Origin of the sequence: Helicobacter kayseriensis (assembly GCF_021300655.1) — a bacterium.
GTDB lineage: Bacteria > Campylobacterota > Campylobacteria > Campylobacterales > Helicobacteraceae > Helicobacter_G > Helicobacter_G kayseriensis.
In genome coordinates this window covers 1-57,671 of sequence record NZ_JAJTNB010000007.1, presented here as the reverse complement: position 1 = coordinate 57,671, position 57,671 = coordinate 1, and the positions used below count along the sequence as shown (strand labels likewise).

General features: G+C 37.3%; 43 protein-coding genes and 3 tRNA genes (1 of these 46 running past the window's edge). 24 read left to right on the top strand and 22 right to left on the bottom strand.

What is annotated here, in order from left to right; all coding sequences use genetic code 11:
• Window positions 1-1,864, bottom strand: partial view of a flagellar hook protein FlgE gene (gene flgE, locus LW137_RS05645; protein WP_233034070.1) — the 5' portion only. Its footprint begins 281 nt before the window's first position; the window shows 1,864 of its 2,145 coding nt (coding positions 1-1,864); it begins with the start codon at window positions 1,862-1,864; the stop codon falls past the left edge of the window.
• A gap of 91 nt (window positions 1,865-1,955) precedes the next feature.
• On the opposite strand from flgE, the gene recG reads away from it, so the two are divergent.
• The 5 genes from recG to LW137_RS05620 all read left to right on the top strand — a co-directional run bounded on the left by recG (window position 1,956) and on the right by LW137_RS05620 (window position 20,350).
• Window positions 1,956-3,755, top strand: a complete 1,800-nt coding sequence (gene recG, locus LW137_RS05640) for an ATP-dependent DNA helicase RecG (protein ID WP_233034068.1) — start codon at window positions 1,956-1,958, stop codon at window positions 3,753-3,755.
• A gap of 54 nt (window positions 3,756-3,809) precedes the next feature.
• On the top strand, window positions 3,810-6,110 hold the full coding sequence (gene bamA / locus LW137_RS05635; RefSeq protein WP_233034066.1) for an outer membrane protein assembly factor BamA: 2,301 nt from the start codon (window positions 3,810-3,812) through the stop codon (window positions 6,108-6,110).
• The gene (locus LW137_RS05630) at window positions 6,110-7,159 is read left to right on the top strand and encodes a dehypoxanthine futalosine cyclase (RefSeq protein ID WP_233034064.1); all 1,050 of its coding nucleotides are present in this window, start codon (window positions 6,110-6,112) and stop codon (window positions 7,157-7,159) included. The genes bamA and LW137_RS05630 overlap by 1 nt, the downstream gene beginning before the upstream one ends.
• On the top strand, window positions 7,156-8,439 hold the full coding sequence (locus LW137_RS05625; protein ID WP_233034063.1) for a M16 family metallopeptidase: 1,284 nt from the start codon (window positions 7,156-7,158) through the stop codon (window positions 8,437-8,439). The genes LW137_RS05630 and LW137_RS05625 overlap by 4 nt, the downstream gene beginning before the upstream one ends.
• A gap of 412 nt (window positions 8,440-8,851) precedes the next feature.
• On the top strand, window positions 8,852-20,350 hold the full coding sequence (locus tag LW137_RS05620) for a hypothetical protein (protein WP_233034061.1): 11,499 nt from the start codon (window positions 8,852-8,854) through the stop codon (window positions 20,348-20,350).
• A 315-nt stretch (window positions 20,351-20,665) separates the two neighbouring features.
• Here the strand turns inward: LW137_RS05620 and LW137_RS05615 are convergent, their stop codons facing one another.
• From LW137_RS05615 to ffh, 4 genes are read right to left on the bottom strand one after another with little or no spacing between them, the layout of a single operon-like run.
• Window positions 20,666-21,496, bottom strand: a complete 831-nt coding sequence (locus LW137_RS05615; RefSeq protein ID WP_233034059.1) for a helix-turn-helix transcriptional regulator — start codon at window positions 21,494-21,496, stop codon at window positions 20,666-20,668.
• Window positions 21,493-22,539 (bottom strand): undecaprenyldiphospho-muramoylpentapeptide beta-N-acetylglucosaminyltransferase, encoded by a 1,047-nt coding sequence (gene murG, locus LW137_RS05610; protein WP_233034043.1) that lies wholly within the window; start codon window positions 22,537-22,539, stop codon window positions 21,493-21,495. The genes LW137_RS05615 and murG overlap by 4 nt, the downstream gene beginning before the upstream one ends.
• Before the next feature lie 3 nt (window positions 22,540-22,542).
• Window positions 22,543-23,748: a sodium/glutamate symporter gene (gene gltS / locus LW137_RS05605; RefSeq protein ID WP_233034041.1), complete on the bottom strand. Its 1,206-nt coding sequence runs from the start codon at window positions 23,746-23,748 to the stop codon at window positions 22,543-22,545.
• 54 nt (window positions 23,749-23,802) lie between these two features.
• On the bottom strand, window positions 23,803-25,140 hold the full coding sequence (gene ffh / locus LW137_RS05600) for a signal recognition particle protein (RefSeq protein ID WP_233034039.1): 1,338 nt from the start codon (window positions 25,138-25,140) through the stop codon (window positions 23,803-23,805).
• A 152-nt stretch (window positions 25,141-25,292) separates the two neighbouring features.
• Here ffh and LW137_RS05595 point away from each other — a divergent pair, with 152 nt between their 5' ends.
• Genes LW137_RS05595 through LW137_RS05585 form a run of 3 tightly spaced genes read left to right on the top strand, consistent with a single transcriptional unit; the run spans window position 25,293 to window position 27,101 of the window.
• On the top strand, window positions 25,293-25,703 hold the full coding sequence (locus tag LW137_RS05595) for a Fur family transcriptional regulator (RefSeq protein WP_233034038.1): 411 nt from the start codon (window positions 25,293-25,295) through the stop codon (window positions 25,701-25,703).
• Complete coding sequence (locus LW137_RS05590) at window positions 25,700-26,545, top strand: fumarate hydratase (RefSeq protein ID WP_233034037.1); 846 nt, start codon at window positions 25,700-25,702, stop codon at window positions 26,543-26,545. The genes LW137_RS05595 and LW137_RS05590 overlap by 4 nt, the downstream gene beginning before the upstream one ends.
• Window positions 26,546-26,552: 7 nt before the next feature.
• Complete coding sequence (locus LW137_RS05585; RefSeq protein WP_233034036.1) at window positions 26,553-27,101, top strand: Fe-S-containing hydro-lyase; 549 nt, start codon at window positions 26,553-26,555, stop codon at window positions 27,099-27,101.
• Here the strand turns inward: LW137_RS05585 and LW137_RS05580 are convergent.
• On the bottom strand, window positions 27,091-27,570 hold the full coding sequence (locus LW137_RS05580; protein WP_233034035.1) for a flagellar FLiS export co-chaperone: 480 nt from the start codon (window positions 27,568-27,570) through the stop codon (window positions 27,091-27,093). The two genes, LW137_RS05585 and LW137_RS05580, sit on opposite strands and share 11 nt — an antisense overlap.
• Before the next feature lie 46 nt (window positions 27,571-27,616).
• Between LW137_RS05580 and LW137_RS05575 the strand changes: the two genes are divergently transcribed.
• Window positions 27,617-28,921, top strand: coding sequence for a M99 family carboxypeptidase catalytic domain-containing protein (locus tag LW137_RS05575; RefSeq protein WP_233034034.1), 1,305 nt, complete (start codon window positions 27,617-27,619; stop codon window positions 28,919-28,921).
• Here LW137_RS05575 and hsrA read toward each other — a convergent pair.
• From hsrA to selA, 8 genes are all read right to left on the bottom strand, one after another.
• Entirely contained in the window at window positions 28,918-29,583 is a 666-nt protein-coding gene (gene hsrA / locus LW137_RS05570; RefSeq protein WP_233034033.1) for a homeostatic response regulator transcription factor HsrA, read from the bottom strand. The two genes, LW137_RS05575 and hsrA, sit on opposite strands and share 4 nt — an antisense overlap.
• 49 nt (window positions 29,584-29,632) lie before the next feature.
• Window positions 29,633-32,158, bottom strand: coding sequence for a flagellar hook-associated protein FlgL (gene flgL / locus LW137_RS05565; RefSeq protein ID WP_233034032.1), 2,526 nt, complete (start codon window positions 32,156-32,158; stop codon window positions 29,633-29,635).
• 59 nt (window positions 32,159-32,217) lie between these two features.
• Window positions 32,218-34,542: a tetratricopeptide repeat protein gene (locus LW137_RS05560; protein WP_233034031.1), complete on the bottom strand. Its 2,325-nt coding sequence runs from the start codon at window positions 34,540-34,542 to the stop codon at window positions 32,218-32,220.
• Between the two features lie 117 nt (window positions 34,543-34,659).
• Complete coding sequence (gene traF, locus LW137_RS05555; RefSeq protein WP_233034029.1) at window positions 34,660-35,778, bottom strand: conjugal transfer protein TraF; 1,119 nt, start codon at window positions 35,776-35,778, stop codon at window positions 34,660-34,662.
• A gap of 41 nt (window positions 35,779-35,819) precedes the next feature.
• Window positions 35,820-37,049, bottom strand: a complete 1,230-nt coding sequence (locus tag LW137_RS05550) for a molybdopterin molybdotransferase MoeA (protein WP_233034027.1) — start codon at window positions 37,047-37,049, stop codon at window positions 35,820-35,822.
• A gap of 1 nt (window position 37,050) precedes the next feature.
• Window positions 37,051-38,073: a nitrogen fixation protein NifS gene (locus tag LW137_RS05545; protein ID WP_233034026.1), complete on the bottom strand. Its 1,023-nt coding sequence runs from the start codon at window positions 38,071-38,073 to the stop codon at window positions 37,051-37,053.
• A 2-nt stretch (window positions 38,074-38,075) separates the two neighbouring features.
• Window positions 38,076-39,914: a selenocysteine-specific translation elongation factor gene (gene selB / locus LW137_RS05540; RefSeq protein WP_233034024.1), complete on the bottom strand. Its 1,839-nt coding sequence runs from the start codon at window positions 39,912-39,914 to the stop codon at window positions 38,076-38,078.
• Window positions 39,901-41,286, bottom strand: a complete 1,386-nt coding sequence (gene selA, locus LW137_RS05535) for an L-seryl-tRNA(Sec) selenium transferase (protein WP_233034021.1) — start codon at window positions 41,284-41,286, stop codon at window positions 39,901-39,903. Before selA ends, selB begins: the two co-directional genes overlap by 14 nt.
• Before the next feature lie 61 nt (window positions 41,287-41,347).
• On the opposite strand from selA, the gene LW137_RS05530 reads away from it, so the two are divergent.
• From LW137_RS05530 to LW137_RS05520, 3 genes are all read left to right on the top strand, one after another.
• Window positions 41,348-41,445, top strand: a tRNA-Sec gene (locus LW137_RS05530).
• Between the two features lie 86 nt (window positions 41,446-41,531).
• Window positions 41,532-41,606: transfer RNA gene (locus tag LW137_RS05525), tRNA-Gln, on the top strand.
• A gap of 35 nt (window positions 41,607-41,641) precedes the next feature.
• Window positions 41,642-41,718, top strand: a tRNA-Met gene (locus LW137_RS05520).
• 51 nt (window positions 41,719-41,769) lie between these two features.
• Here LW137_RS05520 and der read toward each other — a convergent pair.
• Window positions 41,770-43,149 (bottom strand): ribosome biogenesis GTPase Der, encoded by a 1,380-nt coding sequence (gene der / locus LW137_RS05515; RefSeq protein WP_233034019.1) that lies wholly within the window; start codon window positions 43,147-43,149, stop codon window positions 41,770-41,772.
• A gap of 63 nt (window positions 43,150-43,212) precedes the next feature.
• Here der and LW137_RS05510 point away from each other — a divergent pair, with 63 nt between their 5' ends.
• From LW137_RS05510 to LW137_RS07270, 7 genes are all read left to right on the top strand, one after another.
• Window positions 43,213-43,746, top strand: a complete 534-nt coding sequence (locus tag LW137_RS05510) for a hypothetical protein (protein ID WP_233034016.1) — start codon at window positions 43,213-43,215, stop codon at window positions 43,744-43,746.
• A 60-nt stretch (window positions 43,747-43,806) separates the two neighbouring features.
• On the top strand, window positions 43,807-44,505 hold the full coding sequence (locus LW137_RS05505) for an LPP20 family lipoprotein (RefSeq protein ID WP_233034015.1): 699 nt from the start codon (window positions 43,807-43,809) through the stop codon (window positions 44,503-44,505).
• A 74-nt stretch (window positions 44,506-44,579) separates the two neighbouring features.
• Entirely contained in the window at window positions 44,580-45,143 is a 564-nt protein-coding gene (locus LW137_RS05500) for an HP0838 family lipoprotein (RefSeq protein WP_233034013.1), read from the top strand.
• A gap of 24 nt (window positions 45,144-45,167) precedes the next feature.
• Window positions 45,168-46,121 (top strand): ornithine carbamoyltransferase, encoded by a 954-nt coding sequence (gene argF / locus LW137_RS05495; protein WP_233034011.1) that lies wholly within the window; start codon window positions 45,168-45,170, stop codon window positions 46,119-46,121.
• Entirely contained in the window at window positions 46,109-46,507 is a 399-nt protein-coding gene (locus LW137_RS05490; protein ID WP_233034009.1) for a DUF2603 domain-containing protein, read from the top strand. The genes argF and LW137_RS05490 overlap by 13 nt, the downstream gene beginning before the upstream one ends.
• 3 nt (window positions 46,508-46,510) lie before the next feature.
• Window positions 46,511-47,878: an oxygen-independent coproporphyrinogen III oxidase gene (gene hemN, locus LW137_RS05485; RefSeq protein WP_233034007.1), complete on the top strand. Its 1,368-nt coding sequence runs from the start codon at window positions 46,511-46,513 to the stop codon at window positions 47,876-47,878.
• Window positions 47,878-48,129, top strand: a complete 252-nt coding sequence (locus LW137_RS07270; protein WP_428845620.1) for a 4Fe-4S dicluster domain-containing protein — start codon at window positions 47,878-47,880, stop codon at window positions 48,127-48,129. Before hemN ends, LW137_RS07270 begins: the two co-directional genes overlap by 1 nt.
• Here LW137_RS07270 and LW137_RS05480 read toward each other — a convergent pair.
• The 7 genes from LW137_RS05480 to LW137_RS05450 are packed head-to-tail and all read right to left on the bottom strand — an operon-like array spanning window position 48,116 to window position 53,810.
• Complete coding sequence (locus LW137_RS05480; RefSeq protein ID WP_233033998.1) at window positions 48,116-48,925, bottom strand: energy transducer TonB; 810 nt, start codon at window positions 48,923-48,925, stop codon at window positions 48,116-48,118. The two genes, LW137_RS07270 and LW137_RS05480, sit on opposite strands and share 14 nt — an antisense overlap.
• Window positions 48,926-48,935: 10 nt before the next feature.
• On the bottom strand, window positions 48,936-49,520 hold the full coding sequence (locus LW137_RS05475) for a hypothetical protein (RefSeq protein WP_233033996.1): 585 nt from the start codon (window positions 49,518-49,520) through the stop codon (window positions 48,936-48,938).
• Window positions 49,520-49,870 carry a flagellar motor switch protein FliN gene (gene fliN / locus LW137_RS05470; protein ID WP_233033995.1) on the bottom strand — a complete coding sequence of 117 codons (351 nt, stop codon included), beginning with the start codon at window positions 49,868-49,870 and terminating at the stop codon, window positions 49,520-49,522. The genes LW137_RS05475 and fliN overlap by 1 nt, the downstream gene beginning before the upstream one ends.
• 2 nt (window positions 49,871-49,872) lie before the next feature.
• Window positions 49,873-50,256: a chemotaxis protein CheX gene (locus LW137_RS05465; RefSeq protein ID WP_233033994.1), complete on the bottom strand. Its 384-nt coding sequence runs from the start codon at window positions 50,254-50,256 to the stop codon at window positions 49,873-49,875.
• Between the two features lie 11 nt (window positions 50,257-50,267).
• A complete protein-coding gene (gene nth, locus LW137_RS05460) occupies window positions 50,268-50,906 on the bottom strand; it encodes an endonuclease III (RefSeq protein WP_233033993.1) in 639 nt (212 codons plus the stop codon).
• The gene (locus tag LW137_RS05455; protein WP_233033992.1) at window positions 50,903-51,130 is read right to left on the bottom strand and encodes a FeoA family protein; all 228 of its coding nucleotides are present in this window, start codon (window positions 51,128-51,130) and stop codon (window positions 50,903-50,905) included. Before LW137_RS05455 ends, nth begins: the two co-directional genes overlap by 4 nt.
• A gap of 10 nt (window positions 51,131-51,140) precedes the next feature.
• The gene (locus LW137_RS05450) at window positions 51,141-53,810 is read right to left on the bottom strand and encodes a YhdP family protein (protein ID WP_233033991.1); all 2,670 of its coding nucleotides are present in this window, start codon (window positions 53,808-53,810) and stop codon (window positions 51,141-51,143) included.
• Between the two features lie 16 nt (window positions 53,811-53,826).
• Between LW137_RS05450 and mltG the strand changes: the two genes are divergently transcribed.
• The 5 genes from mltG to LW137_RS05425 are packed head-to-tail and all read left to right on the top strand — an operon-like array spanning window position 53,827 to window position 57,550.
• Window positions 53,827-54,681, top strand: a complete 855-nt coding sequence (gene mltG / locus LW137_RS05445) for an endolytic transglycosylase MltG (protein WP_233033989.1) — start codon at window positions 53,827-53,829, stop codon at window positions 54,679-54,681.
• A gap of 47 nt (window positions 54,682-54,728) precedes the next feature.
• Window positions 54,729-55,043, top strand: coding sequence for a 4Fe-4S binding protein (locus LW137_RS05440; RefSeq protein WP_233033987.1), 315 nt, complete (start codon window positions 54,729-54,731; stop codon window positions 55,041-55,043).
• Window positions 55,040-56,182 (top strand): 2-oxoglutarate synthase subunit alpha, encoded by a 1,143-nt coding sequence (locus tag LW137_RS05435; RefSeq protein ID WP_233033985.1) that lies wholly within the window; start codon window positions 55,040-55,042, stop codon window positions 56,180-56,182. Before LW137_RS05440 ends, LW137_RS05435 begins: the two co-directional genes overlap by 4 nt.
• Window positions 56,172-56,993: a 2-oxoglutarate ferredoxin oxidoreductase subunit beta gene (locus LW137_RS05430; protein ID WP_233033983.1), complete on the top strand. Its 822-nt coding sequence runs from the start codon at window positions 56,172-56,174 to the stop codon at window positions 56,991-56,993. The genes LW137_RS05435 and LW137_RS05430 overlap by 11 nt, the downstream gene beginning before the upstream one ends.
• Window positions 56,990-57,550 (top strand): 2-oxoacid:acceptor oxidoreductase family protein, encoded by a 561-nt coding sequence (locus LW137_RS05425; RefSeq protein WP_233033981.1) that lies wholly within the window; start codon window positions 56,990-56,992, stop codon window positions 57,548-57,550. The genes LW137_RS05430 and LW137_RS05425 overlap by 4 nt, the downstream gene beginning before the upstream one ends.
• Window positions 57,551-57,671: the final 121 nt, after the last annotated feature.

Below are 57,671 nucleotides of genomic sequence, written 5' to 3'. Positions count from 1 at the left end.
GCGCAAGGGTGCGCCCATTGCTAAAGGCTCCCAAAAGTGTCCCATTGTTATCAAATCGAATATCTGCAAGATCTCCTGCTTGATATCCATTTTGATCGATAGCATAAGTCTCAGAGATTTTATCCACGCTTGTAAGACCATCAAAAGATTTATTTGATCCAAAGGCTAGATCGATTCTTTGAGGAGTTTTGGCTCCATTTTGAGGTTCAAGCTCGATTGCAGGGGGATAGATACCCGCAAGGCTTCCATCTCCATTGAATGTGACTCTGCCGCCCTCCAAAATATTTGGATAAGCTTCGCTTGCCCCTACAAGTCTTGCTGGAGTGGGAACAATAGCACGGAATTTCCATTCTAAAGGACCGCTTTTGTAAAATTCGATTCTGACATTGTGCTTAGAGCCTAAAGAATCAAAGACATCAATGCTTGCATTGTGGATAGCTTTTGTAAAACGCTCGCTTGTTGTAGGTTTTCCACCCTCGACCAGAGCTGTTGTATTGAGTGCCGCCATCGCATCTTTAAAAAGCACATTGCTTGCGATATTGTCAGAAGAGTAGCTTGTAACCAAAACATTCAAAATATCATCTTGTCCATTTCCATCATCCTTATTGAGGATTTCAAACATTCCATATTGATTGACGGTGACTGAAACTGTTGAGGTGCTATCTTTGTATGGACCATCAGGATTTTTGACCATATTGGCATCATGTTGCATTAGTTCTCTGAGTTGTTCTGTGGTTTTAAATTGTCCTGTGGTGAAATCAGGCTCATTGTTTGTAGTGTATTTGTAGCGGAATGAAGTGATATCAGCATCTCCATTGGCAAAGTTTGCAAACACTCCTGTCCCTGAATCGGTGATAATGATGTTTTTGAGATTTTCATTTCCATCAAGTTCATTTTTGTTTTCAAGTCTAAGCACACCATTTTCGATAAATGCTGTTACGCCGGTTTGTTTGGTAGCGGCATTGATCGCATCTTTTGCTGCAGTTAGAGAGCTAATTCCGCTTGCATTAGAATCATTGCTAAAACTAATTAGCGCACCATTGAGCCCTAGAGTGCTTACTCCTGAAGTGTCTTTGATCTCTCGGAGCATTTGAGAGTTTTTGTAGCTCACCCAGATCCCTTGATCTTCTGTGAGAGCCATTGCATCTCCCTCAGAGTTGAAAAGAACGCCCATATCCTCTGCATTTTGTTGGAGTTTGAATTTGGAATCATAGATAGGATTTGTTCCATCTGCTTTTGTTCTGACTGCAGAATCAAGGACAGAAATGCTTTCCATTTGTTCGATTTTTCGCCCAGAGTTGAGATTGGCACGCAAAGAGATTGAAGAAGAAGAGCGTGCGGGCATAACCATTGATGGATCAATTTGGATTCCTTGGGCAGGACCTGAGTTATCGACTTTAAACATTGTTTGATCTGTAAGGTTTTCAAGATTGCTATCTCTCACCCATCCTTGCACAACTTGTCCGCCTGTTGTGACAAGATTCCCATTTGCATCAAAAAGAAATTCCCCATTTCTTGTAAATTTTTGAGTCACCCCTTTGTCTGAGCTGACGACAAAGAAACCATCTCCCTCAATAGCCAAATCAGATTTGACATCTGTGTTTTGCAAACTCCCTTGAGAAAAAACCTTTGTTGTTGCGCCTATGCCAACGCCTAGCCCTATAGATTTGTCGTTTTGTCCGCCCAAACCTGTATTCAGTGGGGAGGTCGCAGCATTGCTGACTTGTGAGAGCATATCTGTAAAGGATGCTCTAGAGTATTTAAATCCCACTGTATTGACATTGGCGATATTGTTACTCTCAACATCTAAAGCGACTTGATGAGCTTGCATTCCACCCACACCTGACCATAATGATCTCAACATTTTTTATCCTTCTTCAATAATTTTTGAAACTTACAAAGCAAAACTTATTCCAAAAAGATAGAATCTTCCAAAAACAAAAGATGTAAATATAATGAAAGAGAATCTGGAGAATAGCTTTTCAAAAATCTTAACTGAGATATTGCTTCATCCGCCCATAGATTATCAAAATCTAGTTTTGATTTCTGAGCTTAAAAATGCGACTTGGGGGGTTTTGAGGATACAGCCCATTGAGCATCAAAAGACGCATAAAGTATTGAAAATTAGAGCATTGATTTTAGATTTTGATCAAACCCTTGAGGTTACGATTTTTCACCCCAAGCCTTTTCATTTGATTCTTTTTTCTATCGGAAAGATAGTTTATGTTTATGGGATGCTTCAAAAAAGATTTGGTTATGAGATGATTCAGCCAAAGATTGTGAAAGAATTTGGTGAGATTATTCCTGTCTTTTCTAGAAATAAAGCCAAAAATTCACAGATGCGTAAGCTCATCAAAGAATATCTTACTCAAGAGAATCTAGAAAAGATGCTATTGCCCAAGGCAGTGATTGAGGAGGTGATGCAGGTGTTTTATCCATCTTTTGAGTTTTTTGTGCAATTTGAAAAATACAAAGGATTACCTCCAAAAACTTTGGAAATTTTTAAAATGCTTGAAATTTGTTTTCATCTTCATAAAATGCGTAAAAAAAAGAAGCTCTTTCCCTCAAAATTTCAATGCCATGGTGATTATGCACATTTTATCTCTTCTCTTCCTTTTGTATTGACTCAGGGACAGAATCAGGCAATTGCAGAAATTTCTAAAGATCTCAAGAGTCCTATTGCTTGCAAGAGGATTGTGATGGGAGATGTGGGGTGTGGCAAAACGATTGTGATTTTGGCAAGTGTGATGATGGTGTATCCCTATAAGTCGATTTTGATGGCACCTACGACAATCTTAGCACAACAACTTTATCAAGAAGCTCTAAAATTTCTTCCCCCATCGCTTTCAGTGGGACTATTTACAAGTGAAAGCAAGGAGCAGAATTTTTTGGGGTTTGATTTTGTGATTGGCACTCAAGCATTGCTTTATAAAAATGAAAATCTCAGTGATTTTGCTCTTGTGATGACAGATGAGCAACATCGATTTGGGACGATGCAACGCCATACATTAGAAAAATTTGCAAGCAAAGGAGGGAAGAAGCCCCATATCTTGCAATTCTCAGCCACTCCTATCCCTAGGACAATGGCGATGTTGCAATCAGAACTCATTGCTCATACATTTATTCTAGATACTCCTTTTAAAAAAGATATTTCAACACAAGTGTTTAGAAAAAAAGATTTTCCTGCTTTGTTAGATCATATCCGATCAGAGATCGCACAAGATCATCAAGTCGCGATCGTTTATCCTTTGGTAGAAGAGAGCGAGAATTTTTCTTATATGCCTCTAAAAAAAGCGCAAGAGTATTGGTGCAAGCATTTTGAGAGGGTATATAGCACAAGCGGAGGGGATAAGAATAAAGATGAGGTGATTGAGGAGTTTAGGGATAAGGGGGCGATTTTATTGAGCACAACGGTGATTGAGGTGGGAATCTCTCTTCCGCGTTTAAGCACGATTGTGATTGTGGGTGCTGAGAGAATGGGGTTTGCGACACTTCATCAATTGCGTGGGAGGGTGAGTCGCAATGGGCTGAAGGGATATTGTTTTTTATTTACTCATCAGGAGCACTCTAGGCGCTTGGATGAATTTGTAAGGACAAAAAATGGATTTGAAATTGCCGAGCTTGATTTGCGTTATAGGAAATCTGGAGATTTGCTTGAGGGCAAAAATCAAAGCGGAGATGAATTTGTGTTTTTTGACCCTGCTCAAGACCTCCAAATCCTGCAAAAAGCAAAGGAACTCCAAATCAAAATATAGATATAATTGCTCCTTTTTGTTTGAATCGTAAAATATAATTTTTAGGAAATGTGATTGAAAAAAATACTTCTTTTTTTCTTGATGGTAGGCATAATCTTTGCAGAGACTGCCCTTATCCCCCCAAAGATTTCAAAGTCTCAAAAGGGCGATATTGTCAAAGCAGTCAAATACCACAATATCGTCTATATCTCTGAAGTCATTGCAAATGAAATCTCAGGTATTTCTACCGGAGAAAAACTGGATTATAAAGCATTAGATCGAGCGATTCGGTCGTTTTATGATCAAGGGTATTTTGAAGATATTTGGGTGAGCTTTGATTCGGGTGTGCTGAATTTTTACTTCAAAGAAAAGCCAAGAATAGGAAGTATAGAAATCAAAGGCTATGGGAATGAGTCGGATCGAACCGCTTTGATTGAGCAATTGGGGCTCAAGCGTGGGGATATGTTTGATGCGATCAAGCTTGAAAAATCCAAGCAAACGATCAAAGCAGTCTTGGAACAAAAGGGATATTATGGGAGTGTGATTGAATTCCAATCTGAACCTATTGCACAGAGCAATGCCTATAACTTAACAGTCAATATCAACCAAGGGAATGAGATCATTATCCGAAAGGCAGTCTATGAGGGAAGAAAAGAGCTATCTGTCAAAGATATTGAGGCATTGAGTGCCAACAAAGAACGAGATTTTATGGGGTGGATGTGGGGATTGAATGATGGAAAACTTCACTTAAGTGAGTTGGAATACGATCCTTTGAGAATCCAAGATGCTTATATGCGAAAAGGATTTTTGGATGCTCAAATTTCCTCTCCATTTTTGAGTGTAAATTTTAATGATTACAATGCAAAACTTTTCTATAAGATCACAGAGGGGACGCGTTATAAAGTTTCTGATATTGAGATTGTCTTAGAAACTCCTGTGATTCCTGAAGATCAACTTTACTTTGGGCTCAAACTCAAAAAGGGAGAGTATTTTGATGTGCAAAATCTCAGAGCAGATATGGATTTGATTAAAACAAAAGTTGCTGATATTGGCTATCCCTTTGCCAATGTCAATCCTGATTTGGACAAAAGTGATGGCGAAGTAAAGGTGATTTACTATGTCAGTGTAGGGAAGAAGGTTTATATTAATGATGTGATTATTTCGGGGAATACTCGCACAAGTGATCGCATTATAAGGCGTGAGATCTTGCTTGCACCGGGGGATTTATATAATCTCACAAGTGTTAGAGAATCTGAAAATGCATTGAGAAGATTGGGATTTTTTGAATCTGTCAAAATCGACACAAGACGCATCAGTGAAGATTCAATGGATCTTTTGGTGAGCGTTGTAGAGACTAGGACGGGTGAATTGATGTTTGGCTTGGGGTATGGAAGCTATGACAAAATCACTGTGAATGCCTCTGTGAGAGAGAGAAATCTCTTTGGAACAGGAAATAGCGGTCAAGTCTATATGGATATTTCCAAAACTCGTCAAATGTATAATATCGGACTGACAAATCCTAGAATCTTTGATAGTCGCTTTAGCTTTTCATTTGAGGTTTTTAGAAGCTCTTATGTGGATTGGAATTACACAGAGACCAATACTGGATTTACAACCTCTGTTGGACGACTTTTGACCAATACTTTAAGATTTTCTTTGGCCTTTGGGGTAGGGCGCACCAACATCACAGACTTTGCAGGAGGGACAGAGAGCTTCTATCGCACGATTTTTACCAATCCTAATCCTTGGAAAATCTCTCTTACCCCAAGTTTGAGTTTTGATAATACAGATAATTATTACTTCCCACAAAATGGAATCATCGCCTCTACTTATGTTGAATATGCAGGGCTTGGAGGAGATGAAAATTACACAAAGCTCTATGGAAAGTTTGCGATTTATCATCATCTCAAAAAATGGATGCCTATTGATTTGATTGCGCGATACAAGGCTCAAGCGGGATATGTGTTTGAAGAGGGATATACTCCTATTAACAATCTCTTCTCTATGGGTGGGATTAGCACGGTTAGAGGGTATCAGAGTGGCTCTCTCTCTCCTGCTCCTGTGGGATTCGATGGTTTATATGTGGGTGGAAATTATATGTTTACAAACTCGATTGAATTGAGCTATGGGCTTTTGGAATCATTGCAGATGAGGGTTTCTGCTTTTTATGATTTTGGGATTATTGGAAATCACAAGAGAAATTTTCCTTATCCTTATGTGTTGAGCGATAAGCCTATTGTGCGTCAATCTGCTGGACTTGCAATTGAATGGGTTTCTCCTATTGGGCCTATCGTGCTTGTCTTTCCTTGGGCGATCAAGCCTCAACCTGGAGATAAAACCTCAAACTTTGAATTTACAATGGGGACAAGATTCTAATGAAACGCTATAGTGAAAAAGAAGCTTTAGAAGTATTGCAACATTTTCCTCTTAAGACATTGGGAAAAATGGCCAACGAAGTAAGAAAAAGCCTCCATCCTCAAGATATTACGACTTTTATCATTGATCGCAATATTAATTACACCAATATTTGTTGGGTGGATTGTAAATTTTGTGCCTTTAAAAGAAGAGTGAATGAAGAGGGAACTTATATTTTAAGTTTTGAGGAAATTGATGCAAAAATTGATGAATTGATTGAGATTGGCGGGACTCAGATTCTGTTTCAAGGGGGAGTGCATCCTAAGCTAAAGATAGAATGGTATGAAGACTTAGTATCCCATATTCACAAAAAATATCCCAAGATCACCATCCATGGATTTTCAGCTATTGAGATTAATTACATCGCCAAAATTTCCCAAATCCCTATTTCAGAAGTGCTTATGCGTCTTCAAAGTGCTGGACTTAGTTCCATCCCTGGGGCAGGTGCTGAGATATTGAGCGATCGCGTTAGAGATGTGATTGCTCCCAAAAAGCTTTCTGTCAATGAGTGGCTAGAAGTGCATCGTGAAGCTCATAAAATCGGAATGAAAACAACAGCAACGATGATGTTTGGCAGTGTCGAAAAAGATGAAGATATTATTGAGCATCTTACTCATATTCGTAATTTGCAAGATGAATATGGAGGATTTCGAGCATTTATTGCATGGAGTTTTCAACCAAAATATACTCCACTGCATCACGAATTTCCTCATTTGTTTTCGGCAAGTTCAAACCGCTATTTGAGAATCTTGGCAACCTCAAGACTCTTTTTGGATAATGTCAAAAATATCCAAAGCTCTTGGGTGACGCAGGGAAGACATATTGGACAACTCGCTTTGCTTTTTGGAGCCAATGATCTAGGAAGTGTTATGATGGAGGAAAATGTCGTTTCAAGTGCTGGGGTCAGTCATCGTATGAATACACAAGAGATGATTGCTCTTATCAAAGATCTTGGCTTTATCCCCGCTAAGCGCAATACAGCTTATGAGATTTTGGAGGAATATGTATGAGAAGCTTGATTTTATTTATGTTTGTGTTAGGAGGAATTATGCTCGGTGCAAATCTTAAAACGATTCAGATCAATGGAATCAAAATCCCAGTGATTTATGAGAAAAGTTCTATTATTCCTACTGGGGCAGTCCAACTTGTCTTTTCTGGATCAGGAAGCGCATATAATGAGGGTATTCAAGGACTTTCCTATCTTTCTTCTTTGCTTTTAAATGAGGGGACAAAGGAGTTTGGTGGAGTGAAATTTGCCTCTCTTTTGGAAGAAAAGGCGATTTCTTTGTATGCATCTAGCTCTCAAGAGTTTCTTGAAATTGACCTTTCTTTTTTGAAAGATCAGGAAGAAGAAGCCCTAAAATTGCTTGCAATGCTTTTGCAGTCTCCAAATCTTACAGAAAAGGCACTAAATAAGGTGAAGCAAACAGCTACAGCCTCATTGCTGGCAAAAGAAAACGATTATGACTATCTTGCAAGCATTGGATTATCACAAATGCTATTTAAAAATACCCCATTGCAATATCCCTCTCGCGGGAATCCAAGGTCAATCCAAGCTATCTCTTTAAAACAGATTAAAGATTATTTAGATCGTTCTTTGTCTGTCTCAAATCTCAACATTGTCGTAGGCGGAGATCTTGAGATTGATTTGACACTTGAGAGGCTTGTTAAGATTTTAGAAAAACTTCCTATCGGTCAAAAAAGCCAAGCAAGGCATTATGATGCCAATGCAGAAGCTCAAAGCAAAACGCAATATAAGCCTACAGAGCAAGCTTATATTTATTTTGGCTCACCTTTTGTTTTGAAAGATTATAAAAATGAAGCTTATAAAGCCAAGGTGATGAGTTTTATTCTTGGGGCAAGTGGGTTTGGATCAAGAATGATGGAAGAGATTAGGGTAAAAAATGGTCTTGCATATTCGGCTTATATGCGTGTCAATCTTTCTAAGCTTGCAACTTATGCAAGTGGATACCTTCAAACAAAAATCGCCAATCAAGATCAAAGTATCAAACTTGTCAAAAAAGTCGTTGAAGGCTTTGTCAAAAATGGTGCAACGCAAGAAGAACTTGATGGAGCCAAAAAGTTTCTCTTAGGGAGTGAGCCATTGCGCAATGAGACATTAAGTCAGCGCTTAGGCACAGCATTTTCAAATTATTTTTTGGGATTGAGTCTTGATTACCAAAAGCAAGAATTGCAAAAAATCCAAGATCTTAGCCTTGATGAACTCAATGATTTTATTGCATCACATAAGGAAATTTTAGATTTGAGTTTTAGTATCGTGACGAAGTAGGCTATTGTAGGCTTTAAAAAAGGGGTGGATTGATTTGTGTTTTATTAAATCGATTATTTTGAATATCAGTTGTTCTGTGAAATTTCCTAGGATTGTAGATTTGTTTTTTAAAATGAGAATTAATTAAATAGCTTTGTCTATTGGGTTTTTTGGAACATTAGATTAATCTTATGATCATTTTCTAATTGTCATAATACGTCCTCTAAAATGACTTTGTATTCTCTACCAAGCAAAACCTTTAAATCCCCAATTTAGCCCAAAATGACCTAGAGATTTTGTGTGTTTTTTGTTCTATCAAAAGTAATAATTGTAAACTTGCTATAAGATAATTCAATAGTTTTTAAATATAATTAACTTTCTATAATATGTACTAGAAAACAAATAAACAACAAAATAAATATGGAGAAGGCTCATGAAAAAGAAAATCATAAATTCTGCTAATGGGGAGAATGGGCCCTTTAAAGAAAAATCTTTTACATCTTTGATGGCATTAGGGTTGAGCTCATTGCTTCATAGTCTTGCTATTGCAGATGAAGCGGTGGATAATCTGAAAAAAGTCTTAGAACAACAAGAGAAGGATAATCAAACTCTAAAGAATCGAATTCTTGAGGGATATTCTCCTGTTGCGGATTTGAGAAGTAATGCAAAGAGTAAATTAGGACAAACATTTGAAAAGCTAAATTCTTTAAGCTATACAGAAAAGAGTATCGAAGAAAAGGATATAGATAAGGTTTGGCAGTCAAATGTAGATAGCAACATTGCTATTAAAGCTACTAGCTTTGGCGATAGTCCAACACTTCAGCAGCAAACTACCAATATTGCTAGCGGAGCTACAGTTCGTTATATTCTAACCCCAACAGAAGGGCAAGCCGATGATTTTGATACTTTGTTTTTGACGTTTGGTAGGAAAGATTATGTCATCGGCGGCGGCGGAAATCTGTTTGTTGATCTCGATCTTTCTAAGAGTCTTGGAAGCACAAAACGCGGTGTTTTTTACTTCTGGAGAGATTCGCATGCGACATTTGATGTCAATCTTTATATTGATCTACATTCTCAAAAAAATTACAACATTGGTTCTGGTGTTTTTTCCTTAGGGTGGATTAATGGGACTTTTCACAATGCATGGAATAATGTTTTAAAAATCAATAAAAATCTTGGTGTGAGACTTGATGACAAAATGACAGGTATCAATATGATCTTCTCTTCTGATTCTAACGCAAGAACAACAAAAGCCAATGCTCTAGCAGTATTCTCCTATGAGACAGAAGTATATATCAATGCAAGAGAAGATGGAAGTGTGTATGACACAAACAATGTGATACAAATTGAAAATGGATCACTCTATTTTAATTTTAATCCTATGTATCCAGAAAGCGACAAAGGTTCTAAAAGCTATATTAATTTTTCCAATCCTTCTAGCTATCTCATAGGTGATTTGGCGATTACTGGACAGAATGATTCAACAATTTCTTCTGTAAATTTAACTTTTGGCAATGGAGCATTCTGGAAGGGGAACGCTATTCTTGATTTTAATGATAGTAAAGATAGTTCTGTCGTATCTCTTGATCACGCCACATGGACAGGAAGCGTTTATGATATTAGAAGCCCAAAAAACTCAAAGATTATCCTCGTTAATTCTTCTCTAGAAGGGGATCTTAATATTACCAATGATGCTCATAGCTCATATCTTTTTAATCAATCTGATTTTAAAGGAAGTATTAAGGGCGGGAGCTGGAGCAATCAATCGTTTCAAACAAATGGTGGCGGAGGCACCAACAGCACCATTGTTTTCACAAACACTGCTGGGAGAACTTTTGGAGATGGAAACAATAATATTGTAGATCAAAGCTTCAGAGGAGATATAGTCGGTAGCTTTAATGTATCTGCAGACTCTACAACAACTATCAAGGGAGGAAGTGATGGTAGTAAAGGTTTCCTAGGAAGTGGAAAAAATCTCTTGACCTTTGATTTTAGAAATAATGCCAAAAGCGGTGCTGAAGGTAAGCAATTCACCATCAGTGGAGGAAATGCAGATTCTGTGTATGTGATGAGTGGATTTCAGCAAAAGGGTTCAAATGAGCTTGATTTAAGCAGTCTTGATAATAATGGCAATTCTCTTTATAAAAAACTTGAAAATGCAGGAATCAAAATCAAAGTAGAAGCACAAAATGGACAAAGCGGGCATCTCAATGGAACTCTCCTCTTTCAAAAAACAAATATCAAAGTCAGTGACAATGGAAATGCTCTTTTTGCCACAAAAGAAAATATCGTAGGTTCTAACAATGATCTCAATGGTTTGGCAATGGGAGCGATGTTTGGAAATGCTATTTGGAATGATGCAAACAATGATGGGTATATCACTAAAGATGAGATCGCTGCTAATTCTGGTGGGGTAAATTATAAACTTAGCAGTGGAAGTACTTCAACCATTGATGGAGTCAATGGAGTAGATGAGAGAACTTCCACAGGAAATATTGGAAAAGCTAGCGATGGTGTCAAAAAGAAGATTGGCTTTATCTTTGCAAATGGAACAGGGGAAAATCAAGGCTATGTCTTTGGTGGAGACAAACAGGGCTACGGCGGAATGATCCTAGGTGGAACAGAAGATAGCAAATACTACTTTGCCAATGCTGGATATATCAATAGGTCTCAAGTTGAGGATGCAAAAGGGGATTTAGTCCTATTTAACACTGCTTTCCGTGGGGATTTGGGAGTAAAAAATAAAGATGTTAGCATTATTCTTGATTTCTCTGAAAATCGCAATGGGCTAAGATCAGAAACAGAAGAGGGTAATGCTAATATCGTAGGCTCTGGAAGCAAAAATATCACGTTTAATTTTACGGGTAATACAAAAAAAGAAAAATATGCAGGTGCAGTGGTAGGAGATGCTACAAAAGCAAATGTTACTGAATTGAGGAATACAGTAATGACAGATTCGGCAGATAGTCAGAGTGATTCCGATAAGGCAACTTATACGATGCTCAATCTCAAGAAAGCCGATAGTGATGGGAGCATTTCAGCCAATGATGGGATGCTCACTGTAAGCTTAGAAAAAAAGACAGCAAGCAAAACCCTTATTGATGCAATACGGGGCGCAGGACTTACAAATTTCAATAGCCCTAGCGGAAACAATCTTGGAAATAGTTATGGCAAAGATTCTGCAGAGGGCGAAGCTCAAGCTAGAAAAGATTTGGTGACGGATATTTCAGAACTTTCAAAAACCTCTACTACTCTTTCCCTTAGAGGAACAAGTCTTGATGCTACAAACATTGGTTTTGATGATTATGTCTATGATTTTGCATTTGGAACAGGTTTGGGGGAGATTGAGGGAGTTACGATCGAGGATAGCAAACTCAAAGGAACGATTGATCTGAGTCTAAATAACAATAAGGGACATAAGATTGTGATGAGGGGGGATAGCATCGAGGGAGAGGAAGCTACAATCAAATTCAATAAAGAGAACTTTGGAGGTGATTCAGGAGGAATCTTCTCTTATAATGATTTGACTGCTCAAGATTCTGTCTCTCCAAAAACATTGAAGCTCACTGTGGAGATGGATAATGCAAACTATCTTAGAAGTGGAGATCTTGTTTTTACAAAAACAAATCTTGAAGCTGATAAGCTCTATGCAAATGAGAATGTCAAGGTAAATCTTGATTTTAGAGATGGAAGAACGCTTAAAATCGATGAAATGGGTCTCAAGCTTGCTGGAGATGATAATCTAGTTGTTCATGGAAGAATTCAAAAATCTTCAAAAGAAATGAGCGCTGATGCTGCAACACTCCCAACTATCAAAGTTTCTGTCGATAATGGATATTCGGGAAAAATTGAATTGATCAATACAGGCGCTCAACTTGTTTTTAAAAACACAAATCAAAATGCTTGGTCTTCAAAAACAGCCCATTCTTTTGATCTTAGAGGAACAAGTTTAGATGTTCAAGGTGATCTTCTTGGGGGACAACTTGAGAGTGAAAGTTTCAATATGGTTTTTGCCAAGGGAGATAATGTTGAAACGACAGTTGAGAGGAATGATAAAGAGGGTAGTGGTTATTATAAAATCACAGAAGAGGGCTCAAATAATGGGCATTCAGGAAAATATGAAAATGGCGTATATGATGGAAACTACATCGCAGAATCTCAAGGAAAGCTAAAACGATTCAATACGGCTAATTCAGGTTACAATCTCACTTTTGTTGGAAAAGATTCTCATGATTTTAGCGGTCTTGGTAATGACAATAACAACCCCTTTAGACGCGATTCCTCTATGGCTTTTGCAAATGCTGGAAGTATAGATTCACAAAAAATTCAATATCTAACAACAAATAAAGATAGCAAGTCCCAAAAGGTAAAAGTTATCTTAGAAGGAACGAATCTTACAAATGGCAATAGTCTTGTTGCTGGTAACGATGTCGTCAATGTCAATTTTAATATGACATTTATAAAAGAAAGCAATGCCCCCGCTACTTTTGGTGAGGAAAGTATTAAATATGTCAATGCAGACAAGTATAGGGATCTAGCGACGACCAACGCAAATGGTGCCCTAAAAGATTCTATTCTCAAAGTTGCAGAAAGCAAATTAGATGGTGGAGTGGATTTTAAAAATGCAAGCTTTAATGTCCTCTTTGTGGGAGATGGTTCTCAAAGTCTAAGTGATAGTGCTGTCTTTAAGGGCGGATCAGCTTCTTCAGTCGTTACTTTCCGAGATAGTAATTTAAATGCTGGAAATGACACTTCATCTATTCAAAACATCAAAGGAACGATCGCTTTTGACCTTTCTCATGGCAATGAGGATATGCAAATCAGTGGAACACTAAGCAATATGTTTGGAAATGGAAGTAATGAGAGCTATAACGGCACTGGAAAATACCAAACAAATTTTAGTGATGATGTGAGTTTTGATCAACTTGTATTTGTCAGCAAAGAAGAAATTGCAAATGCACATACTCTTGAGAGCTTGAGCTCCAATGGACAATATTTTGGTGATATAGATACCTTTGGAAATCTCGCAAACCAAGATTACTCAGCTCTTGGTTCTATCAAAGATTTGGATACCTCTTCAAGCTCAAGCTTCACTCTTGCAGGTGGATCAACTATCGCCCTTAAGGGTGCAAACCAAGAGATTGTTTTTGTTGGTGAGCGATCTCATGGATTTGATGATGATGGAATTCTTGCAAGAGAATCTACCAAACTTGGAGACTCTACAGGCTCGACATTGACTTTTATTGATGCAGGAGAGCTCAAAGTCGCAAATCTTGTAAATGCTAGTAGTTCTGGACAACAAGGTAGGGGGACGATCAATCTAGTCGGGAGCACAAGTATTGAATTGAAAGAAGTAAGTAGCAGCAGTGGATTAGATGCAAGAAATACAACTCAAAAAACTCTTACGCTTTATGATGCGGGTAGCTCAGATCAACAATCTACTAGAGCAGCCATCACAGGAGAAGGTATCACGATCAATGCCATCTTCACTGGAACAAGAACTCTAGGAGAAGGTGTAGAGATCAAAAATGGTAGCAATGGTGGCGCAAGTAGTGAGTTTAATGGAGCGAAAGCTTCGAATGTGAATATTGGACAAAAGGGCGAAAAAACGATTTATCACCTTTTGTTTGATTACACAGATGCGATGCAGGGCAAAGAGAATTTAGGCTTTGGTCAATACCAAGTGTATCAAGGTAAGATCACAGGACTCACTTCTGATTCGGTGATTAAGTTTAAAAACTCTGGATATCTAAATGGAGATCAAATTGCCAATACAGATGCAATTATTCTTCTAGATAATACACAGCTTAAGAGCGATTTCCGAGGGGATTATGCAGTCTTGGATTATCGTCAAGGCAAAGAAGGGATCGCTGGGAATATCCTCACTTCTGATGTGAGAGAGGCTACTGGTGGCAGTACTCCTGTTTTGAGCCAAAAGGTGCTTACTTTTGATTTCACAGGAACAACAGCTGCGAATGAAAACCTAAAAACTCATCATATCCAAGCAGGTTACAAAGTTGCTCCGGAATACAGTAGCGAGGCCAACTCAATCCTTACTTTCCAAAATGCTCCCAAGATTACATTGGCTAATCAAGAGGGCTCAAGAGATGTCAAAATCACCACAAGCACAATCCTTAAGGGAATCGCAAGCGCAACAGGGTTTGTTCAACTTGCAAGTGCGAAAATTGATGGAAGTGATTTTAATACTAGCAACAAGCAAGGAGATCAAAAAACCTATATCCTCTCAGGCACAGAGCTAGTCTTACAGGGCACAAGTATCGATGCAAGTGGAGCGGGCAATGCGATTGTAGAAAATGACTACAATCTCAATCTTTCTTTTGATCAAAGAGAAAGTGGAAGGGGAATGAGTGGTCTTGAAGAAGAACTCTATAAATCTTCTCTTATAGCACATTCAATCACTTTGGGATCTGCTAAGCAGGCAGGAAGTTTGGGCGATGAAAGCAAGCCTTTGGGATTGTCTTTAAGTTTTCATGATGCGGGTTCTCTTGTGGGTGAGACCAAAGAGGGTGTGAGCAATGTCCTCTCAACTAGTCTTGCAAACAATGCTAGATTTAATCTCTCAGCAGAGAGCTCTAATGGCTATATAGGAACAGTTGTTTTTAATAATCCCACTATTTTAAAAGCAAAAGCTTCTCTCCCTTCATTTGGAATTCCAACGCGTGAAGTTTCCAAAGATAGCTCACTTTCTATCTCTGCAGGTTCTCTTGGATTTGTGGGAGATTTTGTTCAGAGTGATGATCTTGCTTCTGCAGGTAGGGATGCAACAGCAGGAGCGATTAATGTAGCTTTCACTGAGGAAAACAAAACCTATGGAATCTTATCCGGTAGAGGGGAGATGAATATCTCAATCCAAGAAAATGCACTCCTAGATAAAGAGACTGCAAGAAAACTAGGCTATGATGGAAGACTTCAAGATATAAACTTGCTCATTGATGCAAGCAATGCGACAGGATCAAATATCGTTCTAGCTCATAGCGAGGGCACAGGTATAGGAGTGGTTGGAAAGACTATTTCTAGCAGTGGTGCACAAAGTGCATGGACAAATCTCAATCTTGATAACACCCAAGGCAGTGTAATCTTAGATGGTGCATTTGATATAAAAGCAGCAAATATCAACTTTGATGGAATCTCTAAGGCTTTTGCGCTCTCTGGTGATGTGTTCCTCAATGTCGCCAATGGTGCATCTATCACTCTTAAAGATGCAAAAACCACAGATGGGGAGAGTAAAACTCTTATCATCAACTCAAGCACAAAAACTTCAGGGACAAGAAGAGATTTTACTTTCATTAATCTTGATTCAAACATTACTGTTGAGCTAAAGAGTTTGGAGAGTGAAGGCACTCCAAATACAAATGACTGGGGAAGTGGTGGAGATTGGAACTTTAGAGGAACCAATCTTAAGATTACTTCTGCTTTTTGGTCTGAGGGTAGTGCGGGAGATAGATTCCAAAATTATACCTTTGCAAAAGGGGCAGGAACAGAGACAACAAAGGCTAGAGAAGAAAAGACAACTCTTAAGCTTTCAGAACTGACTACAGATGACAAAATCAATGAATCTTCTCTCACAGGAGAGCTTAAGACAACAAATTCAGGAAATAATGTCAAGAACCTAATCCTTAAAAATGCAAAGATGACGTTTATTGGCAAAGATTCATTCGGGATGAGTGGAGGGAATGCAAAAATTGATGGAACCAATGGAAAAATCACCTTTGGCTTTTACAATGGCTTGGTTAAAAGTGGCAATGTGATTTTTGATAATACAAACAATGGAGAGCATGCTAATCTTGGAAAAAATGCAAATATTCAAGATGTTATCACTCTGAGAGGAACAGATACTTTTAACCTTTCTGTGAGAAAGTCAGATGGGGCAGAAGTAGAAAAAGGTCAAAATAACTCTACAATTGATGCAGTGTTTATTAATGGAACTCAAACTCCTAAAACAAGCATTATAGGAGAGCGATATATTGATGCTAATAGTGGTGATGAAGCCCTCAAAGCAACTCTTGCTCAATATGCTACAACCAATGCAGGTGGAGCACTTAGCGAATCGATTCTTAAAACAATGGAATCAAAAGCTTATGGAAATATTGCTTTAGAAGACACAGTCGCAGCGACGATGAAGTTTATTGGAGAAGACTCTCATAGCTTTGATGGAAAAGTCATTGTCAAAGGAAGTGGAGCGAGTGCAGAGTTCTACCAATATACAAAGGCTGATGGCAATCTCTCTACGCCATCAACACAAGCTAGTGATTGGAATCAGATTAAAGTTGATGATAGAGGCAATGTTTCTTTAACTCCTGTTTCAAACCCGACTGCAGGATCTGGCTATAAATATGCTCAACTGATTGGGGGGAATGTAAATTCAAGATTTGATTTTGATCATACGACTGTCGCACTTGATCTTGTAAAGTTTGCAGGCGGAAAGACGATTGTTTATAACTCCAATATAAGCGGGCAAATTGCAGTTCAGGCAAGTGGGGGTGTAGGCAATGGAGGTGCAGATGGCAGAACAGGTGGTTTAAGTATCGCAGAGACATCTTCTACGACCTTATTTTTCAATGCAAAAATGGGCACAGGAAATACTCTAGATGAGCCATCAAGTATTCAAAATCTTACAGAGATTGCTAAGCAATACATTGATTATCACTATACAAGTGCAGAGACAGGACTAGGAATCAATCTTGATTTCACAAACACGCATCAAATGACAAAATCTAACCTTGCAAATAGCAGTGGTAGCAAACAAGGAGAGGGAAAATATGCTCTTGGAACAACACAGAAGCAGACGAATATCATTTTAATCGGTAAAGATTCTGTAAAAACTGAAAATCTAAATCTTGCAATCCAAGAAAATGGAGCCTCTGCCAATAATAAGGGTCAAAGCATTGATCTTTCTTTCTTGCCGGCAAATACAGCTCAAGGAAGTGGAAAATACTCCTATACAATTATTAGTGGTGGAGACCTTGATGGGAAATATATCAACTCAGTCTTAGGATCAGACAGCACGGAAAACACTGATGTATCTGGCGTGGGTCTTACAGTCTTTGGAAAGAGTAAGGTTACTCTTGTGGATACTTATGTGGTGGGTGAGAGAAATTTTGCGCAAGTAGGCTTTATTGATGCAGGTGATTTGAGAAATCAAAAATCTTCTTGGGGTGGAGGTGAGGGAATCGATCAATTCCTTATCTTTGATTTTCATAATGGAGCAAACAATCAAAGCCTTAACAATGGAAGTGCAGATGCTGTCAATAATTCAAGTCACAACTCTCGCTATATCTTTACAAATATTGGATCTAGCACAATTTCTTTAAGTGATGGAGTAAATCTAAGAAGTGCGATCAATGCAGCCCTTAAGTCAAATAGTGGCAGAAATGGCAATAATGATGTTATTGGCAGCAATGTTAGAGGTTATCTAGGACTTAGAGGGGTGAGCGTTGAGGGAAGTATCAATGAAGATTTAGCTTGGTATGACCTTTCAAATGCTTCACAAGCTATAAATACAAATAAAGCAGGAAATTCTGTAGATATCGTCTTTAACTCTACAGAAGATATTTCTTATGTAGATGGATTTGATGAGAGTGGTGAGCACACTTTCAAAATCAAACATAATGGCAAAAATGAAGTAGCCAATATCACAGGAGAGAATACGGGAATCTCTGGTTATGCAATCTTTAAAGCAAGCAATGGGGTAAGGAGATCTGGAACTTCTCTTGAAATCAAAGGAAGTGCTCATAAAGATATTGTGTTTATCGGTGAAAAATCCATTCAAGATGGACAAGGAAATCGTGCTTTTGAAAGCTTAAAGATCTCTGGAGGAAGCAAAGAATCTCGCTATACATTCTATGCTGTAGGGGAGTTGAGTGATGGATTCTTGCAAGGTGTAAAACTCCAAAAATCTCAAGAGAAAAATCTCACAACAGATAGGGCAAATTTTGGAACTTTTGTATTTGCAGGTGGAACGCAGATCACTGGAAATATTGATGTTGATGCTTCTGAACAAGGAGGGGCCAAACTCGTGTTTGATGATGTGGTTTATCGCGGGACACTTTCTGGAAATCTAGAGAAAGATCTCAAGTTTGCACAAGGAAGCAATCATGTCAAAATTATGGATGGAGGAAATGCCTCAATCTATGATTTCTCAGCTCTTTCTGGAGGTAGTATCAACCTTGATATTGATTTTGTTCAAGCGATCCCATATGCCAATTCGAGTGTGAAATACGGTGCTTCTGTGATTAGAGGTTTTGAAAATGGCAATCTCTCTCTTATTGGGTCACTCAAGCTTGCAAAAAGTAGAAATGAGGTAGATCAAGAAGATTACTCTAATTCCTTTGCATTTAACAATCAAGCTAAATGGATTGTGACAGATAACTCAAGGGTAATGAATCTTTCTTTGAGCAATGAAGGAAGTAGTTTTAATCTTGATCTTGCTTCTGCTAAAAGAATGCAAACTTCTTTGGCAGCACAAAGCGAACAAGAAGTTCAGGTCAATAAAGATTTGAGAGTTCTTGAGGTTGGAACCCTTAGCAGTGATGGCGGGCAAGTTCTGCTTGGAACAATGATTGACCAAGAAGATCAGTCCAAGTCAATGAGCGATAAGATCAAAGCTAGTGTTATTGGTTCTGGAACTTTGTATATTACAGCGCAAGATGCAAGTATTACTTCTGGAAATTTTGATACTACGGGGGATAATGCTATTGTTTTGGTTGCAGCTGATAGCTCTTATGGAGAGATTAAAGGAGCTGAGAGAAAAGAGGGTCTTAGCTACGTTATGACGACTTTGGAGCACCAAGTAAATGCAAATGGAGAATTGGGCTCTTGGGAAAAAGTAGAAGATGAGAGTGCTGTAAGCTCTTCAGATTCTCACCGTTGGGTTCTCTCAGGATTTGATACCCGAATCAATCAAGAGTTAGTTGATGAGAGTGGTTTCCTTGTCTCTAACCCCTATCGTATGTTAATGATTGAAACAAATAATCTCAATAAGCGTATGGGAGATCTTAGGGATAATGACTATAATCAGGGTGCTTGGATTAGGGTATTTAATGGGCGCGATAGTGGAGAGGGGAGCCAAAATCTCTATACCAACATTCAACTAGGATATGATTATGCTACGGCTGCCATTGGGTCCAAAAACTATACAGGTGCAGCATTCTCTACTTCAATTGTAGATATCAATGGAAAGCAATATAGTGGTAAGGCAAACACTTATAGTGTTGCGGTGTATAACTCTCATATTGCGGATGATGGATTGTATGTGGATACGATTGCAAAGTATCTTTATACTGATCAGAAGCTTACTCCTTCTGGAAGTTCAGAATCTAGCTTTGGAAATCACGCACTTTCTTTGGGGGTTGAAGTGGGATATAGAGTTTATATGGGTGAGTCTAACTTTTATTTTGAATCTCAGGCAGAGCTAATTGGAGGGCTTATTTTTGGAGTTAAAGATATTGATATGGGGATGATTGGCGGAAGACACATTACAGGTGAGCTCAAAACTACAACCGCATTAAATGCAAGAGTAGGGGTAGTCCAAGGTTATTCTTTAAAAACACAGAGTGGATTTGGAGCTGATTTTAGGTTTGGAACAAGTCTTGTCAATGAATTTGTAAGCGAAAAAAATTCTGTAAGACTTTATGATGGGATTACAGAGGCTAGAACAAGTATTGGCAATGATACTAAAGTGGTGCTTAATGTAGGGACAAGCCTTATCCTCACAGATCAGTGGAGAGTATATCTTGATGCTGAAAAAAGCTTTGGTGGAAGTAGAAATACAGATTATCAAGCCAATGTTGGAGCTAGATTTAGCTTTGGAGATAAGGTTAATTCATTGCCTAAGTCTCAAGAGATTACTCCTCTTAAATTGAAAGATAAAGAAGAGATAAAAAAAGTTCAAGAAACAGAGCAAGAGCAGTAAAACCACAATTTTGCTTCTAGACCTAAAAGTGGGTCTAGAATAGCAAGAGAACGATTCTGCAAACACTTCCTAATTTTCTTCACTTCACTTTTTCTAACCGAAATGATCAAATAAATTTATATTAAAGACTTCAAAAAGTTTAGATATTGATAATTTTTTGGGAATTAAGGGATGTAAATTTTGAGATTAATTTAGAGCGAGTTATTTTCTTAAGTCATTCAGAGATGATAGAGTGTGGATTAAAATTAATCTAGAATACTAAAAACTTCTTTTAAAGAGCAGTTGTAAAGATTGTTTTGATAAGAATTAATTTGATTATTGTTTTTTGATATAGGCAAGGATTTTGGCTTCGATTCTATCTTTGAGGGATTGGGGTTCTAAAACAATAATGTGCGGGATTTGGCTGAGAATCTCACTAATTAGAGCATTTTCATTCTCGCAGAAGAATTCAATGATGAGACTACCATCATTATCTTGCCAGCATTCCTGTTGCTCTCCCCATTGGATTGCTTGAGCATATTTTGAGGCTTGGGGATAGGCAAAGAGAGAGACTTTGCTTTGCTCTTGCTGTGTGCAATCATTCTGTGTGGAGATCAGGTATTTTTGCCTACTGAGTTTGCAATGTGTGATATGTTCCAAAGAAAAGAAAAAAATCTCATTTTTAATATAAGCACGAAGATAGATGCAATGTCTAGTTGCGCAAAGATCGATAGGTTGAGTATGTAGATATTTTTTGTTTTTGTAATTAAAAGAAAGCTTATTTTGCATTTTGAGGGCTTTTTGGATTTGTAAGATTTCTTGAATTTTGTGTGTAATGTTTTTTAGCGGAGTTTCAAATAAACTAGAAGAGGAAAGAGATTTATCCAAAATCTCATTTGCATCAGCTTCAAAGCTTCCTCCGATTTCTTGGATTAAGTTTTCCAATACGCTTATTGCAAAAGCACTTCTTTGATCTTTTTGAGTGCTTCTAAGTCGAAAGCGATTCCCTTCGCGTATAAGAAAATCACTTTTTAATCTTTCTTTTAGATCTCTTTGGATTGTTTTGGTGCTTGTGTGAAACTCCTTTGCCAATGAAGCAATCCTTAGTTCTTCACCACAATAAAGCTTGTCTACAATCTTAGAGAGCCTGTTGTATTTTTCACTCATTTTTGTATCTCTTTGAGAGTGTTTAAGATAGATTCTAGGATTTCTTGAGCTCCTCCTTGTTTAATTTCTTGGGTGAGTTGTTTAGAGATAAAAGACAGATTGAGATCTTGGATTTGATCAATGATTTTTTCAGAGAGTTTATCTTGAGGACATAAAATCCCAAGGGATTTTTGTGTAAAAAAGAGAGCGTTGAAGTATTGATGATCCCCTGCAGCATAAGGATAGGGAATATACACACAAGGCAGTGCATTGGCGCACATTTCCCATACGCTTGAAGCCCCAGAGCGAGTAAAGCATAAATCTGTTTGATGCATGTAGGAAACCAGATCTTTAGAAAAAGAAAAGAGCGTGATAGGAATTTGCAACTTTTCATAAGCTTGTTTTAATCGCTCATAGTCCCTTTCTCCGCTTTGATGGATGATTTTGATACCAGATTGGTGGAGAAGTGGAGCAATTTTGAGTGCAAAATCATTGATTGCCACAGCTCCCTGACTTCCGCCCAAAAACAAAACACATCGGATTTCTTTGCGTATTCTTGCAGATTCAAAGAAAATATCTCTTACAGGGTAAGAGGTTTGTATGAAATTTTTATGTTTATCTTTAAAGCTTCCAAAGAGGGTTTTTGCAAATGGAGAAAGAAGTTTATTGAGGGCTCCTTTGACTGCATTTTGTTCGTGAATAAAGAGAGGGATCTTGAGCCAAATGGCAGCAAAAGATGCTGGGGCGGAGCTATATCCTCCAACGCTAAACACACAAGAAACTTGATGAGATTTGAGAATCTTCTTTGCTTGCAAAAAAGCACGCAACTGAAAATAAAGCGTCTTAAAGATCCCTAATCCTTTTTGATTGACAACGCCTTTGGTGTGAAAAAAATATGTTGCTTGAAAGTTTTTTTCATTCTCAAACCAAAGTTGATCTTGCCCAGAGGTTGAACCGATATAAATGCAGGGGATATTGTTCTTTTGGCATTCAAGCATGAGTGCTTTAGCGATTGCTAGATGCCCCCCTGTCCCCCCTCCACTGATTGCAATGCAAGTTGGCATTTTCTATCCAAAAAAAGAAAGAGAAAGAAAAAATTTGATGACAAATGCATTGAAAATATCAATGAAAAATGCTCCTACCATTGGGACAACCAAAAATGCAACATGGCTTGGTCCATAGCGTTGGGTGATGGCTTGCATATTGACAATGGCTGTAGGGGTAGCACCTAGTCCAAATCCACAATGTCCAGCAGCCAAAACTGCAGCATCGTAATCTTTCCCCATCATACGGAAAGTTACAAAAACTGCATATAAGATCATCACAATTGCTTGTGCCACCAAAAGGACAAAAAGAGGCAATGCGAGATTGGCCAATTCCCAAAGTTTCAATGTCATCAATGCTGAGGCCAAAAACAAAGAAAGGCTCACATTTCCAATAACTGAGACTTCTCGCTCAAAAACCTGATGAACTTTAAAGAGTGATAAAAGGTTGCGTAGAATCACACCCACAAAAAGACACCATACAAATGTTGGGAGAGCAAGAGCAGTTCCCTTGAGGGCTTCTTCGATTTGGATTCCAGCAAATAAAGCAAATGCAATAAGCGCTAAAGATTCTATAAAGCTTGAGGCTGTGATGAGGCGCTGTTTGCGTGGAGATTCAAATGCTCCATCTTCTTCACTTTCATTTCTTTCAGGTGTTTTGAGGTGATATGTTTTGATGAGAAATCGAGCTACAGGCCCACCAATAAGTCCACCCATCACAAGACCAAAAGTGGCACAAGCCACAGCAATTTCTAGTCCGTGAGGAAAATTAAAGGGAGCTTCTTTAAAGGTTGCTGCCCATGCTGCACCAGTTCCATGTCCTCCGCTCATTGTGATAGAACCTCCAAGGAGTCCAATTAGAGGGTTTTCTCCCATAAGTGAGGTAAGTGAGATTCCAACAAGGTTTTGAATCACTAAGAATATGGCCACAATAACAAGAAATTTAATAAGAGTTCGCCCTCCTTTTTTTAGCGAAGCAAAATCTGCATTTAGACCGATTGAGGCAAAAAATGCAAGCATCAATGGCCCCTGAAGAGATTTGTCAAAATCAATACCAAGATTGAAAAATTTATATGCAATGGCAATCAAAATTGCCACAAAAAGCCCGCCAACGACAGATTCTGGGATGTTATAATCATTCAAGACCTTTAAACGAGCAATAATAAAGCGTCCAATCAGTAAGACTGCAACCATTGCAACGAGCGTAGCGTAAAAATCAAGTTTAATCATAGCTCCTCCATATTTTAAGAATTTCTATCAATTTTACAAAAAGATAAAAAGAATTTATCTTTTAATTTTCCCCTGCATTTGTTGCATCATCCCCATTAAATTTTGCATTCCTCCTTTATTGCTTAGTCTTTTTGCCATTTTGGAAGCATTATCAAATTGTTTGATGATGCGATTTACATCTGCGACTTCAAGTCCTGCACCTTGAGCGATTCTTTTGCGTCTTGATCCATTTAGTAGATCAGGATTGATACGCTCCTTAGGTGTCATAGAATTAACCATGGAGCGAATGTTTTTGATTTCTTGAGAATTGTCTAAATCAATATTTTTAAGTGCTCCAGCCATACCTCCAAGTCCTGGAATCATTCCGACAAGATTCCCTAAATTGCCTAGTTTCTTGACATTTTCAATTTGACTAAGGAAATCTTCAAAGGTGAATTGCCCTTTTTTAATTTTTTTTGTCAGTGCTTTTGTTTCCTTTTCGCTAAAGACACTTGAGGTTTTTTCTGCAAGAGTTGCGATATCCCCTGCACCCATCAATCTAGAAACAATCCGATCTGGAAGAAAGAGATCTAAATCATTGATTTTTTCTCCACTTCCAATAAAGCGCAAAGGAAGACCAAGCTGGTAGGCAATAGAGAGTGCGATACCCCCCTTACTATCACTGTCAAATTTACTCAATATCACGCCATCAATTTGAATCTTTTGATGAAAAATTTCTGCATTTCTTACACCCTCTTGTCCGCTTAAGCTATCTGCGACATAAAAGGTTTCAAAAGGATTGATGAGCTCTTTGAGCTCTTTGAGCTCTTGCATAAGTTCTTCATCGATTGCCAAACGCCCAGCTGTGTCAAAAAGCAAAACATCATAATGCTTGTTTTGTGCATACTCAATAGCTTGTTTTGCTACATCTTGGGGAATTGTGGCATCAGATTGAAAAAAATCAACTTCAATTTGTGTTGCAAGTTGTTTGAGTTGCTCAACAGCAGCCATTCTCTGCAGATCACAGGGGATAAGAAGAACTTTTTTATTTTTGCCCTTAAGATAGTTTGCGAGCTTAGCTGTTGTTGTTGTTTTTCCGCTTCCTTGGAGTCCAACCATCAAGATGGAAGTAGGAGGTTTGGGAGAGAAAACAAATCCTTGGTTTCCTTTGGTTTCAAGAAGGGAGTGAAGATTGTCCTGAAGGGCTTTAAGAAAGCTTTGTTTTCCGATACCCTGAGCCTTTGTTTGAAATTCGACTTTTTGCAAAAGATCTTTAACGGCTTTGTGATGAACATCATTTTTGAGTAAGACTTTTTTGAGTTCATCGATCGCTCTTATCAGAGACTTTTCATCATCGCTAAAACGAATTTTGTTGGCAATACTTCGAAATGATTCGCTGAAAATTTCAAACATTTACTTTCCTTAGATAATAATAAGGGCGCTAAAAACGCGCTTGATTGCATAGTTTGTTAAGAATTTGAGATTAGTATGCTAGCAAAAGTTATAAGAGAAACGCAAGAGTACAATAAATGAAACTTTATAAAATAAAAGGAAAGGAGAAGGCTTTGAGCTTTGAAGAAGATTTGAAGCAAAGTGGTTTAAAAATCACTCCTCAGAGGATGGCAATTTTAAAGGAAATACAAAAGTGTGGACATCCAACGATTGAAGAAATTTATGAAAATATTTTGCAAGAACATCCATCGATTTCTTTAGCAACCATCTATAAAAACATTATTTCATTATGTGAAGCAGGATTGTTGCAAGAGATTAGAATCAATATGCAAAAACAGCGTTATGAAATTGCTCATGGAGAGCATATGCACACTGTTTGTACGATTTGTGGGAAGATAGAAGATCTTGAGATGAATTTAAATCATCTTTATACAAACAAATCCGTCATTCAAAAAATTGCGCCCAGCTATATTGCCGCAGTGGTTTATGGAAAATGTTTGGAATGTCAAAAGAGTAAAAAGTGAAAATAGTTCAAGCATCAGAGATTACTCAAGAGGTTGTTAAATTAAGCATTTGTGCTTGTAGAAATATTCCTCATGATGTATTTCAAGCATTCCAAAAGGCTCACAACAATGAGACATCTCCTTTAGGAAAGGAGATCCTTTCTCAGCTGATTGAGAATTCTCAAATTGCTCACAAAAAACAGATCCCGATTTGTCAAGATACAGGGATGTGTGTTGTGTTTGTTGAGTTGGGGCAAGATGTGAGGGTAGAGGGAGGTTTTCTTGAGGAGGCGATTCAAAAAGGAGTAGCTCTTGGCTACACGGAAGGGTTTTTACGAAAATCAATCGTGAATGATCCTTTATTTGATCGTAAAAATACTCAAGATAATGCACCAGCAGTCATTCATTATGAGATCGTAGAGGGGGATAGACTTAAGATTATTGTTGCACCCAAAGGATTTGGGAGTGAAAATAAAAGTGCACTTTTGATGCTGACCCCAGCTCAAGGCTTGCAAGGTGTTAAAGATTTTTTTATTCAGACTTTAGAAAATGCTGGGCCAAATTCATGCCCCCCACTTCTTGTGGGGATAGGTATAGGTGGGACAATGGAAAAAGCAGCTTTGCTAGCCAAAAAGGCAGCGATTCGGGAAGTTGGAAGCTCAAATCCCGATGAAAGATATGCGAATCTAGAAAGAGAATTAATGGAGTTGGCAAATTCTTTGGGGATTGGTCCGCAGGGGCTTGGAGGGGATACGACTGTTTTTGGAGTCAACATAGAATGGTATCCAACGCATATTGCTGGGCTTCCTGTTGCGATCAATATCAATTGTAATGCCATTCGGCATACAAGCATTCAGTTTTGAGGGGAAAATGAAAATTTTACAAGCTCCTTTTAATCATGGTGAACTTAAGTCTTTAAGGGCTGGAGAACATATCCAAATCAAGGGCCATTTTTTAGTGGCAAGAGATGCTGCACATAAGAGATTGTATGAGAGTATTCAAAAGGGAGAAGAACTCCCGATTGATTTAGATGGGGAATGCATTTATTATATGGGGCCAAGTCCCGCCAGAGAAGGGGAAGTGATAGGATCTGCTGGTCCAACAACAAGTGGAAGAATGGATATTTATACACCCACTCTTTTAGAGCATGGTCTTTTGGCAATGATTGGTAAGGGATATCGATCTGATGAGGTTGTAAAATCAATGGTGAAGCATGGAGCTGTTTATTTTGTCTGCATTGGAGGAGCAGGCGCATTGATTTCGCAAAGTATTAAAAAGTATGAAGTTTTGGCTTATGAGGACTTGGGAGCTGAAGCGATTGCGCGTATTGAGGTTGATTATTTTCCTTGTATTGTTGCAATTGATTCTTTAGGGAATGATTTTTATAAGCAAGGAAGAGCTAAGTCAATTAGCTCTTGAGATAGATAGAGTAAGAGTGATTTTGGGTATAAGAGAGGGGTTGAGAATCGGGATTTTCTTCTTGCTCAAGAAGGAAAAATATTTGATCTAAAAGACTTGCAATTTCTTCTCTTTTCTCAGAAATATAGGCAAGAAGATGCTCTTGAGAATCTGGGTTGAAGAAAAGTGTTAGGTCTTGAATATAAAAAGTTTTATTGATTGGTGAGAGAAGAAAGTGTTTTTCAAAAAGCATTTCTCCCATAAAGTGGCATTGTGTCATTGATTCTTTTATAGAATCTAATGAGTGGAGATGCGTTGTGCACTTCTTGAGATGTTTGTCGATTGTCTGGAGTATCCCAATTGTGTGGTTGATGTCTGTAATATCTGTTGGGATTATGTTTGAATGGGCTGATTGCTGTCCAAGATATTTTTGAAAAACAGAAAGAGTATTCATAGAAATCCTTGCTTGAAAATATTTTATTTCAAGCATTTTTTATTCCTATTTTGCTCTTTTTGTAGATGGAGATAAAACCAAAATGTCTAAAATCATTTTTTTTGTTTGTTTTGCCTTATGTTTGATGGGTGAAGTTTTGGATTTTAATTTGATTAAGATGCCTACCCAAAATTCAGGTGAGCCTCGTGTTTTGATTCTAAGTGGTATACAAGGTGATGAGCCGGGGGGATTTAATGCGACAAATTTATTTTTGCAACATTATAAGATCCTCTCTGGTGAGGTTTGGGTGATTCCAAATTTAAATCAGCATAGTATTTTAAGAAATCATCGTGGAATTTATGGCGATATGAATCGTAAGTTTAAAACGCTTGATCAGAATGATGAAGAGTTTGATTTGATACAAAAGATTAAATTGATCGTCTTAGATCCCACGATTCAAGTGATTTATCATTTGCACGATGGAGGAGGGTTTTATCGTAAGGAATACATTAATAATGATCAAAATCCAAATCGATGGGGAAATTGCTCAATTATCGATCAAGAAGTGATTGTCGGAGCGTATTATGAAAATCTGCTTCAACTTTCTGAGAAGATTACTCAAAATATTAATCAAAAGATTCTTAAAGATCTTCATCGATATCGTGTTCGCAATACTCATACAAAGACGCAAGATAAAGAAATGGAAAAGAGTTTAACTTATTTTGCCATTACGCACGGAAAAACGGCTTTAGCCAATGAAGCAAGCAAGAATCTCCCTTTATATGAGCGTGTATATTATCATCTTTTGGGGGTTGAGGGGATGCTTCGTGCTGTTGGGGTGAAATTTCAAAGAGATTTTGAATTGACACCAAATAAAGTCTATGCCTTGCTTTATAAAAATAATTCCTATCTCAATATTGAAAATTTAATCAAAATACCACTTTTTGATTTGCGCTCTAGACTTTTGTTTTTCCCTCTTCCTAAAGATCGTCCAATTAAAGAGATTACTTTTACTTCAGATCAATATATTGTGGGATTTTTGAAAAAAGATCATGAGGTCGTTTTAAAATATGGAAATCGGGTGTTGAGCACATTATCGCCTTTTAATGTTGAGTTTTCTAAAGAATTATCAGGTGTTGAGTTTGAGATCGATGGGAGTAGACGATGGGTAAAAATAGGGGAAATCATATCTGTCAAAGATTCTTTTTTGGTTTTACTTAAAAATCAAAAACAGCGTGTCAATATCATAGGTTTTCAGGGGACAAAGCAAAATGAGGCATATGAACGCGTAGGGTTAAAAAATCTTTTAAAAAGGTATTCTCTTGATAAAAAGGGGAGAAAGTATCGCGTTGAGTTTTATGATGATTTGGGACGCTTTTTGGGAATGGTTGTAGTAGATTTTGTTTAAGAGGGATAGCAAAAGCGATATCCTTTATTTCTAATGGTTTCGATGCTTTTAATTTTGAATGTTTTGTCTAGTTTTTGTCGAATTTGATTGATGGCGACTTCAATGACATTGGGGGTAACAAGTTCAGGCTCTTCCCAAATGGAATCTAAAAGCTCTTCTTTGGAGATGATTTGATCTTTGTGAATTGCCAAGTGTGTTAGAACCCTAAAGGACTTTCCTTTGATGTCAATTTCTTGTGTTTGAAAAGTGATGCGTTCTTGAGATGGATAAATAGTGAGATCGCCATAAATAATAGTATTTGAGTGCCAAAGCCTTAAACGCGAGTCAATTCTTGCCAATAAAATATCAAAATCCAGTGGCTTGGCTAAAAAATCATCCGCCCCAGCTCGAAGAGATTGGATTTCATATTCTTTTTTATATTCTGAAGAGAGGACAATGATAGATGTGTTGAGTGAAGTTTTTTTGATAAAAGGGATTAGGTCTGTAGCTAATCCATCAGAAAACTTATAGCTTGTGATGATGAGATTATATTTGCGTATACCGATAAAGTATTTTCCATCTTTGAGATTTTCTGCTGTGTCAACTTGATAATATGATTCTTCTAGCAAATCGCTTAGAATTTTGCAAAATGTTTTTTCATTTTGAATAATCAAAACTCGCATTACTAAACTCTTTTATTGTGGTATAAAAAGTGCAAATTGTAACACTCTTTTAGAGATAGTCAAGAATGGACATTTTATTAATTTTCCCAGAAGAGCTTAAAACAGCATTATAGTTTGCGCTTAAGTTTTGAAGTTTATTATAAGCTTCTGCGATATCTGCTCCCATATTTTCTGCACGCAATGTTTGCACTTGCGTCTTTAGCACCTCATTTTTGCTGATAGATTGTTCAAAGCTTTTTCCATAAGAACCATTCAGTGCAGTTAATTTTCTAAGATGTTCATCAAGGTTTTGAATTGATTCAAGACTATTTTGGATACCGATGTTTCTCATATCTTGATTAAAAGCTTGAGAGAATTCATCGGGACGATAAATTCCATCTTGAACTGCTTGGATAGCTTGATTAAGCGAATCAAAGAGATTGAGTTGAGGTCTATTTACAGTAAGTGCATTGTTGGCATGGAGAATAAGGCCAGTTTGTGTATCTCTTAAAGCTTGATCAGAAAAATCATCGCTTGTTGCGCTAGAGAGAGAAAATTCCATTTGGCTTGTCGAGCGGACACGATCAATAATCTCAACTTGTCCATTTTGATTGAGAGAAACTTCAACCTTTCCTTGTGATTGCAGTAGGATTTTTTCATAAAGTTCTTTTTGTTTTGGCGTATAGTCATCAGGATTTTTAGAGAGTTCTTCATAAACTTTGTCTTCAAAATTTGAATAATTCATAACAAGTCCCAAAGCATCCATAAATTGACGATAAGTCATCTCGCTAGGTTTGGCTAGATTGAGTGCCCCTTTCTCATTGAGATTGACGACAGGAATTTTGATTATGGATGATTCTTGTTCTTTGGGAGTTTGCCTTGGGAGCTCCAAATATACCCCTCGAGGATTAAAGACCATTTTGGCACTGATGTTTTTCCCATTATGATCTTTAATTGAAAGATTGTAAATCTGTCCGCTGATATCTCCAGCGACATCAAAAAGCTTGGTTTGATCTGTTGCATATCTATCATTAGAGAGAGAGATCTGAGAAATATTGGAGACAAGTTTAGATCCCCTTTTTTCAAAAAAGACATCATCGTAGGTGTGATGATAATCAGAAGGGATTCCATCAAGAAGATTTCCCTCTTGATCATGTGTGCTGAGACTCATCTTGAGTGTCGTGGCTTGACCTGATTGTTTTGCATCAAGATCGATTAAGATAATCTTCCCATCAGCGATTTCGGTTTGAACATTGTGTCCATTTTGCTGATAGAAAGCTTCAATATCTTTAAGAACATCATAAATTTTTGTTTCTTTTGTAGAAAAGCTTAGAATCTGTGGGATTTTTTCTCCATCCTCTTCTTTTGAAAAGTCTCCGTCAAATCGAATGGAAACAACATCTGAATTGAAAATCTCACTTAGCATTGTATTTTTATTTGCTGGAATTTTTGTTGTTTGTGAAATAAGCGATGCTGGAAGAACAAGTTGATCTTGTTTGTATGGATCTTGAATTCCTTGAATTTGGGATATGGAATGACTGCTCAAATAAGGGCTTTTTTGGAAGCTTATGAGCGGAGCTCCACTTTTTTCAATGTCTTGAATATTGTCTGCATCCACCGTGCTTGCTAAGAGGTTGAAGTCTAAATTTGAGCTTCCTGCTACAAGGGATTTGATTTCGATTTCTCCCCATGCATTGAGTTGAACATCGACAACTTGAGTTGCTTGATTATTGCCAAATTCGCGACCAATTTTTTCTAATAAATCACTTACTTTTGTTGCACTACTAAGGTTGGTATAAGCCTGATCTAATTCAAATTTTGATTTAAATCTTGTCCCATCAGGCCTTACTCCTCTTAGATAAAAATACACTTTTTTATCATTGCTTGGATCATCATCATCATCCCCAATAAGATCCCTTAATGTGTCTGTTGCTTTAAGAAAAATTTCTTGAGGGGATGTGTCTTTATTGAATCGATCCATAATATTTGGATGCAATTTGCTGAGATTGTATCTTTTGATATTGCTTGTAACCATCGCTTGGGAATCTGCGTTATATCCAAAAAATAAATCACTCCCAGGAATATTAAATGGCACACGGATATTGGATCCTACGAGTGCTTCAAGTTTTTGATTATTTCCCATATATTTTCCATCAGGGGCAATGGGTTGAGTGCGAATCTTTGTTCCGCTAAAAAGATAGGCTCCTCCAATAGAGGTATTGGAAATATTGATCATGTGATCTCGCAATCCAGAGAGTTCATTGGCAATAGCCATTCGTGTAGATGGGCTTTGGGGTTGATTGGCAACTTGAATAAGTTTGGTTTTGAATTGCAAGAGCGCCTTGTTGAATTCACTGAGCGCTTTGTCTGTGCTGAGCGTCATATTATAAGCATTTTGTGCGACATCAATATTTTGAGAAAGCGTTGATTCTTGGTAGCCAAGTTGAAGATCTTTTTCATAGATATGGCTATTTTCATAAGGACTTTGAATCTTTTTTCCTGAAGCGATTTTGGCATTAAGCTCGTTCAATCTAGATTGAAGTGAGCCTTGCGAATTTTGAATTTGATTATATTTAGATCCAAAGGTTATTCTCATTATTGTTTTTGTTCCTTAATTTTTCATTACTTTTAACATCGTCAGCAAAAAAGATTCCTTTAATTTTGAAGAGATTCTCTGCATAGATTCTGCCAATTTGTTTTTTCTTGAATCTGTAGGCATTTTTCAAAGCTTTCTTTGGGATCTTTTCCCATAGCTTTTAAAAGTGCTCCTTGGATATAGAGAGCTTGTTGCATTTCTTGGGGTTGGATTTTTGCTTCCAGTAACTCTGCAAGATAAGAATCTGCTTTGGCATATTGTTTTGTTTTCATAAGTGAGTAGATAAGGATAAAGTTGACATTTGGAGTGTAATCAAAAAATCGAATTTCTTGTTGTAGTTTGAGGATTTTGGTTGCATAAATTTGCAGAGCATTTTCATCGCCAAGATTCTGCGCATTTTTAAGAAGTGCATACCATACCTCAAGAATTTTAGAATCTTGAGGAAAGTGTTCTTCTAGAAAAACAGAAATTTTTTGTCCTTGTGGTATGAGGTTTAGCTTGATCAAGTCATCAAAAATAACAAAGCCAATATCATAATACTGTGTTTGATTAGACGCTTGTGCTAGGTTTAAAGTATCTTCTCCAGATTTTCTTGACATTGCAAAATCTCCCAATTTATTGAGTACTTTGCTTGTGCGATATAGCCAAGGGAGCTTTTCATTGGCCTCTTTTTGATCTGTATCTTCAATGAGCTTTTTGGCATCACGATAATAAGAGAGAGAATAAAGGCAATCAAAGACACTTAAACGATCTTTTTCTTCAAAAGTTTGAAGATCGCTTCCTTTAAGATATTGTGGGACTTGCTTACATTGTTGATTTTGGACAAGGTTGATAATGAGATTGGTTTTGGATTTTGGGATGAGGGGAGATTGAGGGATAAATGATTCTAGTGCAATGACTTGTTTGTATCGTTTGAGATCAAATAGAAGTTGTGCTTTTTTAAGATAAGCATTTTGAGCAGTTTGTGTATTTGGATATTTTTCAATGATTTGATCAAAGATTGCAAGTTTTTCTTCATCCGTGAGGTTTTCTCCCATTTTAAATAAAAGTTGATCATCTCTTGAGGCGACGATTTTAGAGAGTTTGGATTTGGGGAATTGTGTGAGAAATTGTTCATTGTATCGATGGGCTTGGCGTGTGTCATCAGCCTTTTGTGCATAATCTCCCAGCTCAAAGAGAAGTTGTTCTAGATAAGGACTATTTTTAGGGGAATTTCCCAACAAAAGTTGGCCGATTTTGAAAGCAAGATCAAAGGCTTTTTTTGAGGATAATTCCTTGAGAATCCCCAATGTCCTTTGGGGATTATCTGAGAAATAGCTTGGAGTTTTAGTAAGAACGGTTTGGATTAGCGTAGATGCTTCCTTGGGATCTTTTTCGAGCATTGAAATCCCCCATGTCACCAAAATTTCATCTCGCGTTGATTGTGAATTTGCTTCAGCGTAGGCTTCAGAAAATAAGCTAGGCGAAATTTTAAAACGAGAATTGTTTGAAAAATTCTTTGCAAGTTGCATTTTTGCTAGAGCGCTCCATTCAGTCTGTGGATATTCATTGAGGATTCTCTTATAGTAGTAATAAGCTTCGTTTTCAAAGTTGTGGTTTATGTAGGCATTGGCAAGTAAGTATAAAACCTCTGGAGTATTTTTGTCTAAAGATGATTCATTGAGCCATTTTGTAGCACTAGAAGTAAATGAGTCAAAATTGTCTTTAGAAAGTAGATGTGAGAGGGATTTGATTTTGAAAAATAAGAAATCATGTTTAAAAATACTTTCTGGATAAGCCTTGAGTGCAAATGAGGCATCTTGTAGGGCTTGTTTGTAATCTTTTTGATCATAAATGGCTTTGATGTTGCGAAGTTGTTTAAAATCAACACCTTCTTCATAGTGTAGAGGATTGAGATTGATATCTAGTTGTCCAATATAGAGGTTATTGTTGCTTGGAATCTGAATGGGAAAGTTTAAACCTTGCGTTTGTTGTTGGGAGAGAAAGGGAATCTCAGATTTATAACCGATGATTTGCCATTGTTTAGATTTTTTGGGTCTTTCTTTTGGGATTCTGCGTTGAGTTTTAAGGTCGAGTAATGTTGAAAAAAGTTTTGCCTTATATTTGGGGGTAATGGTTAGAGTAAGGTTGTTGTGCGTAATGGAATTGGAGAGATTGAAAAAGGCAGTATTGGTTGGAACGAAGTTGTTGATTGGTGTTTGTGGAATAGTGCAGGTGATTGAAGTGATGTTGTTATAGACATCTTTATTTTCTTTGCATTCAAATGCAGTTTTGTGCTTAAGATTTAAAACCGAGAAGTCCTCACCTTTTTCTTTCCCAAAATTGACTTGTATTTCAAGGCCATAGACTGCATTGAATAAAAGAAACAATAAAAAAAAACGCACAAAAATCCTTTTAAATCGCAAAAACTAAAGAAAGAAAATTCTATACAAAATTTAAAGAATTTTTATGTTTTATGTAATGTGATTATCTCTCCCCCTATTTTTTGGTCATTGCAAGAATCAAAAGGAGAAGCCAGCTCCTACTTGTAATGCTAAATAATCTGGAATCAAGAGACCATTAAGAGGATTTGTTTTTTTGCCAACCTGAACTCCAATATCAAAGAAAGCTAAGCCAAGCCCAAGTGAGAAAATCAAATCTTCTTTATTTTGTAAGTCTGTAGCCACTCCTCCACGCAAAGAGAAAAATTTAAAGTCAAAAGAAGTTCCAAGACTAATGACTTGATTATCAAGGTTGGATCCTAAAAATTGATTTTTTGTCAAATCTGCATCCAAGGCCAGAGTCCAAAAGCCTATATTGAGCGCAGCTCCTGCTCTTGCTTGAGGATTGATTTTGATTTTTTGGAATCCTAGATCAAAAGAAGGGGCATTGAGATTTTTTCCAACAACACCTAGAGTAAGAAAGCTAAAGGGTTCGTATGTTACACCCACATCAACGCCTATATTAGAGACATTGTGGCCCAAATCGACCTTTAAAAGATCTTTAAGAGAATCTGAAGGACTCATATTGCTTGAAATCTTGAAATTTCCAGCAGTCCCAGAAAGATTCATATATTTTAGTGCAACACCAACGCTAAAGTCTCCCGCAAGTGTGTCAAATTCGTAAGCATAGCCTAGGGGAATTTCAATCAAGGCAAGAGCAGAGAAGTTGGTTTCCAAACCAAGATCTTCAATTGTTGTTTTATCTTTTGGTAGTTCAATTTTTGCTTGAGTTGTTCCATTTGCGGCAAGATTGAAAAATCCACCTATGGCTAAGGCGCCAATACCAAAATCAGGAAGTTGCAAGACTACACCATCTTGAGTTCCTAGACTAATCCTATTGTCTTCAAGCAATTGTTTAATTTCTTCGATGTCATTTTGGTTGAGTTTTTTAAAATCGCGATTAAAAATATTCCAAAAGTTTTTGCTTTTTGCGTGAAGCTCTGCAAATAATCCAAGTTTAAATCCACTATCTGCAGCAATTAGCGCAGGGTTATAATAAAGCCCCCAAGCAGATTTTTTGACTGCAACTCCAGTGCCAGCCATTCCAAAGGATTGGCTCCCCATTGTTCCAAACTCTAAAGCATTAAGAGATGAGAAGAAGAGTAGGGATACAAATGAGATTTTTGAGATTTTTTTCATTTAATTATCCTTATATTAAATATCCAAAAACATATAGAATTTTAGGCTTTCATTTTATCGGAATTGTTAAAGATTGTGTTCTTAAGATTTGTAAAAAGAGGGGGGATAGAAATGATATAAATGTCTTGATTGTCATAAATTGTAGAAACTGATTCATCAAAGATTGCCAATGCATTTGAGGCCTGAAGAGGCTTGAGCGAGCCAGAGCCATACTTGCCTTTTTGAAATGGAATAAAAAATTTTCCATCAAATGTGCCAAGCACGATATGGCTTCTTTGGCCTTTAAAATGCACTTCTCCTTTGTGTTTGGCGCATAAACCTTGCGTAAAATAAGACAAAGATCCGCTTAATTTAAACAATGTGGGCAATACAAGAGAAATAAGGTTGAGAATCCCGCTGAGAGGATTCCCAGGGAGCGAAAAGATGAGTGTATCGTGATATTTGGCACAAAGCATGGGTCGCCCAGGTTTGAGGTTGATCCCGTGAAATAGGATTTCTGCCCCCAATGTTTGAAGTGCTTCTTCAAAAAAATCAGCTTCCCCAACACTAGCTCCTCCACTTGTGATCACAATATCGTATTGATCAATGTCTTTGATCCTTCCAATCAGCTCTTGTTTGTCATCAGGCAGGATTCCAAGATATTGGCTTTGAAACCCCAAGTCGCGCAAGATTGCGTGGTAGGCAATCGCATTGGTATTAAATGTGTGAAAATCTTGTGCCTCTTCCCATGGCTCTTTGATTTCATTTCCGCTTGCAAAAATACCAATTTGAAGGCTTTGATATGTGGGCACTGTAGAAATACCTTGAGAAGCTAGAAGCGCTAATGAGGCATAGTTGAGTTGTTCTCCTTGTTTAAGAAGAGGATTTCCTATGCAATAGTCTTCACCGCAGTATTTGATGTTTTGTCCTTCTTTGATTGGGAAGAGGGGGATGATGTATGAATCTTGAGTTTGTATGTGCTCAAAAGGAATGACTGCAATAGTGTTGGGTGGGATCTTGGCTCCGGTCATAATTTTTATGCAGTGATTGGGAAGAATAGTGGGTATAGAGTGATCTCCAGCTAAAAGATTTCCTTGTATCTTATAGCTTGATTCTATGCTTGCTATAGCATATCCATCCATTGCTGAATTGCTAAATGCTGGAAGATTGCGAGAGGTAAAAATATCTTGTGCAAGAATTTTTCCTGTCGCTTCAAAAAGGGGAGTTTGTTGGGTTTTGAGTTTGAGGGATTGTGAAAAAAGAATTTCAAAGGCATTTTTAAATGAAATCATATTAAATCTCCAGATTTCTAAGATTTTGATAGTGCAAGATAAGAGTGTCTAAAATATGTGTAGGAATCGCATCAAAGCTTAGGCTCAATAGTTCTCTTGCTTGATCTTGAGTATATCCCATTTCTTGCAATACAAAAGAAGGAGAAGAAAAGCCAAAAAGGCATTCTTGCCCATTGATTCCAAAAATTTGATCAAGAAAAAGACTTTGTAAAAGATTTCTAGCCTTGATGTTTTTAAAGCGCAAAGCTAGAGTATTGGGCATTGAAGAATCTAGTGGGGCAAATAGATCAAGATCATCTTTGAGTTTTTGTTTGAGGTATTTAAAGATTTGTTCTTTTTGGTCTTGGATTTTAAGAGAGGATTCTCGTCTTTTGATTTCGCTAAGAAATGCTGTATAAAACCCATCCACATAGCGTGTGGGAGGAAAGAGGGAGCAGTTTTTAGAAGAGGTAAGAAATACTCCATATCCTCTTAAAAAACCTAGGCTTTCTCCATCGCATAAAAAAATGCTTTGAGGACATAATTTGAAATTTAATGTTTCCCCTCGCGCAAGAGCATAGCTAATATCGATGATCATAAGGGCATTAGGGTTTTGGGCAAGAATCTCATTTTGGAGTTTGGCAATAGGGTTGTAAGTCAAAAGATCTTGATTGATATATGGGATCAGATAAATATCACAAGCGGGAAGATCTGTAATGATTCCCGTGTCACATTGAGGAGTAATGGGATAAAAATGACAAAGATCTTTAGCTAGCTTATAGGCTTGATAAGCCTGCTGGTGATTGCTAAGGGCAAAGGCAATCTTATAATCCTTGAGCTTGATAAAAAGCTCTAAGAAGCTTCCACTTGAAAAAGAAAAATTTCCCCCATCTTCTCCTCCAAAATGTGCGCTAAGTGCGCGAATTTCTTGTTGATTGTGTTTGAAAATAGCTTGAGAGATAGGAGGGATGTTTTGTGTTTTTCGATCAAGAAGGCAGTGATTGATGTCTGTTAGGGGCGGGTTTTGTAAAAGATCAAGATGCATGTTTATGTCCTTTTGTGTTTAAAATGACGCTTAGTGCCGGATTTTTGAATATCTTCAAAACGATCTAGATAGTCTAGATAAGTAATCAGATATTTTCTTGAAAGAGGGATTTTTTCTTTAAGAAGAGCAAGATCGATATAGCTATGTTGAGAAATGATCTGTCGCATAATTTGCAGAAGCTGGTTTAGGTGCTTGGAAGTGATAAAAAGATTGTGTTCAAGGCGGATGACTTTTTGTGAGGCACAGAGTGTTTTGAGTGCTAAATCACCCCTTTTTCGATCAATGCCCAAATCATCATAAAGATTATAAGGAGCTTGTGGAGCATAACCTTGTTGATCTAAAATCTCATAGATTCTGCTTATGATGAAGTCTTGGGGGTTTTGTGTGGAATTATTGGGGCTTGTATAGAGGCCATTTTTGTTTTGGATCTGTTTTTGGGTGAGCATTGAGGTGAGAATATATTGAATATAAAGTTCGCTTGCCCATGGGGTTTTGATATGCAGACTTGAGGCAGAAAGAAGCGCCTTGGGGTTTTTGTTGAAGATTTCTAGAATCAATCCTTGGAGGATTTTGTTGGTTTTTTGTGGATAAATCACAAGATTCTTTTCATCAATAAAAATTTGATCAAGGGTTTTTGCAATTTGAAGTGCCTGTATGTGGCTGAGGCCAAATCTTTGCGTGCTAGAGATAAGCCCAAATCCTTTGGGATGAGCTTCGATGAGAATCTTGAATGCATTTTTAAAATCATCCTGAAGCAAAAAGTGCAAAAGAGAAAGTTTTTGAGATTTTTTAATAGGATCAGTGATTGGGGCAAGGATCTCTCCTCCACAGAGTGTTTGGTTATTGCTCCTGAGGATAAATTTTTCCTTAAAAATTGTAAAAATTTTCTCCTGTGTCTTAAGTCTTGCAAACCATAGATTCTCTTTGATTTTAGCAATCAGTGTGAGGGTGACATTGGTTTTTTTAGCACCAATGTGAAGGGTTGCAAATTGAGGGAGGGCTTTTTCTCCAAAGAGTGCAACTTCAAGGATATGAAATCCCCTCAAATATCCTTTTGGAGCAATCAAAAAACCGCGTTTTAGCTCTTGAGAATGGACGCCGTGCAGATTGAGTGCAACTCGGTGTGAAGGAAGAGCGGATGAGGCAAAGTCAGAATGGATCTTAAGGGATCGCACGCTGACTTCTTTAGCCAAATCATAGACAAAGAGCCTGTCTCCTTTCTTCACTTCCCCACTTAATGCGCTTCCGCTTACAACACAACCTGCGCCACTAATGCTAAAAGATCGATCGATGTAGTAGCGGAAAAACCCAATATCCTTTTTTGGGGGTTTGGGAGTGTTTGAGAGGTAGAGTAAAATTGCTTGTTTGTCTATCTCTTGTGTTTGGATGCTGAAAGGAAGAATTGTGTCAAGCTGGATTGAAAGAGATAAGAAGAGCTTATGTATCTCCTCTTTAAGGAGAAGGATATCCTCTTGGGAAGATTTGTCGGTTTTGGTGATGATGCAAAAACATCTTGAAATACCTAGAAAATTAGCAATTTCAAGATGTTCTAAAGTTTGGGGCATGATTCCATCATCGCTTGCAATCACAAGACATAATAAATCAACACCAAATGCCCCAGCAATCATATTTTTGACAAGTTTTTCATGTCCAGGTACATCAATAAAAGCGATGTTGCGTGAGGGGAGATTGAGATTGGAAAAACTAATATCTAGCGTAATCCCTCTTTGCTTCTCTTCTTTAAGCTCATCGCCATCAAATCCATTGAGGGCTTTGATGAGTGTTGTTTTTCCATGATCGATATGTCCTCCTAGAGCGATTAAAAGGTCATTGTTTGTCATGTTTGTTTGTGTCCTTTTTGGTGTGGTTTGCAAGGATTTCTGCAAACAAGTTGCTGATTTTTTGAAAATCATCTTCAAATATACAACGCAAATCTAGACAAATTTGATCTTGGACAATGCGAGCGATGAGTCCCCCCTCTCTTAGATTTTTCTCCAAAGTTGAGGTTTTTAAAATAGGGCTATAGCATAAGATTCCATAAGAGGCAAAGGGGGTTTGTGGAAGACTTCCTCCTCCTGCTAAAGAATCAATTTGCTTGATGCATAGATTGAGATGAGGGATTTTTTCAAGCAAAGCAAAAAGTTTTTGGGTTTTGGATTTGAGAGAAGATAGAGGAGTGTTGAGCATTGCAAGTGTAGGGATTTTCTCAAACTCACAAGAAATATAGGCTCTAAGTGTTGCCTCTAGGGCAAGGATTGTGAATTTATCAACTCTTAAAGCTCTTAATAGATGATTTTGCTTGAGTTTGTTGATCAGATGTGATTTTCCCACGATGATTCCTGCTTGAGGACCACCAAAAAGTTTATCCCCACTAAAGCTTATTAGCGAGGGAGAGTGTTTGCAGAGCTCAAAAAGACTAGGTTCTTGGTCTGTTTGTAGCCCTTGCATATACCCGCTTCCTAGATCATAATAATCAATCAAACCTTTTTCTTGAGCCAATACACTCAGTTTGTCAAAGCTTACATTGGCGCAAAATCCAAGTTGCTTGAAGTTGGATTGATGTGCTTTCATAATAATTGCTGTATTTTCTGTGATTGCATTTTGATAATCAGAAAGGTGTGTTTTGTTGGTCGTTCCCACTTCAACTAAATTTGTGTTTGAAAGCTTCATCACTTCTGGGATTCTAAAAGATCCTCCGATTTCTACAAGCTCTCCTCTTGAAATAATTGTTTCTTTTTCTTTTCCAAATGTGTTGAGAATCAAAAGCACCGCACTTGCATTGTTATTGACCACAAGAGCATCTTCACAGCTCAAAAGGGTTTTTAAAAGATGGGTAATGTGGATATAGCGCTCACTTCTTTTTCCTTGTGAGATGTCATATTCAAGATTGTTGTAATTTGAGAGCAGAGGGAAGATTTCTTCTAGTATTTTGGGGTGCAAAAGACTGCGTCCAAGATTGGTTTGCAAAACAACTCCTGTGGCATTGATGAGAGGTCTGATCGTGCTGTGAGTTTTTAGATTATAAAGATCAAGAATCTCTTGTTTGATATTTTGAATTTGGATTGAGGAAGAGTGCGATGTGAGAATCTCTTGTCGTTTTTGATTAAGGATTGTTTGGATGCAGTTTTTTAGTATGGAAGGAGAACAATGAGAAAAATCATTGTCTTTAAGAAGCCAATCAACTTTGGGTAGAGCTTGTAATAATTCAATCACGGAATTCTCCAAGAAAATAGGATGTTGATATATAATTCTAGCTTATTTGAAAAATATTTTTGGAGGGCAAGCGATTCTGGTGTTCGCCTTGGGCTTCAAACCCATAGAGTGGCTAGGTGTCTAGTTGCTGGGGAGTTCGATTCTCTCGCCTTCTCGCCATAACAAAGTAATTTTTACTTAAAAAATGAAAAAATCTCTTGACAAAAGAGAAAGTTTTCTATAAAATCCCACTTTCATTTTTGCATTGGGGTATCGCCAAGCGGTAAGGCACCTGGTTTTGGTCCAGGCATTCCGAGGTTCGAATCCTTGTACCCCAGCCATTATTCTTTAAACTTTCACAATCTTATCTAATTATCGCGGGATAGAGCAGTCCGGTAGCTCGTTGGGCTCATAACCCAAAGGTCGATGGTTCAAATCCGTCTCCCGCAACCAAATCCTATTTTCGTATTTCCAAAAATTATATTTCTAAATAAGATGAAGATCCTACTCTTGAGAATCTTCTGTATGTTTATTTCCCTTTCCTCTTGCAGAGATTAATATAGGTGTGCCCTGAAAATCAAAATGTTCTCTAAGATAATTGACTAGATATCGTTTGTAGCTAAAATGAAGTGCTTTTGGACGATTCATAACAAGAGCAATTTGGGGAGGACAAGTCTCATATTGCGTTGCATAATAAATGCGAACAATTTTTCCGTGATCACTGGGAATCTGATGGCGTTTAGAGGCCTCAATAATAGCTTCATTGAGCTTGGCTGTTGGGATGCGTCTTGAATAATTGGTATAAACTTCCAAAATTTTGTGTTTGATCTCTTCAATATGGCGCCCATTTTTTGCACTAACGGTGAGAAAGGGGGCATATTCTAAAAAACGGAATTTTCTTTTATATTCTGTTTTGATTTGCTCAAAGTCTCCTTTTTTAATATCCCATTTATTAAAAATCACAATCACACCCAATGAAAATTTATCAACCAAAGAGCTGATACGCTCATCAAGTTCAACAAACCCATCACTTACATCAAGCACTAAAAGGGCAATATCACTTTTTTCAAGGACTTTTTGAGTGCGATCAAGAGCGTATTTTTCAATCCCCTCAATTTTACTCCTTCGCCTAATGCCCGCAGTATCTACAAAGCAAATTTGATGATTGAGAAAATCTATTTTTTCATCAACAGGATCAATCGTTGTCCCTGCAATATCGCTTACAACGCTTCGTTCGCTTCCAAGGAGGGCATTAAGCAATGAACTTTTCCCTACATTGACGCGTCCAATGATTCCCACATTGATTTGTGTGTGATCTTCTGATGGTGTTTCTTGGTCTTGTGTTAAAAATTCTTCCAAACTTTCCTCGTTGTCTTCTTGAAGAGAAAATGTTTGTGTCAAGTTGAGTGAAGTGATGATGTGGTTTTTCAAAGCCAAAATTCCACGATTATGGCTTACAGAGATCATAAAGCTTTCTTTGGCTCCAAAATTTGCAAATTCCCATCCCATTTGCTTTTCTTTATCATTATCAATTTTATTGATGACTAAAACACATTGTTTGCAGGATTTTTGGAGGCTGAAAAATAAGTCTCGATCTTCTTCTTGGGGCAAAATCTTTCCATCAACCATATACAAAACAAGATCCGCTTCATTGGCGCTCTTAAGACTGAGCTCTTTGACTTTTGAAAAAAGATCACTGCTCTCATCAATCCCGCCAGTATCCAAAACTTCCACTATATGTCCATCAAAATCTACAAAAGAAGAATTAACATCTCTTGTTGTTCCTGCAATATCAGAAGTGATTGCTTTTCTTTGTTTTAAAAAACGATTAAAAAGAGAACTTTTTCCCACATTGGGTTTCCCTAGAATTGCTATTTTTTTCATCTTACTCGCTTTGAATGTTTTGTAAAATGATAATCTAAACTTTAAGAAAATAAGGCAAGAGAAATGCGTTTTTTGTGGATTTGTATTTTATGTTTATGGAGTGTTTCTTTGTTTGCAGAAGTACAAAAAGCGCAAATTATCCAAACATATGCTTATGAAGTTAAGGATGGAGATTTTAAACAGAGGGTTAGAGATGGGGGAATTGAGATTCATATCCAATCTAAAGATCTTTTAGATTTTATCAATGCTGATAATCTAGAGGGAAAAATGGAAAGACAAGTTGTGCGTTTTAATGATGCTTATACAGAATTTAAAACATCTCCCCAAGTGATTCATGCTTATTCTAATGCATTAAATGCGAAACTTAAGTTTAATTTTACTCAAGTGATTTATGAGCTTGATTATATTGGCGATTCAACTTATAGGGTGAAGAATGCAATTCAAAAGATCCCAGAAATTTCTCAGTGCAAGGTTTTGATTCAAAAGACATTAACAAGCTTGATTGATGGGCGCAAGGATTTTGTAATCAATCTGGATAGTCAGCGTTATTTTGGAAAAGTTTTGGCAACTCATCGATATTTGCAATGCAGTAAATAAAAATGGAACATATTTTGCTAGATTGCTTTGTGTTAAACCAACAAATAAAGGATTAGAGATATGAGAAGTAAAATTTTTTACTCTAGTATGATTGGCATGGCGGCTTTAGGATTGAGTGGGTGTGGAGCTTTTAGTGATGGTGTGAGTGATACAGCACTTATTCCACCTTCTGCAAATTATCAGGCAAACTATGTCCCTTTGCAACCCCCAATGATGTATAACCAACCAAGTGGCAATATGATGCCTCAAGAAACAACCCCTCAAGTTCAAAGAGTAAATAAAATGGTTGTAGATAGTATTGAAATTCCTGCATTGCCAGAGATTCAGCAACCAGCACCAAGCGAATCTCCTCGTATGGCAAAACCAGAAAAAGAGCCAGAATATGAGGCGGGTGAGCCTTTGATTCCAAATTCACCTATATTGACTGCTAATAATATTATCGAGCTTAATGCTGTAGGAATGGGAGTGGCACCAGAATCATCTATTTCTCCTTCTCAAGCTTTGGCACTTGCTAAGAGAGCTGCAATTGTGGATGCTTATAGACAGATTGGCGAGAAAATGTATGGAATCAAGGTAAATGGTCAAGATACAGTTAAGGATATGATGCTTCAAAATTCTGTTGTAAAAACAAAAGTTCAAGCACTGATCCGCAATGCAGAGATTACTGAAACAGTTTATAAGGATGGGTTGTGTCAAGTTAGCATGGAATTGAAACTTGATGGAAGAGTGTGGCATAAGGTTTTGACTGGTAATTTTTAATCATAAAGATCTAATTCTAAGAGAGGTAGTTGATGAGAGACGCTATATGCAAAATCTTGATAGGATTATGTGTTTTGCTTTTTTTAAGCGCTTGTTCATCGACACAAACTAAGCAAGGGTGGGAAAACTTTCTTTCTTTTTTTGGAGAGAATCCACAGATTGATCCTGATGCTCTTGATTCTCTTGAGCATATTTCTGGGACTAAATTAGTCTTGCTCAATACACCAACTATTAAGTTTTATGATTTGGCTGTGGTGCGTGTGACTTACTATGCGATCAATATTGATCTCTTCCAAACTGGAGTGCCTATTGGATCTTTAGAGATCACAAAAAGCGATATTTGCTTTCAGGGAGAATGTGCTCCAAAATCACTTGCGGCACGCAAAATCTTTGGTGTTGTAAGTTATGGAGATTTGTTTGATGATATTTTTTTAGGCAATGACATTTTTCAAGGCAAGGGACTTCGAATCAGTAGAAGCGGTGTTTTAACTCAACGCTTTTTGATGAATAATCAAGAAATTTTATATGAAAGAACGGCTGATTACACGGTTTTTAAGAATCTAAGCAATGGTGTTGTGATTTCAATTCAGCCTTATGTTCCGCCTACCATCAACCCTCCAAATCCTAGAGGGCGTTAATTTAATTTTTGCTAAGGAGTGAGGATGAAAGATTTTTTGAGTTTAAAGGATTATTCTAAAGAAGAGATTCTGCAAATGATTGCTATTGCACAGGATATTAAAATCAAACATTCAAAATCAATCCCCACTCCATTGATGCAAGGATGTACCCTTGCAATGATTTTTGAAAAAAATTCAACACGCACAAGGGTGAGTTTTGAGACAGGTATCTATCAGCTTGGTGGAATGGGGCTTTTTCTTTCTAATCGTGATATTCAACTAAGTCGTGGAGAGCCTATTAAAGATACAGCTCGAGTCATTGGATCTATGGTAGACATGGTGATGATACGCACCTTTGAACATCAGCGTCTTGAGGAGTTTGCTTCTTACTGTCCAGTTCCGGTTATTAATGGATTGAGTGATAGTTTTCACCCTGTGCAGTTGATGGCAGATTATTTGACAATGCTTGAGTGTGGGATTGGAGTTTCTGAAGAGAGGCAACCTGTTGTTGCCTATATCGGAGATGGAAATAATATGGCTCATTCTTGGCTGATGCTTGCAAGCAAGCTTGGCTTTGAGCTGCGTATCGCTTCTCCCTTGGGATATGAGGTTGATTCTGGGATTGCTTCATTGGCTCAGGAGTTTGCAAAAACAAGCCGATCAAAGATTTCTTTATTGCAAGATCCACAAGAGGCAGTCAGGGGTGCAAATGTTGTTACAACAGATACTTGGGTATCTATGGGTCAAGAAGATGAAAAAGAAAAAAGAGCCAAGGCTTTTGGAGCATATCAAGTCAATCAGGAGCTAATGAATCTAGCACAAGATGAGGCCATTTTCTTGCATTGTTTGCCTGCTTATCGTGGGTATGAAGTGAGTGAGGAGGTTTTGGAGGGTAAAAGAAGTCGTGTTTTTTTGGAAGCACAGAATCGTTTGCATGCCCAAAAGGGAATAATGGTATATTTGTATCAAAAACACAAAGGGACACTATGCTGGAATTAAATGGGGAGATTACAAATGGCAATCTAACAAAAATTGATGAAAAGCACTTAAGTATTCAGCTTGAGAATGGGAACTTGAGCTTAGGAAAACCTTGTTTTGTTAGTGATGAAAATGGTGATGAGTATGTATTGATCTCAACAAATATTCTTAAACGATTGCTTGAAGGAATCAAAAAAGCACAAGAAGAAAAATTTACAATTTCTCTTGAACGAGATATTGCTAATCAAATGCCTTTAGACTTCGAAGATGTAATGAGTGTGGCAAAGGCTAAAATGAGAGAATTAGATCTCAATACAGAGGAATTGGATTCTGCAGAGTTGATTGAAGAAATTAAAAGAGAGCATCCTAATTTGTTCTTTAATATTGATGAGTATCTAAGGAAATAAATCATGATAGATTTTGAAAAGATTGCCAAGTATTCCAAATCCGGCCCAAGATATACAAGCTATCCTACTGCTGTTGAGTTCCATGAGGGATTTCAAGAGAGTGATTATATTCAAGCGCTAGAGCAGTCTAATTCAAGCGCCCTTCCTCTCTCCTTGTATTTTCATCTGCCTTTTTGTAAAAGTGCTTGTTATTTTTGCGGTTGCAATGTGATCTATACGAACAATGAAGAGAAAAAGCAGGGTTATATTCCTTATCTCAAGAAGGAGCTTGAGCTATTAAAGCGCTATTTGGATGTTCAAAGAGAGGTGATTCAGCTTCACTTTGGGGGAGGCACTCCTACTTATTTTCAAGCTCATCATCTTGAAGTTATTATTGATTTGATACATCAAACCTTTCCTCATTTTTCAAATCAGATTGAAGCAAGTTGTGAGATTGATCCTAGATTTTTCAACAAAGATCAAATGAGGGTACTCAAAGATGGGGGATTTAATCGTGTTAGTTTTGGGGTTCAAGATTTTAATCCAATAGTACAAAAAGCAATCAATCGATTTCAGAGTGTTGATCTTGTATCAAATGCTGTCAATATTGCAAGAGACTTTGGAATACGATCGATTAATTTTGATTTGATCTTGGGTCTTCCACACCAGAGCAAGGAGAGCTTTTTGGAAACACTTCAAACGGTCGTATCGCTCAATCCTGATCGTTTGGCCATTTTTAATTATGCGCATATGCCTTGGATTAAAAAAACTATGCAAAAAATTCCCTCTGATGCCCTTCCAACACCACAAGAAAAGCTCAAGATTTTAGAATCAAGTATTAAATTTTTGAAAGACAATGGTTATGAGCTGATTGGGATGGATCATTTTGCAAAAAAAGATGACGAACTTTTTTTGACAATGAAAAACGGGGAATTGAGGCGTAATTTTCAGGGATATACGACAAAGGGATTTTCTCAAACAATCGGTGTTGGCGTGACAAGTATTGGTGAGGGTGCAAATTATTATGTTCAAAATCAAAAAGATCTTAAGGCATATATGCAGAGCTTAGATGAGGATAGGCTTCCTGTGCATAAGGGTATTTGGCTTTCAGATGAAGATTGTTTGCGTAAAGAAGTGATTATGCAGATTATGAATAATTTGCGTCTTGATTATTCTTCGATCAATCAGCGTTTTGGAATTGATTGCAAGCAACATTTCTCACAAGCACTTGAGGCTTTAAAAGAGTATGAAGAGATAGGCTTTATAGAAAGTGATGAGAATGGTTTTAGAGCCACTCCAACAGGAGGAATGATGATTAGGAATATTGCAATGGAGTTTGATGCCTATCTTTCTAGGGCAGCAGATCAACAGCGTTTTAGCAAGACACTTTGATGGATAATATTTGTATCAAATGCGCAAAATGTAATCCAGTTTGCCCCACTTTTTTGGAGAGCTATGATGAGGTGTATTCTCCTAGGGGGTATTTGCATTTATGTGAACTTATGGGGCAACAGGCTTTTCAATCTAGAGAGGAGATTTTTCAAGTTCTATCAACTTGCACTCAATGTGGAGATTGTGAACCCTTGTGTCCCATTGATCTCCCTATTGTAAAAATTATTGCAAAGACCCTTAGTTGCGGATAAGATAATAGTTGATATAGAATCGAATTAGTGTCTTTGTTTTTGGATGAGGATAGTCTTTATAGGCAATCTCAATTGTTTTGATACTATTGCGATCCAATAGAATAAAGCCACTCTTTTTGATGATTTTTAGATCACTAATATCTCCATTTGGATGAAGGTAAAACTCTACGACATTGCCTCCACTTTGAGCGAGCATCCCAGCATTGGGTGGATATCGAAGATAGCTTTGGGTGATTCTGCCAATGTAGGCAAGATTATTGAGGATATATTCTTGTTCTTCTAATCCAAGTTGTCCAAATTCAGCTCCGTAAAATTCGCTAATGTTTTTTTTGGTTTGTTGATCTGCAAGTTGATAGCTTAGAGATTGTTGGATTGGTGTGGGGGGAGAGGGTTGATCGATGGAGCTGATTGCTTCATTTAGTGGCATAGAGTCTTGTGGGGAGTTTTTTTGATCATCCTGAGTGTCTAAGTTTTTTGTCTCTTGCGGTGTTTGTTGATGAGTGTCTGTAATGGGTATTTTTTTTTCAATAGGTTTAGGCTTTTGGGATTGTTTGTTTTGTGATTGATTGGGTTTGGTGATTTGTGATTTCTTTTGTTGCAATTGTGGGGGTGGGTTAGAAGGAGCTTTGGCTTGAGAATCAAAGGGTGCAAACTCAAAAGAAGAAATTTTTATTTTTGGGTTGTCGCCAATTCCCTTTTTGAAACCTTTTGAGTTGGTTTGTATAATAAAAATGAGAAGCAAAGCATGCAGAAGCAGAGAAAAACAAAAAGTAAAGAAAAGACGATATCGCTTCACTTTAACCTCTCTAATCCTTTTGTATTTCCCTAGAATCAAGAAGTACACAACCCCTTTCGTTTGAGAATAGGGTGAAGATTTTTTCATGATTCTCTAAAGTGATGATTTTGCTTCCCTTGTTGAGATAGATTTCTTTAAACTTAAAGGTATATTCTGCATTTATTTGCTTCTGTCTTTTTCTTAAAAAAAGCAAGATGCCAACAAGAAACAATAAAACTGCCAAAACCGCAAAATATCTCCACCAAGAAAATGAGGGAATAGCCCATACTATAAAGTGGATTCCTTGTGCATTTTGTGAGTAGGAATATGAGAGGGGTTGGTGTGAAGTGAGAGTGATTTGTGTTTGGTTTGGCGAGATAGATTGAAGCAAAAATGTATCAAATGGCGGATTGAGTATTTTGCTCCATTGTTTCTCCTGAAAAGCTTCTTTGAATGTCAGAGTGATTTGATTTTGTTTTTCTTGAATGGAAATTTTGCTTTGGATGGGGAGAGTAAATTTTAATTGATCTTTTGCTAGAGAAAAAGTGATTTGCTCCACAGAATGAGCCCCCCATAAAACATAAAATAAGCAAGATAAGAGAAAGAGAAAGCGCATTAGATTTGCTCGCGTGTAATGTAGTAGACGATCGCATCAGAATCTAAGATTTCATTGATTCTAATTGCGAGATTCTTTTCATAGACCATCACTTCTCCTTTGCCTATAACACGACCATTGACAAAAGCCTCAATTCCTTCCCCAGCAGGTTTTAAGAGGTCAATAATCGATCCTTTTTCAAGCTTGAGAATATCTCTGAGAGTGAGTTTGATTGAGGCAAGTTGAGCATCAAACATCACATCCATATCAAGTAGGCCGGCATAATCTTGCATCATTTTCTCAAAGCTTTGTGCTAGTTGGACTTCTCGTTCGCTATGTTCTTGGTTTTGATTGAGGATTGTTGGTTGCATTTCTACTCCTTATAAATACTGCATCTTCCTTCTTTGATCTGAAAATGTATACTTTTTGAAAAAAGATTTGGGACTTGAGCGTGATTTAGAAAAATTGGTATTCCAATTTGAGTTGCAGAATGAGTGTTTAATACTTTAGCTTTTCCAATAATGAGATTTGTAAATTCTTGACATAAATCTTTGATCTCATTTTGCGTAGGCTTGCTTTCTAAAAAAGCATGAGCAAGAAGTTCAATGAGATTCAAATCGAAAAAAAAATAATATTTTTCTCCATTAATAGTCATGCTTGTCCCATATTCTGTATCAGTGTGGGTGTATATCATATGAGGAGTTATGCCTAACATTGTTTGAACAATCTCAATAAAACTTTGTATCACCAAATCCATCATTTTCTCAATTATTGAGGTTTAAAGCTTTTTGTTGTGGTGCAAAACTCTTGAACGAAGCAATCTTGACAATTTGGATTGACTGCCTTGCAAACATACCGACCAAAAAGAACAAACCCTTGGTGAAGCGCATGAAGATGATCTTTGAAAAGCTTGACAAGGTCCTCTTCTGTTTTCTGAGTTGTTTTTGCACGCGTAAGACCCAGACGATGGCTAACTCTAAAAACATGCGTATCAACAGCCATAAAGTTTTCTCCAAAATACTCAATCAAGACAACATTTGCTGTTTTTTGTCCAACACCAGAGAGACTTTTGAGTTCATTTTGAGTGTGTGGAATTTCTCCATTGAAATTCTCCATCACTTGCTTTGCCATTGCGATGAGATGATTGGCTTTGTTGTTGAAAAAAGAACAACTTTTGATCAAGAGCTTGACTTCCTGAATATCCGCACATGCAAGGTGAGAGATTGTGGGGAAATTTGCAAAAAGAGCAGGAGTGATTAGATTAACTCTTTTATCTGTGCATTGAGCAGATAGCATCACGGCAACCAAGAGTTCATAGAGATTGGAGTATTTGAGCTCAGTTTTTGCTTGACCATAATGTAATAAAAATTTACGCTTAATGATTGAGGCTTTTTGGGTTTTGGTCATATTGCCTCAACAAAAATATTTTGAGCCTCAGAATCTCGAAGCGCAATTTTAGTATGGTTAACTTGAATGGCTAAAGTAGCTTTATTTGATGAGAATCTCTCAAGGAAGATTTGGGAGTTTTTTGTAATCCCAAGAGATAGAAAACGATGCTTGAGTGCCTCATCTTGAGTTTGAATATTGGTAATTTTGTAAGTTTGGTTTTCGCATCCTTCAAAAAGTGTCATAGTTTTGCTCCTAATCTGAGATAAAAATACGCTCAATAATCTTGAATGGGGCGCTTATGATATCTTCAGCAAGAGTTACCTCAGACTTTGGATTTTGTAGCGTTCCTTTCAAAATCAAGCTTGTAGATATTTTACCTTCTTTGCCTAACAAAAGGTATCCAACAATGGGAATCTTGTTGAGAACTTCTGATAGGCCCTTGATTGTGGAAATTGTGAGGGAGATATTGAGCTCTTGTGTGTCAAGGGTGACAATCCCTCCACCATTGATATCAATTGTATCGCCAACCAAATCAATTTTTTTGAGTCCAAGATATTTGTCATTGAGCTCCATAAGGATTCGTCCATGTTTGACTTGGTAGCCATCTGTGCTAAATCCTGGTTTTTTAAACACGATTAGGGAGGGGATTGTGTCAATCAGTGCAACAATATTTTGAAGGGTTGCAAAATTCTTAAATGTTGTATTTTGAATCTCCATATCTGCACGTAAGATTTTGTTTTTATATAAACCTTTGATGCCAAAGAGACCGCCCTGAACGATTTCTTTGCCAGCAACAAGATTGATAAAATCCCCACTAAAGTTATTGGCCTGGAATTTTGCAATATCATCATACAAATCAACATTGATGACCCCATTTTTATGTGTTGCATCAATGGTCGTTTTTTTGTTATTCATATTGACAATAATTTCATCTGTGGGGATGGTGAGTTCTTTGTATTTGATGGCGGAATTTTTAGATTCTAAATAAAGAGAGAAAGATTTTTGAGTAGATGATGATGGCTTTGTTTCTTCTTGGGTAGAGGATTGGAAGAGGGGGATTGTGTTGTGTCTTAGGGCTTGGAAATCGAAATTTTTATCTTTTAGAAAAACCTTGAGTAGATTGTCGTGATATTGGAGTGTAACACTCTCATCAAGAGATTGAAGAGAGATTGAGGTGGGTGAAATTTGAAGATTGGAATGAAATTCTTTAATAGGATTCCATTTTTTATCAAAGATCGGATATGTCAGATCAAACAATTCGCTTTGGATGGAAAAGTTTTTAAAATCCGTTGTTTGAATAGATGCTTTTCCATTTTTGATGGCAAGATGAGAGAGAAGGGGAGAATAGGGATAAAGTTTGCTCAAATCTTCAAGAACAATTGTTTTTGACTCGCCAAGAGTAAGCATAATAGAAAAATCTGGAAGATTGATGCTTGGAACTTCTGCAAAATCAGCATTAATCGCAATTTCTGCAATATCATCTTGTTCTAAAAAAAGGATTTTTTCTAAGGGAGAGTTTGGATGAGGTGAGGTTTGGATATGGATTATGTTAGGTTTGAGTCGCCCCTGTATTGTTTTGTCAGCTAGATTGATATCACCACTAACCAATCCTTCAATAAGGGGATTTTCAAGCGTGACTTGAGAATCATTGATGAACAAATGACGCCCGTTGGGAGTAAGATCAAGCGTGAGATTTAGAGATTGTGCAAATACAGGCATTCCAAAAACTTCTAGATGCGTATTTTGGGATAGAAAGGTTCCTTGAGCTTGCACATTGAGCTCATCTTGTATTTTTTGGAAAGAAAGCTTTAGATTAAGATCAATCACAGAATCAAGTTGCTTGACATCAAAGCCGATTCCATAAGTTTGCAGAATCTTATGAATTCTTTGATCTAAAACTGCGTCGGAAGATTTGAGAAAAACAAGGGTTTTTACACCCTCAGAAGGATGGGATAGGTTGTGTAGCTCAACAAAACTCCCATCAAGTTGCAATCCTTCATATCTTGGATCCTTTAAAGAAAAGCTTAAAATCTCATTTTGAAATTTAGCTTTAAGAAAGGGCGTGGTGATTGGGGCAAGATGAGATTCAAGTTTGAGTCCAACATTTTCAAAGTCCAATTCCGCATAAAGGCTTTTAAGCATTTTGGGGATGAAGTCCTCATTGAGTGGAGCGCTAAAAAAAAGATTTTTGATTCTCGCAGAATCGAAGGATGCCTTTTGCAAAAGCCAAGTATGCAAAGCAGGGATTTTTGCAAAATCTTTCTCATAAAGTGCGAGGCTTTTAATTGGTGTACTAAAAGCACTTACATTGAGAATCTTGAGATTGGAATTTCCCTTAATGATAAGTTTTTCTTGTCTATTCTGAGAATCTCCATAGGGGTGTGCAATCAGTGAGAAAGCTAATTTGTCTTTAGAAAGAAAATAATCAATTTCTCCATTTAATTGAACTTGAAAGTTTGTGGCAATAAATTTTTGAATCTTGAGATTGATTTTGTGAGAATCTTGTTGGATTTGAAATAGGGCTTGGATTTCTGGGAAAAAGAGATGATAGCGTTTGCCATCATAAAAAACTGAAGCAGACTCTTTTTGTTGTGGAAGAAAGATATTTTTAACCTCAATTTTTTCAAAGTATGAAATAGCAACTAGGCTATTTTGAAACCATCGAATTGCTTTTGGAAACTCAAAATGTGTCTGTTTGTTTTGTTTTTTAATCGCTAGAGTATCAAGAGTCAAGATGAGTTTATTATCAAGTTTTAGATACAATCCATTTAATTCAATATTTGCAATTTTGAAATGCTGGATCCGAATCCCTTTTGAAAGTGTATAAAAACATCCAATAAGTAGTGTTATAACAATGCTGAGAAAAATGCTTAAGATAATAAATTTTGTTTTGTTTGTTTTCTTTTTTTGCTGTGTTTTCATTTTGTTTTATCTTAATTTGAAAGTTGAAGTCCACAAAGAAATTATTATGCTTCCGCGTGGAACAATTAATCAAATTGTATCATATCTCCCTTCGCAAAACATTGATGCAAATCGCCTAGATTCTCTTCTTCTGAGATTTTTTGGTTCTCCTCAGAGTGGATGGATTGATTTGGGATGTACTTTGATATCTAAGGGTGATTTTTATTATCGCTTGACAAGATCAAAGTCTGCGATGAGGGAAGTGAAATTGATTCCTGGTGAGACGATGTTTTTCTTTTTTAAGGATATTGCAAGAATCTTTGAAATACAAGAAGATGATCTTTGGAGGGCGTGTAAAAACTCTCCCCAATGTATTGAGGGAAATTTTGTCCCTCAAACTTATAAGATCCCTTATGGTGCAGATGCAAAAGATATTGTTTGGTATCTTTTGGATTATTCAAAAAAGGCTCATCAAGATTTTGCTCAAAAGCAAGGGATTATTTATGGAAGTCAAAAATGGAAACAGATTTTAAGCAAGGCAGCAATTATCCAAAAAGAGGCCGCTGATGCTAAAGAGATGCCAATTATTTCTGCTGTTATTGATAATCGAATCAAAAAAGGAATGCCACTACAAATGGATGGTTCGCTGAATTATGGACAATATTCGCACGATAAAATCACACCAAAGCGTATTCGAGAAGATCAAAGTTTGTTTAATACATATAAGTATAGAGGAATACCACCTGTTCCATCAGGTAGTGTAAGTTTTGAAGCTCTTGAGGCTTCTTTAAATCCCGATCGTGTTCCATATTTGTATTTTGTAAGGACTAAAGATGGAAGACATACTTTCTCTGAGACATATCAAGATCATAAAAATAATTTTAAAAAGTAATAATTTTTTCTTATCATTGTAAAAAAACTACAGGGCAAGGAGAAAAGATGAGTGAAAATCCTGTATGGGTCAATGAGAAGCGCTGTAAAGGATGCGATATATGTGTATCGATGTGTCCAGCAGGCGTGTTGTCGATGCGACTAGATTCTAAAATGATATTGGGAAAAGTGGTTGAGGTGTCATTTCCTGAAAGCTGTATTGGGTGCAGAGAATGCGAATTGCATTGTCCTGATTTTGCAATCTTTGTGGCAGAAAAAGGGGAATATAAGTTTGCAAAAATAAATCAAGAATCTCAATTAAGAGGGGAGAAGATCAAAGCCAATGCATTTCTTCTTCCTCAAGAGTATAGGGAGTCAAAATGAGAGAATTAGTCATTAGCGGAAATGAATTGGTTGCATTAGCTGCCATTGATGCAGGATGTAGATTTTTTGGAGGATATCCAATTACTCCTTCAAGTGAGATTGCACATACAATGAGCGCCTTGCTTCCTAAGCATAATGGGACTTTTATCCAGATGGAAGATGAAATCAGTGGGATTTGTGTTGCACTTGGGGCATCAATGAGTGGAAAAAAGGCAATGACAGCAAGCTCTGGGCCAGGAATTTCTCTCAAAGCTGAGCAAATTGGTTTTGCCTTTATGGCTGAAATTCCTCTTGTGATTGTGGATGTTATGAGGGGAGGACCATCGACAGGTTTGCCTACACGTGTATCTCAAGGAGATATTGAATTTTTAAAGCATCCTACGCATGGTGATTTTAAGGCTGTAATGGTAGCTCCTTCAAATTTAGAAGAAATTTATTTTCAAACAATTAAAGCCTTTAATCTTGCAGAAGAATTGATGACGCCTGTATTTTTGGTGCTTGATGAAACAATTGGGCATATGTATGGAAAGGTTGTCTTGCCTGAAGTATCTGAGATTGAGATTTTACATCGGAAGCGTTTTTCTGGAGATCCAAAAGAATATCTTCCCTATGATGTTCCTCAAAATTCTCCAGCAGTTCTCAATCCATTCTTTGAGGGGTATTTTTATCATGTGACAGGATTGCATCATGGAAAGGGAGGGTTTCCTACTGAAGATCGGAATCTTGCACAAAATTTGGTTGAGCGCCTTTGTGGAAAAATTGAGAGCAGGGCTGAAGAAATTGCCCATTTCCAGACATATATGCTTGAGGATGCAGAATATGTTTTGATTGTTTATGGGTCGGTGTGTTTGGCAGCAATCGAAGCTATGCATATTTTGAGAAGCGAGGGGAAAAAAGTGGGAATCTTATCTCCAAAGATTCTCTATCCTCTTGCCCCTCAAGCTCTCAAGCAACATATCAAAGAAAATCAAAAAGTGTGCGTGATAGAATTAAACCGCGGTCAATATGTTTTTGAGGTAGAGCAAATGCTTGGACATAAGGTTGATTTTATAGGACAATATGATGGCCGTCCAATTGATCCTGATGTAATGGTTCGAGAAATCATGCAAAGAATCCAAGGAGGAAACAATGGCTTTTAATTATGATCAATATTTGCGTATTGAAAAAATGCCGACATTATGGTGTTGGGGGTGCGGAGATGGAGTGATCTTGAAATCCATTATTCGTGCTATTGCGACTAATGGTTGGGATATGAAAGATGTGTGTGTTGTCAGTGGAATTGGGTGTAGTGGGCGTATGAGTTCTTATATTAACTGCAACACTGTGCATACCACACACGGTAGAGCTTTAGCCTATGCAACAGGAATTAAGCTTGCCAATCCGGATAAAAAAGTCATCGTTGTATGTGGAGATGGGGATGCATTGGCAATCGGTGGGAATCACACCATTCATGCTTGTCGCAGAAATATTGATCTAAATCTTGTTCTTGTCAATAATTTTATTTATGGATTGACTAATTCACAAACTTCTCCCACAACGCCAAAGGGATTTTGGACTGCTACTGCTGAATATGGAAACATTGATCCAAGTTTTGATGCATGTTCTTTGGCAAAGTCCGCAGGAGCTTCATTTATCGCAAGAGAGAGTGTTTTGTATCCCAAAAAAATGGAAAAAATTTTGAGCGAAGGATTTGCACATAATGGTTTTAGCTTTATGGAGATTTTTAGTAATTGTCATATTAATCTGGGGCGAAAAAACAAAATGGGCGAAGCTGTGCAAAATTTAAATTGGATTGATTCATTGACTATCTCAAAGTCAAAGTTTGATCTTCTTGATGAGAATGAAAAAAGAGGAAAATTTCCCACAGGAATCTTGCACCAAGAAGAAAAGGTGGAATATTCTCAAGCATATAAAGAGATTCAAATCAAAATGCAAGGGGGTGAAAAATGAGAAAACAATTGAGATTTTGTGGAGTTGGGGGTCAGGGAGTTTTGCTTGCAGGGGAGATTTTGGCCGAATCAAAAATCGAAAGTGGAGGCTATGCAATTAAAGCAGCAAGCTATACTAGTCAAGTGCGTGGTGGTCCGACAAAGGTCGATATTTTATTGGATGAAGAAGAAATTTTTTATCCCTATGCGATGGAGGGAAGCATTGATTTTATGCTTTCTACAGCTCAGGTAAGCTATGATCAGTTTAAAAGTGGCATTAAAAAGGGGGGAGTTATTGTTGTAGATTCTAATTTGGTTGTTCCTGCCCAAGAAGATAGAGCAATTTTCCAGATTCTAGAAATTCCAATTATTTCTATTGCAAAAAATGAGATTGGCAATGTTGTCACGCAATCTATTGTCGCTTTGGGAATTGCTGTTGAGTTATCTCAAGCGATTGATCGGGATTTGGTGTTTGAGACGATGAAAAAGAAGGTTCCAAGTAAGGTTTTGGATCTCAATATCAAAGCCTATGAGTTGGGTGAAAAATATGCAAGAGAACAAAAGCTAGTTTCAAAATAAATATTGTGTTTGACTCAACATCAAAGAGAGAAATTCTCTTTGATGTTTTTATTGATCCAAACCTTTAGAACTGCTTGATAAATATATAAGCGTAAAGTATCTCATCTCTAATCTTGTATCT

Excerpts from the sequence above, each read along its gene's own strand:
- recG (WP_233034068.1), top strand. The coding sequence starts at position 1,956 with ATGAAAGAGAATCTGGAGAATAGCTTTTCAAAAATCTTAACTGAGATA.
- LW137_RS05630 (WP_233034064.1), top strand. The coding sequence starts at position 6,110 with ATGAAACGCTATAGTGAAAAAGAAGCTTTAGAAGTATTGCAACATTTT.
- LW137_RS05625 (WP_233034063.1), top strand. The coding sequence starts at position 7,156 with ATGAGAAGCTTGATTTTATTTATGTTTGTGTTAGGAGGAATTATGCTC.
- LW137_RS05620 (WP_233034061.1), top strand. The coding sequence starts at position 8,852 with ATGAAAAAGAAAATCATAAATTCTGCTAATGGGGAGAATGGGCCCTTT.
- LW137_RS05615 (WP_233034059.1), bottom strand. The coding sequence starts at position 21,496 with ATGAGTGAAAAATACAACAGGCTCTCTAAGATTGTAGACAAGCTTTAT.
- murG (WP_233034043.1), bottom strand. The coding sequence starts at position 22,539 with ATGCCAACTTGCATTGCAATCAGTGGAGGGGGGACAGGGGGGCATCTA.
- gltS (WP_233034041.1), bottom strand. The coding sequence starts at position 23,748 with ATGATTAAACTTGATTTTTACGCTACGCTCGTTGCAATGGTTGCAGTC.
- ffh (WP_233034039.1), bottom strand. The coding sequence starts at position 25,140 with ATGTTTGAAATTTTCAGCGAATCATTTCGAAGTATTGCCAACAAAATT.
- LW137_RS05585 (WP_233034036.1), top strand. The coding sequence starts at position 26,553 with ATGAAAATTTTACAAGCTCCTTTTAATCATGGTGAACTTAAGTCTTTA.
- LW137_RS05580 (WP_233034035.1), bottom strand. The coding sequence starts at position 27,570 with ATGCTTGAAATAAAATATTTTCAAGCAAGGATTTCTATGAATACTCTT.
- LW137_RS05575 (WP_233034034.1), top strand. The coding sequence starts at position 27,617 with ATGTCTAAAATCATTTTTTTTGTTTGTTTTGCCTTATGTTTGATGGGT.
- hsrA (WP_233034033.1), bottom strand. The coding sequence starts at position 29,583 with ATGCGAGTTTTGATTATTCAAAATGAAAAAACATTTTGCAAAATTCTA.
- flgL (WP_233034032.1), bottom strand. The coding sequence starts at position 32,158 with ATGAGAATAACCTTTGGATCTAAATATAATCAAATTCAAAATTCGCAA.
- traF (WP_233034029.1), bottom strand. The coding sequence starts at position 35,778 with ATGAAAAAAATCTCAAAAATCTCATTTGTATCCCTACTCTTCTTCTCA.
- LW137_RS05550 (WP_233034027.1), bottom strand. The coding sequence starts at position 37,049 with ATGATTTCATTTAAAAATGCCTTTGAAATTCTTTTTTCACAATCCCTC.
- LW137_RS05545 (WP_233034026.1), bottom strand. The coding sequence starts at position 38,073 with ATGCATCTTGATCTTTTACAAAACCCGCCCCTAACAGACATCAATCAC.
- selB (WP_233034024.1), bottom strand. The coding sequence starts at position 39,914 with ATGACAAACAATGACCTTTTAATCGCTCTAGGAGGACATATCGATCAT.
- der (WP_233034019.1), bottom strand. The coding sequence starts at position 43,149 with ATGAAAAAAATAGCAATTCTAGGGAAACCCAATGTGGGAAAAAGTTCT.
- LW137_RS05510 (WP_233034016.1), top strand. The coding sequence starts at position 43,213 with ATGCGTTTTTTGTGGATTTGTATTTTATGTTTATGGAGTGTTTCTTTG.
- LW137_RS05505 (WP_233034015.1), top strand. The coding sequence starts at position 43,807 with ATGAGAAGTAAAATTTTTTACTCTAGTATGATTGGCATGGCGGCTTTA.
- argF (WP_233034011.1), top strand. The coding sequence starts at position 45,168 with ATGAAAGATTTTTTGAGTTTAAAGGATTATTCTAAAGAAGAGATTCTG.
- LW137_RS05490 (WP_233034009.1), top strand. The coding sequence starts at position 46,109 with ATGCTGGAATTAAATGGGGAGATTACAAATGGCAATCTAACAAAAATT.
- hemN (WP_233034007.1), top strand. The coding sequence starts at position 46,511 with ATGATAGATTTTGAAAAGATTGCCAAGTATTCCAAATCCGGCCCAAGA.
- LW137_RS07270 (WP_428845620.1), top strand. The coding sequence starts at position 47,878 with ATGGATAATATTTGTATCAAATGCGCAAAATGTAATCCAGTTTGCCCC.
- LW137_RS05475 (WP_233033996.1), bottom strand. The coding sequence starts at position 49,520 with ATGCGCTTTCTCTTTCTCTTATCTTGCTTATTTTATGTTTTATGGGGG.
- fliN (WP_233033995.1), bottom strand. The coding sequence starts at position 49,870 with ATGCAACCAACAATCCTCAATCAAAACCAAGAACATAGCGAACGAGAA.
- LW137_RS05465 (WP_233033994.1), bottom strand. The coding sequence starts at position 50,256 with ATGGATTTGGTGATACAAAGTTTTATTGAGATTGTTCAAACAATGTTA.
- nth (WP_233033993.1), bottom strand. The coding sequence starts at position 50,906 with ATGACCAAAACCCAAAAAGCCTCAATCATTAAGCGTAAATTTTTATTA.
- LW137_RS05455 (WP_233033992.1), bottom strand. The coding sequence starts at position 51,130 with ATGACACTTTTTGAAGGATGCGAAAACCAAACTTACAAAATTACCAAT.
- LW137_RS05450 (WP_233033991.1), bottom strand. The coding sequence starts at position 53,810 with ATGAAAACACAGCAAAAAAAGAAAACAAACAAAACAAAATTTATTATC.
- LW137_RS05440 (WP_233033987.1), top strand. The coding sequence starts at position 54,729 with ATGAGTGAAAATCCTGTATGGGTCAATGAGAAGCGCTGTAAAGGATGC.
- LW137_RS05435 (WP_233033985.1), top strand. The coding sequence starts at position 55,040 with ATGAGAGAATTAGTCATTAGCGGAAATGAATTGGTTGCATTAGCTGCC.
- LW137_RS05430 (WP_233033983.1), top strand. The coding sequence starts at position 56,172 with ATGGCTTTTAATTATGATCAATATTTGCGTATTGAAAAAATGCCGACA.
- LW137_RS05425 (WP_233033981.1), top strand. The coding sequence starts at position 56,990 with ATGAGAAAACAATTGAGATTTTGTGGAGTTGGGGGTCAGGGAGTTTTG.